The sequence below is a fragment of the Phocaeicola salanitronis DSM 18170 genome (assembly GCF_000190575.1).
In the GTDB taxonomy this organism is placed as follows: domain Bacteria; phylum Bacteroidota; class Bacteroidia; order Bacteroidales; family Bacteroidaceae; genus Phocaeicola; species Phocaeicola salanitronis.
Window position 1 is genome coordinate 1,325,385 of sequence record NC_015164.1, and the last position, 57,671, is coordinate 1,383,055.

At 42.5% G+C, this 57,671-nt stretch carries 59 protein-coding genes, 1 tRNA gene and 6 pseudogenes (2 of these 66 cut by a window edge); 13 read left to right on the top strand and 53 right to left on the bottom strand.

Annotation, left to right across the window (positions count from 1 at the left end):
- On the bottom strand, positions 1-729 hold the 5' portion of the coding sequence (locus BACSA_RS05905) for an IS1595-like element ISBasa1 family transposase (RefSeq protein ID WP_013616151.1). The gene continues 186 nt to the left of window position 1, outside the view; 729 of the gene's 915 nt are visible here — the first part of the coding sequence; its start codon is at positions 727-729; its stop codon lies beyond the left edge, outside the window.
- 235 nt (positions 730-964) lie between these two features.
- Between BACSA_RS05905 and tnpA (BACSA_RS05910) the strand changes: the two genes are divergently transcribed.
- The 4 genes from tnpA (BACSA_RS05910) to BACSA_RS05925 all read left to right on the top strand — a co-directional run bounded on the left by tnpA (BACSA_RS05910) (position 965) and on the right by BACSA_RS05925 (position 3,850).
- Positions 965-1,288, top strand: coding sequence for an IS66 family insertion sequence element accessory protein TnpA (gene tnpA, locus BACSA_RS05910; protein WP_013616134.1), 324 nt, complete (start codon positions 965-967; stop codon positions 1,286-1,288).
- A complete protein-coding gene (gene tnpB / locus BACSA_RS05915) occupies positions 1,281-1,649 on the top strand; it encodes an IS66 family insertion sequence element accessory protein TnpB (protein WP_013616133.1) in 369 nt (122 codons plus the stop codon). The genes tnpA (BACSA_RS05910) and tnpB (BACSA_RS05915) overlap by 8 nt, the downstream gene beginning before the upstream one ends.
- A gap of 86 nt (positions 1,650-1,735) precedes the next feature.
- Positions 1,736-3,361, top strand: coding sequence for an IS66 family transposase (gene tnpC / locus BACSA_RS05920; RefSeq protein ID WP_013616132.1), 1,626 nt, complete (start codon positions 1,736-1,738; stop codon positions 3,359-3,361).
- 90 nt (positions 3,362-3,451) lie between these two features.
- Positions 3,452-3,850, top strand: coding sequence for a hypothetical protein (locus BACSA_RS05925; RefSeq protein WP_245546584.1), 399 nt, complete (start codon positions 3,452-3,454; stop codon positions 3,848-3,850).
- Between the two features lie 160 nt (positions 3,851-4,010).
- Here BACSA_RS05925 and BACSA_RS05930 read toward each other — a convergent pair whose 3' ends face one another.
- The 7 genes and pseudogenes from BACSA_RS05930 to BACSA_RS05960 all read right to left on the bottom strand — a co-directional run.
- Complete coding sequence (locus BACSA_RS05930; RefSeq protein ID WP_013617201.1) at positions 4,011-5,270, bottom strand: DUF6602 domain-containing protein; 1,260 nt, start codon at positions 5,268-5,270, stop codon at positions 4,011-4,013.
- A complete protein-coding gene (locus tag BACSA_RS05935) occupies positions 5,267-6,922 on the bottom strand; it encodes a ThiF family adenylyltransferase (RefSeq protein WP_174490727.1) in 1,656 nt (551 codons plus the stop codon). The genes BACSA_RS05930 and BACSA_RS05935 overlap by 4 nt, the downstream gene beginning before the upstream one ends.
- Before the next feature lie 11 nt (positions 6,923-6,933).
- Positions 6,934-7,875, bottom strand: coding sequence for a nucleotidyltransferase family protein (locus BACSA_RS05940; protein ID WP_013617203.1), 942 nt, complete (start codon positions 7,873-7,875; stop codon positions 6,934-6,936).
- A 26-nt stretch (positions 7,876-7,901) separates the two neighbouring features.
- Entirely contained in the window at positions 7,902-8,504 is a 603-nt protein-coding gene (locus tag BACSA_RS05945; RefSeq protein ID WP_013617204.1) for an RloB family protein, read from the bottom strand.
- 1 nt (position 8,505) lies between these two features.
- Positions 8,506-9,807: an AAA family ATPase gene (locus tag BACSA_RS05950; RefSeq protein ID WP_013617205.1), complete on the bottom strand. Its 1,302-nt coding sequence runs from the start codon at positions 9,805-9,807 to the stop codon at positions 8,506-8,508.
- A gap of 607 nt (positions 9,808-10,414) precedes the next feature.
- Positions 10,415-11,062 carry a thymidylate synthase gene (locus tag BACSA_RS05955; RefSeq protein WP_013617206.1) on the bottom strand — a complete coding sequence of 216 codons (648 nt, stop codon included), beginning with the start codon at positions 11,060-11,062 and terminating at the stop codon, positions 10,415-10,417.
- A gap of 42 nt (positions 11,063-11,104) precedes the next feature.
- Positions 11,105-11,527, bottom strand: a pseudogene (locus BACSA_RS05960) (DNA adenine methylase); the annotation flags it as partial.
- Positions 11,528-11,609: 82 nt separating this feature from the next.
- On the opposite strand from BACSA_RS05960, the gene tnpA (BACSA_RS05965) reads away from it, so the two are divergent.
- The 4 genes from tnpA (BACSA_RS05965) to tnpC (BACSA_RS05975) all read left to right on the top strand — a co-directional run bounded on the left by tnpA (BACSA_RS05965) (position 11,610) and on the right by tnpC (BACSA_RS05975) (position 14,006).
- On the top strand, positions 11,610-11,933 hold the full coding sequence (gene tnpA, locus BACSA_RS05965; RefSeq protein ID WP_013616134.1) for an IS66 family insertion sequence element accessory protein TnpA: 324 nt from the start codon (positions 11,610-11,612) through the stop codon (positions 11,931-11,933).
- Complete coding sequence (tnpB, locus tag BACSA_RS05970) at positions 11,926-12,294, top strand: IS66 family insertion sequence element accessory protein TnpB (RefSeq protein WP_013616133.1); 369 nt, start codon at positions 11,926-11,928, stop codon at positions 12,292-12,294. The genes tnpA (BACSA_RS05965) and tnpB (BACSA_RS05970) overlap by 8 nt, the downstream gene beginning before the upstream one ends.
- Positions 12,295-12,380: 86 nt before the next feature.
- The gene (locus BACSA_RS20840; protein ID WP_144005189.1) at positions 12,381-12,713 is read left to right on the top strand and encodes an IS66 family transposase; all 333 of its coding nucleotides are present in this window, start codon (positions 12,381-12,383) and stop codon (positions 12,711-12,713) included.
- 54 nt (positions 12,714-12,767) lie between these two features.
- Positions 12,768-14,006, top strand: coding sequence for an IS66 family transposase (gene tnpC / locus BACSA_RS05975; protein ID WP_394358880.1), 1,239 nt, complete (start codon positions 12,768-12,770; stop codon positions 14,004-14,006).
- A 115-nt stretch (positions 14,007-14,121) separates the two neighbouring features.
- On the opposite strand, the pseudogene BACSA_RS05980 reads toward tnpC (BACSA_RS05975), so the two are convergent.
- The 3 genes and pseudogenes from BACSA_RS05980 to BACSA_RS05990 all read right to left on the bottom strand — a co-directional run.
- Positions 14,122-14,538: pseudogene (locus BACSA_RS05980) on the bottom strand (DNA adenine methylase); the annotation flags it as partial.
- Between the two features lie 70 nt (positions 14,539-14,608).
- Positions 14,609-14,851 (bottom strand): hypothetical protein, encoded by a 243-nt coding sequence (locus BACSA_RS05985; protein ID WP_013617208.1) that lies wholly within the window; start codon positions 14,849-14,851, stop codon positions 14,609-14,611.
- Between the two features lie 172 nt (positions 14,852-15,023).
- Entirely contained in the window at positions 15,024-15,446 is a 423-nt protein-coding gene (locus BACSA_RS05990; RefSeq protein ID WP_013617209.1) for a hypothetical protein, read from the bottom strand.
- A gap of 90 nt (positions 15,447-15,536) precedes the next feature.
- On the opposite strand from BACSA_RS05990, the gene BACSA_RS05995 reads away from it, so the two are divergent.
- Both BACSA_RS05995 and BACSA_RS06000 read left to right on the top strand, forming a co-directional pair.
- Positions 15,537-15,782 (top strand): hypothetical protein, encoded by a 246-nt coding sequence (locus BACSA_RS05995; protein ID WP_013617210.1) that lies wholly within the window; start codon positions 15,537-15,539, stop codon positions 15,780-15,782.
- Positions 15,779-16,048 (top strand): type II toxin-antitoxin system RelE/ParE family toxin, encoded by a 270-nt coding sequence (locus tag BACSA_RS06000; RefSeq protein WP_013617211.1) that lies wholly within the window; start codon positions 15,779-15,781, stop codon positions 16,046-16,048. The genes BACSA_RS05995 and BACSA_RS06000 overlap by 4 nt, the downstream gene beginning before the upstream one ends.
- 113 nt (positions 16,049-16,161) lie before the next feature.
- Here BACSA_RS06000 and BACSA_RS06005 read toward each other — a convergent pair.
- From BACSA_RS06005 to BACSA_RS06165, 36 genes and pseudogenes are all read right to left on the bottom strand, one after another.
- Positions 16,162-16,638 (bottom strand): annotated as a pseudogene (locus tag BACSA_RS06005) (IS982 family transposase); the annotation flags it as partial.
- A 700-nt stretch (positions 16,639-17,338) separates the two neighbouring features.
- The gene (gene glf, locus BACSA_RS06010) at positions 17,339-18,466 is read right to left on the bottom strand and encodes a UDP-galactopyranose mutase (RefSeq protein WP_013617212.1); all 1,128 of its coding nucleotides are present in this window, start codon (positions 18,464-18,466) and stop codon (positions 17,339-17,341) included.
- A 13-nt stretch (positions 18,467-18,479) separates the two neighbouring features.
- The gene (locus tag BACSA_RS06015; protein ID WP_013617213.1) at positions 18,480-19,496 is read right to left on the bottom strand and encodes an NAD-dependent epimerase/dehydratase family protein; all 1,017 of its coding nucleotides are present in this window, start codon (positions 19,494-19,496) and stop codon (positions 18,480-18,482) included.
- A gap of 11 nt (positions 19,497-19,507) precedes the next feature.
- On the bottom strand, positions 19,508-20,578 hold the full coding sequence (locus tag BACSA_RS06020; protein WP_013617214.1) for a glycosyltransferase: 1,071 nt from the start codon (positions 20,576-20,578) through the stop codon (positions 19,508-19,510).
- Positions 20,575-20,697, bottom strand: coding sequence for a hypothetical protein (locus BACSA_RS20730; RefSeq protein ID WP_013617215.1), 123 nt, complete (start codon positions 20,695-20,697; stop codon positions 20,575-20,577). Before BACSA_RS20730 ends, BACSA_RS06020 begins: the two co-directional genes overlap by 4 nt.
- 210 nt (positions 20,698-20,907) lie before the next feature.
- Entirely contained in the window at positions 20,908-21,327 is a 420-nt protein-coding gene (locus tag BACSA_RS06025) for a type II toxin-antitoxin system VapC family toxin (protein ID WP_013617216.1), read from the bottom strand.
- A gap of 1 nt (position 21,328) precedes the next feature.
- Positions 21,329-21,565 (bottom strand): hypothetical protein, encoded by a 237-nt coding sequence (locus BACSA_RS06030; RefSeq protein ID WP_013617217.1) that lies wholly within the window; start codon positions 21,563-21,565, stop codon positions 21,329-21,331.
- Between the two features lie 133 nt (positions 21,566-21,698).
- On the bottom strand, positions 21,699-22,472 hold the full coding sequence (locus BACSA_RS06035; RefSeq protein WP_013617218.1) for a CDP-alcohol phosphatidyltransferase family protein: 774 nt from the start codon (positions 22,470-22,472) through the stop codon (positions 21,699-21,701).
- A 222-nt stretch (positions 22,473-22,694) separates the two neighbouring features.
- Entirely contained in the window at positions 22,695-23,447 is a 753-nt protein-coding gene (locus BACSA_RS06040) for an SDR family NAD(P)-dependent oxidoreductase (protein WP_013617219.1), read from the bottom strand.
- Complete coding sequence (locus BACSA_RS06045; protein ID WP_013617220.1) at positions 23,444-24,790, bottom strand: Gfo/Idh/MocA family oxidoreductase; 1,347 nt, start codon at positions 24,788-24,790, stop codon at positions 23,444-23,446. The genes BACSA_RS06040 and BACSA_RS06045 overlap by 4 nt, the downstream gene beginning before the upstream one ends.
- Positions 24,787-25,389, bottom strand: a complete 603-nt coding sequence (locus tag BACSA_RS06050) for a hypothetical protein (RefSeq protein WP_013617221.1) — start codon at positions 25,387-25,389, stop codon at positions 24,787-24,789. The genes BACSA_RS06045 and BACSA_RS06050 overlap by 4 nt, the downstream gene beginning before the upstream one ends.
- Complete coding sequence (locus BACSA_RS06055) at positions 25,386-26,135, bottom strand: glycerophosphodiester phosphodiesterase family protein (RefSeq protein WP_013617222.1); 750 nt, start codon at positions 26,133-26,135, stop codon at positions 25,386-25,388. Before BACSA_RS06055 ends, BACSA_RS06050 begins: the two co-directional genes overlap by 4 nt.
- A gap of 46 nt (positions 26,136-26,181) precedes the next feature.
- Positions 26,182-26,835 carry a hypothetical protein gene (locus BACSA_RS06060; RefSeq protein ID WP_169311437.1) on the bottom strand — a complete coding sequence of 218 codons (654 nt, stop codon included), beginning with the start codon at positions 26,833-26,835 and terminating at the stop codon, positions 26,182-26,184.
- Positions 26,836-27,031: 196 nt separating this feature from the next.
- Entirely contained in the window at positions 27,032-27,271 is a 240-nt protein-coding gene (locus tag BACSA_RS06065) for a hypothetical protein (RefSeq protein ID WP_041583909.1), read from the bottom strand.
- A gap of 21 nt (positions 27,272-27,292) precedes the next feature.
- Positions 27,293-28,480, bottom strand: a complete 1,188-nt coding sequence (locus BACSA_RS06070; RefSeq protein WP_169311438.1) for a glycosyltransferase — start codon at positions 28,478-28,480, stop codon at positions 27,293-27,295.
- 15 nt (positions 28,481-28,495) lie between these two features.
- Positions 28,496-29,674, bottom strand: coding sequence for a glycosyltransferase family 4 protein (locus BACSA_RS06075; protein WP_013617224.1), 1,179 nt, complete (start codon positions 29,672-29,674; stop codon positions 28,496-28,498).
- Positions 29,671-30,741 (bottom strand): EpsG family protein, encoded by a 1,071-nt coding sequence (locus BACSA_RS20845; protein ID WP_013617225.1) that lies wholly within the window; start codon positions 30,739-30,741, stop codon positions 29,671-29,673. The genes BACSA_RS06075 and BACSA_RS20845 overlap by 4 nt, the downstream gene beginning before the upstream one ends.
- A gap of 54 nt (positions 30,742-30,795) precedes the next feature.
- Entirely contained in the window at positions 30,796-32,232 is a 1,437-nt protein-coding gene (locus BACSA_RS06085; protein WP_013617226.1) for a flippase, read from the bottom strand.
- Between the two features lie 296 nt (positions 32,233-32,528).
- Positions 32,529-32,627 (bottom strand): hypothetical protein, encoded by a 99-nt coding sequence (locus BACSA_RS20540; protein ID WP_245546585.1) that lies wholly within the window; start codon positions 32,625-32,627, stop codon positions 32,529-32,531.
- A gap of 680 nt (positions 32,628-33,307) precedes the next feature.
- On the bottom strand, positions 33,308-33,556 hold the full coding sequence (locus BACSA_RS20545; protein WP_013617227.1) for a hypothetical protein: 249 nt from the start codon (positions 33,554-33,556) through the stop codon (positions 33,308-33,310).
- A 36-nt stretch (positions 33,557-33,592) separates the two neighbouring features.
- Positions 33,593-33,745 (bottom strand): hypothetical protein, encoded by a 153-nt coding sequence (locus tag BACSA_RS20550; protein WP_245546586.1) that lies wholly within the window; start codon positions 33,743-33,745, stop codon positions 33,593-33,595.
- 46 nt (positions 33,746-33,791) lie between these two features.
- Entirely contained in the window at positions 33,792-34,268 is a 477-nt protein-coding gene (locus BACSA_RS06100; protein ID WP_041584258.1) for a hypothetical protein, read from the bottom strand.
- Positions 34,269-34,509: 241 nt separating this feature from the next.
- A complete protein-coding gene (locus tag BACSA_RS06105) occupies positions 34,510-34,764 on the bottom strand; it encodes a hypothetical protein (RefSeq protein WP_013617230.1) in 255 nt (84 codons plus the stop codon).
- 378 nt (positions 34,765-35,142) lie between these two features.
- Positions 35,143-36,024, bottom strand: a complete 882-nt coding sequence (locus BACSA_RS06110; RefSeq protein ID WP_052305970.1) for a tyrosine-type recombinase/integrase — start codon at positions 36,022-36,024, stop codon at positions 35,143-35,145.
- Between the two features lie 76 nt (positions 36,025-36,100).
- Entirely contained in the window at positions 36,101-37,249 is a 1,149-nt protein-coding gene (locus tag BACSA_RS06115) for a hypothetical protein (RefSeq protein ID WP_013617231.1), read from the bottom strand.
- Between the two features lie 209 nt (positions 37,250-37,458).
- Positions 37,459-38,961: a transcription termination/antitermination NusG family protein gene (locus BACSA_RS06120; RefSeq protein WP_013617232.1), complete on the bottom strand. Its 1,503-nt coding sequence runs from the start codon at positions 38,959-38,961 to the stop codon at positions 37,459-37,461.
- Positions 38,962-40,312: 1,351 nt separating this feature from the next.
- A pseudogene (locus tag BACSA_RS20555) lies at positions 40,313-40,417 on the bottom strand (aldo/keto reductase); the annotation flags it as partial.
- Between the two features lie 50 nt (positions 40,418-40,467).
- Positions 40,468-40,557: pseudogene (locus BACSA_RS20560) on the bottom strand (twin-arginine translocation signal domain-containing protein); the annotation flags it as partial.
- Between the two features lie 183 nt (positions 40,558-40,740).
- Positions 40,741-41,847: a carboxymuconolactone decarboxylase family protein gene (locus tag BACSA_RS06135; protein ID WP_316928577.1), complete on the bottom strand. Its 1,107-nt coding sequence runs from the start codon at positions 41,845-41,847 to the stop codon at positions 40,741-40,743.
- On the bottom strand, positions 41,765-42,007 hold the full coding sequence (locus tag BACSA_RS20565; RefSeq protein ID WP_245546588.1) for a hypothetical protein: 243 nt from the start codon (positions 42,005-42,007) through the stop codon (positions 41,765-41,767). The genes BACSA_RS06135 and BACSA_RS20565 overlap by 83 nt, the downstream gene beginning before the upstream one ends.
- A gap of 149 nt (positions 42,008-42,156) precedes the next feature.
- A pseudogene (locus BACSA_RS06140) lies at positions 42,157-42,681 on the bottom strand (flavin reductase family protein); the annotation flags it as partial.
- A gap of 27 nt (positions 42,682-42,708) precedes the next feature.
- Positions 42,709-43,716: an aldo/keto reductase gene (locus BACSA_RS06145; RefSeq protein WP_013617236.1), complete on the bottom strand. Its 1,008-nt coding sequence runs from the start codon at positions 43,714-43,716 to the stop codon at positions 42,709-42,711.
- A 5-nt stretch (positions 43,717-43,721) separates the two neighbouring features.
- Positions 43,722-44,189 carry a cyclophilin-like fold protein gene (locus BACSA_RS06150; RefSeq protein ID WP_013617237.1) on the bottom strand — a complete coding sequence of 156 codons (468 nt, stop codon included), beginning with the start codon at positions 44,187-44,189 and terminating at the stop codon, positions 43,722-43,724.
- A 137-nt stretch (positions 44,190-44,326) separates the two neighbouring features.
- On the bottom strand, positions 44,327-45,508 hold the full coding sequence (locus tag BACSA_RS06155; protein ID WP_013617238.1) for an iron-containing alcohol dehydrogenase: 1,182 nt from the start codon (positions 45,506-45,508) through the stop codon (positions 44,327-44,329).
- Positions 45,509-45,604: 96 nt separating this feature from the next.
- Entirely contained in the window at positions 45,605-46,894 is a 1,290-nt protein-coding gene (locus tag BACSA_RS06160) for an aldo/keto reductase (RefSeq protein ID WP_013617239.1), read from the bottom strand.
- Positions 46,895-46,908: 14 nt separating this feature from the next.
- Positions 46,909-47,919 (bottom strand): DUF6282 family protein, encoded by a 1,011-nt coding sequence (locus BACSA_RS06165; protein WP_041584263.1) that lies wholly within the window; start codon positions 47,917-47,919, stop codon positions 46,909-46,911.
- A gap of 159 nt (positions 47,920-48,078) precedes the next feature.
- Here BACSA_RS06165 and BACSA_RS06170 point away from each other — a divergent pair, with 159 nt between their 5' ends.
- The gene (locus tag BACSA_RS06170) at positions 48,079-48,987 is read left to right on the top strand and encodes a helix-turn-helix domain-containing protein (RefSeq protein ID WP_013617241.1); all 909 of its coding nucleotides are present in this window, start codon (positions 48,079-48,081) and stop codon (positions 48,985-48,987) included.
- Between the two features lie 94 nt (positions 48,988-49,081).
- Positions 49,082-50,299 (top strand): tyrosine-type recombinase/integrase, encoded by a 1,218-nt coding sequence (locus BACSA_RS06175; protein ID WP_013617242.1) that lies wholly within the window; start codon positions 49,082-49,084, stop codon positions 50,297-50,299.
- 384 nt (positions 50,300-50,683) lie between these two features.
- Here BACSA_RS06175 and BACSA_RS20735 read toward each other — a convergent pair whose 3' ends face one another.
- From BACSA_RS20735 to BACSA_RS06200, 6 genes are all read right to left on the bottom strand, one after another.
- Entirely contained in the window at positions 50,684-50,806 is a 123-nt protein-coding gene (locus BACSA_RS20735; RefSeq protein WP_262501250.1) for a hypothetical protein, read from the bottom strand.
- Between the two features lie 239 nt (positions 50,807-51,045).
- Positions 51,046-53,577 carry a DEAD/DEAH box helicase family protein gene (locus BACSA_RS06180; protein WP_013617244.1) on the bottom strand — a complete coding sequence of 844 codons (2,532 nt, stop codon included), beginning with the start codon at positions 53,575-53,577 and terminating at the stop codon, positions 51,046-51,048.
- 97 nt (positions 53,578-53,674) lie between these two features.
- Positions 53,675-54,616 (bottom strand): ComF family protein, encoded by a 942-nt coding sequence (locus BACSA_RS06185; protein ID WP_013617245.1) that lies wholly within the window; start codon positions 54,614-54,616, stop codon positions 53,675-53,677.
- 177 nt (positions 54,617-54,793) lie between these two features.
- Positions 54,794-55,207 (bottom strand): virulence RhuM family protein, encoded by a 414-nt coding sequence (locus BACSA_RS06190; protein WP_013617246.1) that lies wholly within the window; start codon positions 55,205-55,207, stop codon positions 54,794-54,796.
- A 44-nt stretch (positions 55,208-55,251) separates the two neighbouring features.
- Positions 55,252-56,466, bottom strand: coding sequence for a site-specific integrase (locus BACSA_RS06195; protein ID WP_013617247.1), 1,215 nt, complete (start codon positions 56,464-56,466; stop codon positions 55,252-55,254).
- A gap of 301 nt (positions 56,467-56,767) precedes the next feature.
- Positions 56,768-56,852 (bottom strand) — tRNA-Ser (locus tag BACSA_RS06200).
- Positions 56,853-57,009: 157 nt separating this feature from the next.
- On the opposite strand from BACSA_RS06200, the gene BACSA_RS06205 reads away from it, so the two are divergent.
- Positions 57,010-57,671, top strand: the 5' portion of a protein-coding gene (locus BACSA_RS06205) for an endonuclease MutS2 (protein ID WP_013617248.1). 1,834 nt of this gene lie beyond the right edge of the window; the window shows 662 of its 2,496 coding nt (coding positions 1-662); its start codon is at positions 57,010-57,012; its stop codon lies off the right edge, out of view.

Consider the following 57,671-nt stretch of genomic DNA (forward strand, 5'->3'; position numbering starts at 1 on the left):
GATATTCATAATGTGTATATGTATATCGGGAAATGACGATCCATCTTCGGATTTCCTTTGTGTTAGCTTTGGATAGTCGGATTTTATTGGCAAATAGCCGTTCCACTCGTCAGTGACGATTTCAGCCTCTTTGGATATGTGATCGATGAACAATGGTTTCAGGGATTCTGCCGAGGCATTTTCTATGGCTCGCGCATACGCTCTGCCGACGCCCTTGCCGGGCAATATCTCAAGTGCGACTTGAACTAGGCGCTTTTTCCCTTTGGAACGACCACGTTTCTGTTCTTCCTCTCCGCCAATATAGAATTCATCGACATGGACTTGACCATTAAGCGGATACTTGCATGAGCTTTTCATTGCATACTGTATCTTTCGCTTGAATTCCCAACAAGTCTTCTGCCGTAATTCGTACTCTTCCGACAATTCCAAAGAAGACATCCCTTTCTTTTTAGTGCTGATTTTGAATGCTATATGGAACGCGATAAGCAAAGGAAATTTCAATTTGTCAAACATTGTGCCTGCTGTCGGACTCTCATCATGCTTGCACTTGGTGCAACGTCTCGAATATGGTTTTGTCCCTTTACAGTAGTGGGTGTGACCACATCTTTTACAAATGTAGCCATTCTCCCATTTAATATCCGCCAGATACTTGTAACATTCGTCATCTGACACAAAACGCTGGTAGAATTTAATTGAGTTCACGCCTTTGAATTGATTTCTGGTTCCCATGCTACAAAGGTAGCGATTCTATCTCAATTGGTGCGGCTTAAACGCCTATACCTATAAAGCTATTTACCAATGATAAGGCAGGGAAAAGTGGTCGTGCGCGTTGGTATATAGCAAATAAGAATGTCATTTCTTCGGGAACAGAATATTTAGGACGTAAGCATTCTAAGAAATACACATTGCATGCCCTATAGTTTGATTGTAATTTTGCCCCACATAACAATCAAACCGAATAGCAATGAACAGAACTGGATTTGAAGAATTAGAAATGCAGGTGCAACAAAGCGGCCTGTCATTGAAGTCGTACCTACGACAGATAGGAGTGAGTTATTCCACCTATCACTATTGGCAAAAGAAATACTCTGCCGAGAAAGACAGTATCAAACAAGAGCTGGCTCCGATCAATATCAAACGGCCAACAGCAGAATTGTCCTTGGATGAACAGGCTCCTTACGGCGTGTCCTTGTTGTTTCCCAACGGGCTCCGTGCCCACTTTGGAAGCGGCTCAGAGAAGCTGTTGATGGAAGTGTTGAACCAAAGTCTGCAGGAGGGCCATGTTTAACTTGAACGACACGATGCGCTACTTCCTGTGTCCCGGCAGGACGGACATGCGCAAGGGCATCAGTTCGCTGTGCGGGGTGGTGCATGAAAAGATGAAAAGTGAGGTGAAGAACGGCGATGTCTTCATCTTCATCGGCTCCAACCGCAGGCTTATGAAGCTGCTTCATGCGGAAGACGGCGGCATGGTGATGTACGTCAAACGGCTGGAGGCCGGACGCTTCAAACTGCCGGAATACGACCCGGAATCAGACAGTTATCCCATGGAATGGCGTGACCTGGTAATGATGGTCGAGGGCATTCAGGAAAGCCCGGGGCAGAGGCTCCGGCGGCTCAGGGCAGAGCGTAAGGAGTACCATGTATGACATGTCTTTTATTGAAAAAAGTGCTGGTATTATTGTATAATCCATTAATAATTAGTATCTTTACATCAGTAAAAAAGAGACAGGCAATGGATGAAAAAGCTATATTACTCAAGACGATAGAAGGGCTGAATGCCTCTATTGCTTCATTGTCTGCCACTAATAAAAAACAGGCTGAGCAGAATGAAAAACTGCAGGCGCGCATCAAGGAGCTGACGGCTCAGGTCGCATGGCTGAACCGTCAGCTCTTTGGGCGTAAATCGGAGAAGCTTCGCGCATATGACCCTAATATCCCCGATCTTTTTGCAGACGAGTTTGCCGGACTCCAACATCAGGCGGAAGAAAAGCGCGACGAAGCCGTTGGGAAGATTGAAAAGGAATCGGCGGAAGTACGGAAGCAGAATCGTCAGAACCGAAAAATGATAGAGGACTTACCCGTACTGGAGACCGAGACAATAGAACCGACAGGTGTTGACCTGTCTTTATACCGTAGAATAGGCGAAGAGATAACAAAAGTCGTCAAACACAAGCCGGGCATGCTTTACGTCAAGGAAATCATCCGTCCCAAATATGCACTCAAGGACAGCACCATGCTTCCTCCGGCTGGACAGAAAGGAGTGGAGATTGCCCCCATGCCGCTGATGCCTGTTGACAAGTGCATCGCTGATACCAGCCTGCTTGCCGAGATACTGCTTCAGAAGTATGAATACCACGTCCCGTTCTACCGTCAGATACGGCAATACAGGCATCTCGGGCTGAAAGGCCTTACGGAAAGCACGCTGGACGGATGGTTCAAGAAGACGGTAGAACTGCTGAAGCCCCTGTATGAGTCGCTTAAGAAAGAGGTCTTCTCTTGCGACTATGTGCAGGCGGACGAGACCACCATCCCGGTCATCAACAGAGGAAAGCACAAGGCGGAAAAGGAATACCTCTGGATGGTCAGGTCTGTCATGGAAAAACTGGTCATCTTCCATTATGACATGGGATCCCGGGCCGGATCAGTCATCGAATCACTGGCAAGCCAATACCGCTTCAAAGGATACCTTCAATGCGACGGTTTTGCAGGCTATGAGACAGCCTTCAAGACCAACCCCGACGTGCGGCTGGTCAATTGCATGGCGCATATCCGCCGTGATTTTGAGCATGCCTTGGGTGAAAACAAAAAGGAAGCCGAATATGGGCTGGCCCAGATACAGTACATGTACAGGATTGAGCACTGCTGCGATAAGGCGGGCTTGTCGTTCGACGGACGCAAAGCGAAACGCCGGGAACTGACACGCCCAATCATGGAGGCCATGAAGACGTGGATGGAAACGGAAGGCATCAAATACAGTCCCCAATCGCTAATCGGCAAAGCTGTCTCGTATGCCTATACCCGATGGGACAACATGATGAGATGCCTGGAGGACGGACGCCTGCTTTTGGACAACAACCTGGCGGAAAATGCCATCCGGCCAATTGCTTTGGGGCGCAAGAACTATCTCTTCTGCGGTAATCACGAGGCTGCCGTTAACATGTCTGTAATCTGTTCCCTGCTGGCCACCTGCAAGGCACACGATGTGAACCCAAGGGATTACCTGAAGGATATCATTGCCCAAATGCCGTATCATAAGAAGTCCGCTGATGAGGAACTGCTTAACCTTCTTCCGCACAAATGGAAACTGCAACATCCGGAGAGCCTGTTGACCAAACAAACTGTAGAATCCGCCAACTAACCACAACGTCAACATACAGGTTCAACAAAACTATAGCGACTGTCACTATGAATCCAATAGTAACAGTCGCTATCATTATATAGATATTTAATGACTGTAGTTTATCGAATGCTTACTTTAGGACGCTGGAAAGTCATTGTTTCAAGTGCGAATGCCGGAGGACAAAAACGAAGTAATCAAATAGCCGTAATGGACAACCATAGTGCGTTTGGACGTTCACGAGTAGCCTTGAAAACTTTTGAAACCGAAAATGAAGCACGTAATTTCTTCAAGTATGCAACAAGTGAGATAATACGGTTTGCTTTTTTGATGACAGATGAATCACTGACATCCTTAGCCAAAAAAGTTCCTGATTTATTGGATTATACCGATAATAATGGTTTGATAGATTATAATGGAGATGTTAATGGACAGTTATACAAGCTGTTCGGGATAGATGACGCACAGCAACAGTATATAAAAGAAGTACTTTCTACCAAAAATAACTGATATCCATAACTGAAATACCATCTAACGAATAGCATTTATTGAGAAGCCAAGCCAATGTAACAAATTAAGGGTAGAATTGCCCAAATTTCTACCCTTTCTATCTATGTTTCTGAAGCAAAGTCTAATTATTGTAGCAGTTCACAAATCTATCACCTTTACTTTAAATATCTTCGTCGATTTTTGCATTAATAGCCTTCAGATATGCATTGATATCTATTGCAGCAACTGTACCAATGGATTTTAAATAGCTCACAAGCTGAAGGAAAAAAGTGAATAAAGACACCTCCTTGTTGCTAAACTCAATTTCTTTTACTTCGCGGCTCTCATATACTTGTTCGATATATTTAAAATTATCCGTAATTGGGTCTATATCTTTAGGTACAGTTTCTTTGTAATCAACATAAAAACTACCTGCATCACAGAGGCATCCCAAATCCAACGTCTGTAAGCCTTTTAGTTCCTCTAACTGTTTTATTACCCTACCGTTCTCTTTATACGAACTTGTTGTAGTCAAAATACCACCTATTATCTTAGTTAATGGTCGAGCAGGCTTAGTTATTCCTGAGGCAACCATACTAATACTTGTTCGTTTCAGTTTACGTACGCTCTCAATTTTCTTGGCGGCGTATCCTATATATCCTTTCACATCCTGCTTCACCTCAAACACAGCATATACGCTTTCCGCAGGTATATACATGAAACCATCCTGTTTGAATATGAAGGGGGTGTAAATTGCGTCATAAATGACTACGTCCATCTGTTCGCTAACATTGCCCGTCGAATCTATCACGATAGCCTTATCCACCTTATACCTCTCAGGAAGATAGGCTCGTAGAAATTCTATCCAATGTTGTTCCGTGGCGTCCCCCTTACTACCAGGGTGTTCTATAAACATCCTATTTACATTCAGACTGGTTAACATTTGTTCTTGCAAACCATGAAATAAATTTCTTAAATCTATCATCTTCTTGTATTTTAACAACTTATTATTCTTATAACAATAAAATGTATGGGCACTAAGTCCGTCACCTCTTACACCAACTATCAGTAGTAATGGATTAGCAATGGTCACTTCCTTCTCAATATCTACCATAGCCGTCAAGTCCGTATTGCTATATTGTGTGGAACCATTTGGATGGCTATGCCATTCGCCCACATATCGTAACCCATCCTTGACCAATTGTTCCCATACTTTTTCCAACCCCTTGGCTTTACGCTTAAATGTTGTCCTGCTAGTCAATTTCTCCACTGGCACTATTACCTTTTCTATATACACCGTATGCCTATCTACGGAATATCGTCCTGCGAGCATCCCTCCGTTCTCATTAGGATACTCAGCCTCGGCCTGCAACTGTATTTGGTTGAACACAGAGGCTTGTATCTCTATATACAAATCATAACCAGCCAGATAATACTTCATAGCCTATTTATCTTTAAATTCAAATCGTCTTCTGTTATATAAAAATTGCTTAAGGGCTCTAGCTTACTTAACATCCTGATAATATGCTTCAGGGCGACCTGCACCTTGCATTCTATATCGTTATACGAAGCCTTAAAGGTCGGATTCCAACAACCCGTAGGGTTATACATGTCGGTTTCCATATTGCGCTTAAGCAAGCCATATATCAACAAAACAGCCTCTGCCACATTAGGTGAAAAGGCACATATCAAATCTTGTGCGTGATTGGTGATTGAGAGATTAACCAACTGGGCTTTCGTCCCCGTAGAATCCATAATCCGCATCAACTGATTATCTGTAGTACAATCAAATATTACATCAAATTCGTCAAACAACTTTGCAAGAGCACTTTTGTTTTCATGTCCTGCCGAGTATGTTTTTACCACCAAGTCAACAATGGATTTCAAGCTGGTACATTCAACATGAGGCGAAATCTGCGTCAGTAAGTTCTCCATATCCAAAGTTTTCTCGGTTATGCCACTATAAAAAGAATAGGCAGACCGACAAACATTACCAGGTTCCTTATTATCTATATCATAGAGAGTTAGGATTTTCGCACCACATCTTGTTAGGGTCTCAGCCACAATACTTCCTATAGCTCCGACCCCCATAATTAGTATTTTCTTGTTAGCCAGTTCTTCGGGCATGGCTCCACGCCCGAAGAAATACTTATATGAAATATCCACAGTTTCTGCCCATTGTATTAGTCCCTGCTTAAAATCAGTAAACCAAAGTCTGTTTTTACCAGTACCCACCCGCACGGGTTCTATTGGCAAATCATCCATGAAAAGCATCATTGCCTGCCAATAGACACCGCCTCCGGGAATTCTATATCCACAGAACAGTGGGAAGGAATTATACTTGTTTTTATGCAATGCAACAAAACTATGGATATAGTTTTTCTGACTCTGCGAGAACAATCCTTTGATAGAATCGTAATCCTCAACAATAAACTTGTTATGCACCGATGGGATGTCGTTCAGCAGGCAATATACACCGTCAAATGACTTTAATTTTTGGTAGGAGTTACTAATCTTACAGAACAACTCTCTCTTCTTCACCTGTGCGCACGACACAAACTTTTGTGCCATATAGTTGCTGACAGGGCTGTCATTTTTCCAGCCTGTTGGCAACACTGCATAGTGTACCACTCCATAGTCTCCTTCAGCAAAGTCTTCTTTGGTTTCTGCGAAGCAAAAAGTATAATACTGTCCGCAAATCAGATGATGGTTCACTACCAGATGTTCATAGTGTGCATCTTTCTCCATTTTTACATAGTATTTTTCTACCCATTCCTTCAACTGTTCCAAGTCGTTCACGAACTGTCTCTCAGTATTCTCATATTCCGCAGAATGCATACACAGATTACCGCCTTGCATAATGTGCGGATAGTTCAGCAGATTCTTATTTTGAAAATAGATAGGTTCCCTACCCATTACTTTAAACGGATAGGTAGGGCTAATCTCTACATCCCATTCCAAATCAGCACTGTCTTGCCCTGTAGCCACTGCAATACGACCTTTCAACGAGCCAGCCTCGTTAATGGTAAAATCATCAACAAGGCTAACTCCGTAAAGCCCCCCTATCAGTTCCTTTATTTTATCTGCTGTCATCATATTCCTTACTATCCGAATCGCTTTGCACTCGTCGGGTAAGCGGCACCCGTATCTTTCTCTTTATATCCACTATACTTCTCGTTTACCTTGAAGTAGTAGGGTAAATATAAATCAGGATTGCTGTCAATATTGTTAAGCATACTCTCCATATCCGATTTAAATGATTTTCTATCGTAGTCCTGCATAGCAGCTATGACATCGTTGTTCGTGTTACCTGGGTCATAAAGATGGAAACTGTTTTCTGCAATGTGGTCACGTAGATACTCCATCGTGTATTTTAATCTTGGCCAAAGACCATTATCACCATCATAGCCGTCAAGGGCTCTTATTACAGCTAGTTCAATAACAAACGACTTGTATTTCTTGCCTTTCTGCTTTTTCCATATTTTAAGCAGACGGATAATTTGGCGCTCACTTGATTTACCTTCGATATGCGATATCTGCTTCTGGATGTTTGTTTTTTGGCTTGTTCCCTTCTTGAATCCCCAATGGTCTTCATTAAAACATAGGTTCAAATCGTGCGAATCAAGATAGTCATCATTGCTTAGTTCTCTGCCAGGTACCACATCAAGTTCAACCGGCTTCTCATCCCCCTTTTCAATAGGGAAACTTACGCCAATTGAAACCTTTTGCTTGCGAATTATCACGCCAGTATTCTTATACTCCTCTGCAAGGAAATCGTGTACGCTGTCAAACATTTCCTGTAATGTTCCGAAAGCATTATGCTTGAACGGCTCCACCAAATCAAGGTCGAACTTCACATTGGTGGCGGTATGCTTGGCAAAACTGCCAGAACCAAATGATGGATACTTGTCGCTGCCATAGTGGTCGTGCATCTTGGTCTTAATCTCTTCTCTACGGCTTTTAACCTTATTCACGAAATCCTGGACGTGGCACATCTTGTGAGTGTCTAACACTTCTCTCAAATGTTTGTTTTTGTCAAAACTCATATATTCTTCAATTTTAATGTATATGTTTATATATTAGTTAATAGCCTTATCACCTGATGTATTTCCGAATATGCTTTCAAATCTTCCGGAGATTCTTGGCATAGTTGACAAAGTTTTTCTGAATTTGACATCGCCCGTTCCAAATCGCCATTCTCTGTCAAATATTTGTAGAGGTTGGTGCGAATAAAATATCTTTTTGTCTTTTCATACCCCGGCATGTATTTCTGCAATTCGGGAAGCAGTTGTTCGCAACTTTCATATCGCCTACAAACAACATTTGGCAAGAAGTGGAGCAGGAACCAAAATTCCGTGCAGGGATTCGTTTCTACAAACATCACCTTCTCTGTATACTTCTTCTTACTATACTCCTTCTTTGCTTTCTGATATAACCGCATTTCAGAAGGATACTGCAACAGCCTGTCCATATCAAACAGGCATACGATAAAATCATATTGCTTGTTCAAATAAGATTCGACCAGTTTCAGCATGTGCTTGATGTCGCTATGCTGGGGAAAATCAGGTGCGACCTTGAAAGGATAGCGGCATGCCACTCTCAAAGAGTCGAAGTAAAACCATTCTGTTTCCCCTTCGCCTATGATGGCGATACTTTTGGTTACAGTCCTCCCCATGTCATTCGTCATTTAGGTTAATATATTGACTGCCCAAGAACGGCAACTTTACTAACTTCCCTTGCCTGTAGGCATTGTAAGGAGAGAGATTTTTATGCAATCCCAAAGAAGAGAGGCGCACTATTTTAGTTTCTCCAAGTTCGTCTTTATCAGTGAACCATATCGTATCACGGCGAATGAAATCCTCGTTAAGCAGATTGATGTCATGCGTTGTCAGGAGCATTTGGGACGGCCTATTGCTGTTCGCTAAAAATACTTTCAGGAAATAAGCCAACAGTTCGTAATGGATGCTTGTCTCTACTTCATCAATAAGTACAAACCGATTAGTCTTTAACAAGAAATTCAGAATCACAGCCATTCCCAGAAACCTCATCGTACCATTGGATTCGTATTCTTCAGATAAATCATATACTTTATCGCCAGCCTTATGTTTGAAGGTCAGTTCCGCATTTGTAATTTTACCCCTTCTTAGCATTTCAGCTTTTGCCTCTTTATCAATAGGCGCATTTTGAATCAGCTGTTCCAATTCAGGGGTAATCAACTCTTCTTCTTCGTGCAGTACTACATCTTCTATGTTGAAATCCGATGCTTTCAAAAAGTCTAAAATGAATTTCTTCAAATCCCCTGTTTCGTCTCTATCCAATCGTGATTTGACATACCCCGATAGCAACATGCCAGGAGCTAATACATCCTTTATATGTTTGGCAAAATAATCGTACACATCATTCAACTTTGTCCGTTCCACATTGCTTTTGCCAAACGCGGCAAGCACACTGCAATTATTGATTGTATTCCCAGAAATTACTTCTTGGCTCTTCCGTGACATTTTCAGATTTGAACCAAACTCTATGGTCGTGGAGTCTGTTGCGGCATCATAATTGCGATTATATAATTTAGTAGGGCGAATAGAATCATAAACAACCAATGTTTCGGAATGAATATATTTTGCATCCAATTCAAAACTAAGAACATACTTAGATTGGTTGATATAGAATATCATTGACATTTTTGTCGTTTCATTCCTTGAAGTGTCATCCAGCATAAAAGGAACAACTCCAGTTTTCTCATTTCGGTCTTTAGGCATTCTCAAAACCAACAACCTGAAGAACTCAATGGCATTTAATACATTTGTTTTACCGGAAGCGTTGGCACCATATATGATTCCTACCTTCAGCAATCTAACCCCATCTTTAACCTCATACGAATATTCATCAGACATAAAAGTATCTGACGTAGGTTCAAAACTGATTCTTTGAGCCGATTTAATGGAAAAAAAGTTTTCAACCGAGAAGTTTGCTATCATACTTGTTGTATTTATCTTATTTGTGAGCAAAGATACAAATAAAATATCATACTACAAAATATAATACGGAATATCGTAGCAAAATTACAAATACATTATTTAAAATAAGAATTTCATATTTTATATTTTACTAAACCTATATTGAGTGATTATTGATAGAAGACGATACGAAAGGGTTGTCAAATTTGTGCATGATGTTTGAGTTTTCCAAGAAAAATTCCTATATTTGCATCAGCTAATCATCCTACTTCAAAGCGATGAAGAATACAGAAGTTAGCACGTTACAAATCCATTACCTATCGCCCAAGCAACGCATCGTAACTAATTAAAAGATAATGGGTTGTATTCAGAAAGAATAGTTGTTACCAAATCGTTACAGAAAAAACGGGCTTTTGGAATTGTAACAATTACAAACACCAAATCATTTTGTGATGCAAATCCAAATCGATTTGTGTTGAATTAAGATTCATTAGCACAAATCGAAATGTGATTATTTTGTTGCTTTTTGCTTCTTGTTTAAACCTTGGATTTTCTTCTTCTTTATCTTGTCTAAGTCGGAAAAAATCACTAATTTTACATCAAATAAAAGGCGGGAATATGTATGTTTTCATACATTCAATTCGAAGCGGATTCCTTCTTCACCAGATAAGAGGCGGTATGTGTTTTCTATATTATTTTCATAGACATGGACATTGCCGAAAGTCAGTGTGATGGATTTTAACGGTAACTCTATCTGGCGTGCTATTGAGTAAAGATGATAGATGTCAGCCGGCAAGCCCAGATTGGCATCTGAACTGCGCTGGTAAGCAGAAATGACCAATTCACCGTCTTCTATTTGGAATTGTACAAGGCTTAGGCAGGGTGCCTGGTTGCTTTCAACCCCAGTTTCACCAAGGAAAAGCACATAGTTTTTACTGTTTCGCTTTTCCCGGTTGATCCTATCAATAAGCGGGGGAAGTCTTTCAAGGTAGGTCGGATAACTGTTGACTAATGTTTTTCCGCAATAGTCCCACCATGTTATCCCTGCTTCGCGGTATCTGTCCACGTTTCGTTCGCCTCGTGTGAACAGTTCCAGCTCGCTCTTTAATTTTTTGCGTGCCAAGTTGTGTCCTTCGAAAATCTCCAGCAGGTCAGCCGGTGTCAAGTCTAAGCGTTCGTTTAAAAGATAACGGATGTTCCCTTTCCGGTTAGTCTGTGTCTTTCCGGAACATACTATTTTTTCTAAAATGCAATGGTATTTGTTCTTTCCGTTCATTTTAATCAATATTTAAATGTTTATTAAATGAGTAATGGGGTGTCATACTGTATGCGTATACAACATCATGTCTGTGTAAAACGCATTATAATTCATGCGTGCGTTAAAGGTGGCAATAGCGGCATTTTGGAATGGATTGCCCATACCAGGATGTTTCCCCATCCAATCGCAAAGCTCAAGTATCTGGGACTTGTTTGATGTGAAGTAAATAAAAGGATGAGCTTGCAGGATAGTCAGCACGTCCAAATAATCCGCCAGCTTCCAATTCATTGTATAAGTACCTACATCTGTGCTCAAGTAAGGCGGATCCACAAGAAATACAGTATTCGGAATCTCTTTATACCGGTTGAATACATCCTTATAATCCTCGTGTGTAACAATCAGTCCATCCAAATAATCACCCGGCAGCTGATACCCTGACTTTCGGATATGATTATAAAGTGATTCCTTTTTCAGTCCTTCAAGGTAAGCATTCTAAGAAATACACATTGCATGCCCTATAGTTTGATTGTAATTTTGCCCCACATAACAATCAAACCGAATAGCAATGAACAGAACTGGATTTGAAGAATTAGAAATGCAGGTGCAACAAAGCGGCCTGTCATTGAAGTCGTACCTACGACAGATAGGAGTGAGTTATTCCACCTATCACTATTGGCAAAAGAAATACTCTGCCGAGAAAGACAGTATCAAACAAGAGCTGGCTCCGATCAATATCAAACGGCCAACAGCAGAATTGTCCTTGGATGAACAGGCTCCTTACGGCGTGTCCTTGTTGTTTCCCAACGGGCTCCGTGCCCACTTTGGAAGCGGCTCAGAGAAGCTGTTGATGGAAGTGTTGAACCAAAGTCTGCAGGAGGGCCATGTTTAACTTGAACGACACGATGCGCTACTTCCTGTGTCCCGGCAGGACGGACATGCGCAAGGGCATCAGTTCGCTGTGCGGGGTGGTGCATGAAAAGATGAAAAGTGAGGTGAAGAACGGCGATGTCTTCATCTTCATCGGCTCCAACCGCAGGCTTATGAAGCTGCTTCATGCGGAAGACGGCGGCATGGTGATGTACGTCAAACGGCTGGAGGCCGGACGCTTCAAACTGCCGGAATACGACCCGGAATCAGACAGTTATCCCATGGAATGGCGTGACCTGGTAATGATGGTCGAGGGCATTCAGGAAAGCCCGGGGCAGAGGCTCCGGCGGCTCAGGGCAGAGCGTAAGGAGTACCATGTATGACATGTCTTTTATTGAAAAAAGTGCTGGTATTATTGTATAATCCATTAATAATTAGTATCTTTACATCAGTAAAAAAGAGACAGGCAATGGATGAAAAAGCTATATTACTCAAGACGATAGAAGGGCTGAATGCCTCTATTGCTTCATTGTCTGCCACTAATAAAAAACAGGCTGAGCAGAATGAAAAACTGCAGGCGCGCATCAAGGAGCTGACGGCTCAGGTCGCATGGCTGAACCGTCAGCTCTTTGGGCGTAAATCGGAGAAGCTTCGCGCATATGACCCTAATATCCCCGATCTTTTTGCAGACGAGTTTGCCGGACTCCAACATCAGGCGGAGAAAAGCGCGACGAAGCCGTTGGGAAGATTGAAAAGGAATCGGCGGAAGTACGGAAGCAGAATCGTCAGAACCGAAAAATAGATAGAGGACTTACCCGTACTGGAGACCGAGACAATAGAACCGACAGGTGTTGACCTGTCTTTATACCGTAGAATAGGCGAAGAGATAACAAAAGTCGTCAAACACAAGCCGGGCATGCTTTACGTCAAGGAAATCATCCGTCCCAAATATGCACTCAAGGACAGCACCATGCTTCCTCCGGCTGGACAGAAAGGAGTGGAGATTGCCCCCATGCCGCTGATGCCTGTTGACAAGTGCATCGCTGATACCAGCCTGCTTGCCGAGATACTGCTTCAGAAGTATGAATACCACGTCCCGTTCTACCGTCAGATACGGCAATACAGGCATCTCGGGCTGAAAGGCCTTACGGAAAGCACGCTGGACGGATGGTTCAAGAAGACGGTAGAACTGCTGAAGCCCCTGTATGAGTCGCTTAAGAAAGAGGTCTTCTCTTGCGACTATGTGCAGGCGGACGAGACCACCATCCCGGTCATCAACAGAGGAAAGCACAAGGCGGAAAAGGAATACCTCTGGATGGTCAGGTCTGTCATGGAAAAACTGGTCATCTTCCATTATGACATGGGATCCCGGGCCGGATCAGTCATCGAATCACTGGCAAGCCAATACCGCTTCAAAGGATACCTTCAATGCGACGGTTTTGCAGGCTATGAGACAGCCTTCAAGACCAACCCCGACGTGCGGCTGGTCAATTGCATGGCGCATATCCGCCGTGATTTTGAGCATGCCTTGGGTGAAAACAAAAAGGAAGCCGAATATGGGCTGGCCCAGATACAGTACATGTACAGGATTGAGCACTGCTGCGATAAGGCGGGCTTGTCGTTCGACGGACGCAAAGCGAAACGCCGGGAACTGACACGCCCAATCATGGAGGCCATGAAGACGTGGATGGAAACGGAAGGCATCAAATACAGTCCCCAATCGCTAATCGGCAAAGCTGTCTCGTATGCCTATACCCGATGGGACAACATGATGAGATGCCTGGAGGACGGACGCCTGCTTTTGGACAACAACCTGGCGGAAAATGCCATCCGGCCAATTGCTTTGGGGCGCAAGAACTATCTCTTCTGCGGTAATCACGAGGCTGCCGTTAACATGTCTGTAATCTGTTCCCTGCTGGCCACCTGCAAGGCACACGATGTGAACCCAAGGGATTACCTGAAGGATATCATTGCCCAAATGCCGTATCATAAGAAGTCCGCTGATGAGGAACTGCTTAACCTTCTTCCGCACAAATGGAAACTGCAACATCCGGAGAGCCTGTTGACCAAACAAACTGTAGAATCCGCCAACTAACCACAACGTCAACATACAGGTTCAACAAAACTATAGCGACTGTCACTATGAATCCAATAGTAACAGTCGCTATCATTATATAGATATTTAATGACTGTAGTTTATCGAATGCTTACCCTTCAAGGCTCGTCTTGTATTTCATGGAGAATAACAACGATGAGGATAGGGTGATATAGTCCACATAACCCCATATCTTTTCTTCTTTCTCGATACGCCCGTATATTTTCATTTGGACTTCCTTTGGAATTAGTTTGTTCCTTGGCAGTCCAGCCGCTATTTGCCTGAAATCAGACAACAACTGGTTGGTTCTTGGTATGTTTTTCAAACGCTTGCAATAATTGTCATAGTCGTTATAAATAACTGTGGCATCAGGTTTTTCACGTTTGGTGATATGGGACAACAATCCCGATCCTCCAAATAAATCCACATAGACCGCATCATCCGGATATTGTTTCAGAATCTTCTTGAATTCTGATGCAAACATTCTTTTCTGCCCCACAAAAGGTAACGGAGCCGATAAATATTCTTTCATACTTTGCTGTTTGTTTATATTGTGCAAAGCTACTTGTTACGCCACACATCAAACAAATAAAAGCAAGGAATTATACTGCATCTGGTATGCAGCGCTTTTTAAACCGCTTGATTATCTTGTACACATTACGTTCAGACACATTATATCTTTCGGACAGTGCACGGACGATATAAGTTGTTTTCTCATTATTTTCAAGCATACGGCTGTATTCTTTATATAATTCTATATACTGGGTGTCGTTTAGCTTGATTCCAAGTTTATTCATACGATCCATCAACTCTTGGTTAAAACATATCACATCAAATGTTGTCATAATTGGAATTTTAGTTATCTTTGCATCGATCTCACTTACATACGTATAACGCCATAAGAACGGCAGAGGGTATTCGCCCCCGGTCGCGCTCTTATGGCGTTATGCGTTAATATGTAGGTGAGATGACTATTGACAAGGCCGGGGGCTTTTTCTTTCTCCCCCCAACCATTCTTTATTTGGCTTTCCGAATAAATTTTATCCACTCGAAATACCCTGAGTTCTCAAGGTAGGTCTCATTGTCCTCCCCTGCGTTGGCTTCCCGCTCGAAGCTGATGTTCCGGTAGGCTTCCGTACCGTAGAAGCACAGCTTCACGAGCCATTCCAGCGCATAGAGGATATAGAACATCCCGAACGAAAGGGCGAACCACCATGCGGATATTCCTGCAAGCAAAACCAGTATCCATATAATGACCCCGCTTGCCAATATACACTCGCACCACTGCCTTGCGTGCGTGCATTCGTGGTTGCGCACTCTTTGCGGCATCTCCTCTTTACCTTTATACCTCGTGCAGACCCATGCCGCAATAGTTATCGTGCTGTACCCCTTGAACAGCAAATGGTTGGCTATCCAACTGTTGTAACGTATCTTCTTCATAACCTTATATTGTTTTGTTTTTTAACCCGATTCCTTTGCATGTGTTATATATTTGTTATACATTTGCATACTGACACAACATACATGCTTATGAATACCGTAACAGAAAGAAAACAGACCGCCTTTCGCCTTGACACCTCTTTGCTCGAACGCCTGAAGGCGGAAGCCAAGCGCGAGCACCGCAGTTTGAACAACATTGTAGAAGTGCTTCTGTACGAAGCTCTTGAAAACCGTCCGAACCCTGAGACCATGGAAGCCATCGAAGAGGCACGTTCGGGAAAGAAGCTGGAAAAGCTGGATTTGAACCGGTTTGAAGAATACGTTTCGTCGTTATGAAAGAACTGGAGCTTACAAGCCGTTTCAAAAAAGACTTGAAACGCATTCAGAACAACCCGCAACGCATTCTGAACGTAAAGCGTGTGCTAGAATTCTTGCAAGACGAAGTGCCTCTCCCTTCTAAATACCGGATGCACAAGCTTACAGGGAACTATAACGGATGCTGGGAGTGCCATGTCGAGAATGACTTCCTTCTCATTTGGATTGACGAAGAAGAGAACATCATCAAATTTCTTCGTCTCGGCTCCCACTCCGAACTCTTCTGAGCTGTTGTGACGTATTTTTTCATATAGCATTTATTATTGCATTTCTAAACGGCTAAAGGAAAATGTATTGGATGATTTGGTATACATAATTAATGCCCCACCCGTTGGCGGAATTAATTTAGTGCATACTTAATTCTGCCAATAGGTTTGTTATTAATATAGTTGACGTATTGCAACACGGTCAGCGCACTAATTTTGCCAATGATTCTGGCAAACAAACCGTTTGTTATCTTAGCATAGTTCCTGATGACCAGGAACTGGCCTGACAATTGAGAAAATATCGTTTCAATCCTCTTGCGTGCTTTTGCAAAGGGAATGAAAGTCGGTTTCCAATCCTTTTGGTTCAGCCGGTAGGGACATTCCAACCGGATATGTGCAGTTTCAAAGAGGTCAAGCTGTACGTCAGCCCCGATATAGCCTTTGTCTCCATACATGCTGCAATCATGATATTCCAGTTTCACGTCTTTCATGTAATTGAGGTCATGTACACTCGCCTTTGACAAGTCATAGGAATGAATTACTCCACTTAACCCGCAGACGGCATGAAGCTTATAACCAAAGTAATATGTGTTTTGCGAAGCGCAATAGCCAAAGTTTGTTCTTCATCCGCAAGAGCAGGCTGAAGAAAAGGAGGAACGGCATTGGGTTGTAGAAACAATGAAAAAGTGTATTGATGACTGGCGCTCTCTTATCGGATAGGAATACCAGCCATCTACTATCTCCCGCTATGACAACTGCTATGAATCGCTGAAAACTGTAGTAAAGGATATTCAGTTCCTATGTTTGTAATGTGCTATCTTTCGCTAGCACATTACAAACATAGGAACTAAGAATTACAAACCCACCAATTTGTCTGTTTACAAAAATAGGAATACTTGGGGAGATTCACAAATTTGTATATGATGAAGTTTCTAAGAAGCTGTTTTGAATTTCTCCAAAAAGTTTTTCTTGGCTTGATGTATCCGTTTTCGTGTGTGCTTTGGGCGATTTTTTGGTCCTTTTCGCTCCTGTTCTTCGTCAGATAGCCCGCTATCTTCCTCATCACAGAAGCGGAAATGCCTCAAAAACTCATCCCAAATCAGCGCACGATAAATTCAAAACAGCTTCTAAAGCTTTCACTTTTACAGCACAAGGAAAACTGAAATATCTATATCTATTTCTGCATCATTTTCATTTATTTCCCATTTGCCATTGTTTAAACGGAATGCGATAACAAAAGTCACTGGGAAATTGCATGATTGGACCATTCGCCATTTTGAACCATTGCTTCTCCGGTATCGGAATCTTACGTCATTCAAAATAACACAATGCTTTTTCCACGATGTGGTGCATGTCGTAATATTTATATTCTGCCAGCCGTCCGCCGAAGATAACGTTCGTTTCCTTGCCTGCCAGCTCTTTGTATTTCAAGTAGAGTGCATTGTTCTTCTCGTCATTCACCGGATAATAAGGTTCGCTGCCCTCGGTCCATTCCGAACTGTACTCTTTCGAAATGACCGTTTTCGGGGATTGGTACACTTCCGCACCGAACATTTCGAAATGCTTGTGCTCGATGACGCGTGTGTAGGGCACTTCCCGTTCGGTGTAGTTCACCACCGCATTGCCCTGGTAATTCGGCGTGTCCAACGTTTCCGTCTCAAACCGCACCGTGCGGTATTCCAGTTTGCCGAATCTATATCCGTAATACTCATCGATGGCACCGGTAAATACAATCTTGTCTGCCAGTGCTTCCAGTTCTTGCCTGTGGGCGAAGAAATCGCAGTCCAGGCGGGTGTCAGTTCCTTTCAGCAGCCGTTCTATCAGCACGTTGTATCCGCCGATGGGGATGCCTTGGTATTTGTCGTTGAAATAGTTGTTGTCGAAAACCATGCGCACCGGTAGGCGTTTGATGATGAATGCTGGCAGGTCGGTGCATTTCCGTCCCCATTGTTTTTCGGTATAGCCTTTGATAAGTGTTTCGTAAATGTCTTTTCCTATCAGCAGTTGTGCCTGTTCTTCCAGGTTGCGCGGTTCGCTTATGCCTTGTTCTTTCATCCGTGCTACCGCCTCTGCCCGTTGTTCTTCCAGTTTTTCCTGAGCTTCGGCAGGTGTAGTCACTCCCCACATCTGGTAAAACGTGTTCATGTTGAAAGGCAGGTTATAAAGTTTACCTTTATAGTTTGCCACGGGCGAATTGGTATAACGGTTGAACTCTACGATGGAGTTGGCAAAATCCCAGACCCGCTTGTTCGAGGTGTGAAAGATATGTGCTCCATATTTGTGTACATTGATTCCTTCAGTGTTTTCACAATATAAGTTTCCTCCCAAATGCGGTCGGCGGTCGATGACCAGGCATTTCTTTCCTTCTTGTGTAGCTTTGTAGGCAAATACGGAGCCGAATAATCCGGCGCCAACTATCAAGTAATCGTAACGTTGCATATAGTTTCATTGTTTACTCCAAACATAATTTGTCATTGTCTGCAAACCAGTCAGCAATAGCTTCTTCAAACGTGTAATGAAAAGGATAACCCGAAGCTGCGAGTTTCTTGCCACAGATGTTCGTGGATATCTGGAGCTTCTTCACCCGTGCAGGGCAGATGCCCATGGGACTGCCTAAACATTGAGCCATATATGCAGCAGGCATGATCAAGGCATTGGGAATGTAGGGAACATATTGTTTCAATCCCGTCATCTTCTTCATTGCCTGTACAATGTGTTCTATTGTATAAGCCGGTTCGTAACAGCAGTTATACAATTCCACTCCTTGCTCGTGATGTTCCAGTCGATACAGCATGAAGCGTACCAGTTCTTTCACATAAATGCATGCCTTAATGGTATCCTTACGTCCTGGATAAGCAAACGTATGCTTGCGGATACCCCAATACAGCCGGGTGAAGTTCCCGTTCTCGCCTTTTCCGAACACCACACCCGGACGCACAATGGTCAGCTGCCTGTTATCGCTATCCTTTGCCTGCCATATCTGATGAATCTTTTCCGCTACCAGCTTCGAGATGCCGTAAGGTGTATTGGGTGTAGGCAAAGTGGTTTCTTCTTTCAATGCTTCAGCAGCACCATACGGAGCTATCGAACTAGTGAAAACTATTTTCTTGATTCCGTGCTTTTCTGCAAACGCGCATACATTTTCTGCCCCACGGGTATTGGTTTCAAAATACTCATGGTCGGGATGTCCCGGCGTGCGGTGTACCGCAGCAAAGTTAAAGATGATGTCTTCACTCGATACAGGCACGTCCAGTTCGATAGGCTTGCGCACATCGCAATAAATAAACTTGGACGCTAAGGTTTCTCCTTCCTTCAATGGCGAATGATAATATCCTTTTACGGCAGGAAGCGGAGTGCCCGGTTCCACAATGTCCAGATTATAAATGTTCGCTTCAGGATGTACTTCTTTCAAAAGATTGGTGAGGTGAGTACCGATAAATCCGGTACCTCCGGTGATAAAATAGTTCATGATTGTGCTCCTTATTTTATAGGTTGACGATAAATTTCTTCATATTTATCTGCCATTGTTGCGGCATTGTAATTCGTTTCCACGTCTTTTGAGGCTTGCCCTGCTATACTTATTCCGTCAATTTCTCCTTTTATTATATGCGTGATGACAGATGCATAATCTTCCGCCTTATTACAGATAAATCCATTTTTACCTGTACGGATGACATCCCGGTTCCCTATTACGTCGCTTACCAGGCATATCCTTTTAAGAAACATGGCTTCGAGCAAAGAGATGGGAAGCCCCTCCCATAAGGACGGTAAAATAAAAAAGTCAGCAGAACAGACCGCCTCCAATGCCTTTTCACGTGTTATCCATCCGGTTATTTCAATGTTTGGAGCCGTTAATTCTGATTTCAGTTCCCCTTCTCCTATCCATACAAAACGGATATCTGGCAACAGTTGTGCAATATGGTTAAACAGAGTAGGGTTTTTCTGATACAATATTCTGCCGCTTGTACAGACAGTTATGGGCTTATGGAATGTTGCAGTAGTTTCCGCAAGGAGCGGTTTCAATTCTTCAAGGTTAATGCCATTGTTCACGTACGTGCTGTTCTTTGACAACTTTAAGGCTTCTTTGCATTCCCCTTTGCTACAAGCGATAATCCTTGATCTCCGCTTGGCTGACAGATATTCCAATGACCAGAAAATCTTCCTTTTTAAAGCAGAGCTGTCTTGCATTAAAAATGAAAATCCATGAGGCGTATAAAAGACTCTTGTCTTGTTGCAAGGAATTGCCCAACGCCCAACAAAGCCCGAAGCGGAAGAGTGCAGATGTACAATGTCCGGCTTGATTTGATTATAAAGCCTATACACATCCAGATATGCTTTCGGGTTAACGACTGTGCCCAATGCCCCTTTGAAACTATCAACCTTAATCAGATGGATACGCTTATCGAACAGGGTCTCTACATTTGAGGGGGTTAATGGGCGTATGCCATACGCAATGTAGACCTCATGGTCGTCTGCTTGCCGTTTAGTGATATCCATAAGGAAACTCAACACGCCTGTAGCAAACGGTTCGGCAATATGAAGCACCTTCATGCCGCCCTCCTTTCTTCATTTTGGGAATTATTTACGAAGTGTGGCAAGAGCATCTGCAAATAACGTTCCACCCCTCCCGCACATTCGGCGATGTGCAGGACAGTAATTCGTTGGTCCATAAAAAATAAAGAGTTTATTAGTTTGTGAGTTCTTTAGTTTTTAAGTTGAAGCATGGAAAGACATTTATAGATTTGAAACTCAAAACTAAAGAACCGTATATTTAGAAATGTATTTTATATGCGGCAGGGCATGAAGCTAAGTCCGTAGGCCTGCGGACATAGCTTCGGAGGCTTACGGATATAGGTGTATTAAAAATGTTTTTGAAGGTTTTATTTCGAGAATGGCAAGAATTGCACTAAGAATTCATCGGGAGAAGATACTGTAATCTCGCTGAATTTGAAGTCTTTCTTATTGCGAGTGACAATTACTTCACAATCAGCTTGCAAGGCACTGTAATATTGTAACGCATCTTCAAAGTCGGAAGCTTCTAACAATAAAGCTCTTTCAAAGGATTCTTGCGTCATCGGAGAAATGTTCAAGCGATTGGATAGTTTGTTCAATGATTGATACAATGCTTTGCCTTTCAATGTTTTCCGCAAGATGTATGCCAAGTTTGCTATTGAGAGGACAGACGTGTAAAGGGCACATTGAGGATTATCGCTCAAAGCCAAAATATGCCCTGACTGTTCGTAACCTTCACGCTCGCATAGAAGGTCAATCAACACATTCGTATCAATAAAGATTCTCATCTTACTTATTTAACAGATACGATAATCTTTCGTCCGATTCTATCTCTTGCGAATCGATACCCGAAGCGATACCTATTAAACTGCGAATGTCTTCGGGCAAATTATCCGTAGAAGAAACTTTCGCTTTAGCATTTTCTTTCCGTACAGACACTCTGGTTACCCCCTTTAAAAGACCAATCGCCTTTTCCAGCATGGGGAGCAATGAATTGTCGCTGACCGTTACAATTATCTCTGCCATATTTGTCCAATTTTAGTTACTTAGTACAAAGTAACGGTTTTATTTCGAGAATGGCAAGGAATTGAGGAAAAGAAAATATCGCTATACATTCAGTTCTACGTTGTTTAACTTTTGTTTCTAGTGCTCTTTGGGACTATTTTGTATTCATAGGATATGCTTTGGCAGATTTTATAGCTCTCTTTGTATATATGAGTAATACAGCCAAACAGGATGCTCCATAAAAGCAGAAACAATATATTACGACAATGTCTAGAAAATGAAAAATAGTACCTATTAAAACGAAAGCTGGTAATAATCCGCCTATGCCTAATTCATTTTCCACTTTAACTTGGAAAGAGGTAGATTGATTAGGATCACGTCTTTTGTCTTCGATTTCAGGGATGATTCCAGTTTTATGCAAATCATATGAAACCGTTTTGAATTTTTGGTAAGTTAATCGGGAAAATGTATCAGAAATAGATGCTATGGCTCCTAATATAACGATTGTAATATCTCCTGTTTGAAAATAATATCCACCTGCATAATATACAGAAATACCCATTCCTAACCCCATTAATGCGACTAAAGCATACGAACCTAAACTATCTGCAAATTCGCCATAGGCTTGTTTTCGTACGCAACGCGCCAAATTACCGTCTATACAATCCATTAACAACCATACATTAACTAGAATGGCTGCAATTAGCGTACATGTATAATTCGGAATAATGAAAAAGATGAAACTGAGCAGTGCAATAAAAATAGAACTGTAAGAAACTGTATTAGCACTAATTCCTAAATAAGCAACTACGCTAGATAAGATAAAAGATAATGGTCTATAAAATAAACGAGTTAGTAGTGGGTCTTTTTTCCGTTTCCAAAGAGGAGTATTCTGATAAAAATGCAAGGGGGAAATAAATTTTTTCATAATGATGCTTTTTTTGATAATTAATGCCAATCAGGAGTTAAAAGGGAGTTATAAGGAGTTATCGCCCACTTGGTGGGCTGGGAGTTAGATGCCAATACCTCCTGCACTGTTTGCAGAAGCAGGACTATTGGCCTTTAACTCCTGAACGAAGTGATAACTCCTGTGAAACATAACTACGTTTAACTCCCGATTCGCTTAATTAATGTTTTATTAAATAAATGTCTAATTTTGCTTAGGAATAACATTTACGCGTCCGCTTTTCAGTTTATACTCATACGAATGAATGCCTTCCGCACGAAAATCCTGATGATATCGTTCTAATACGTGCTTAAAGATTTCTTCATATTGGGGAATGAAAAGGTCATCTTTGTTTTCCAAATGTTGAATGATAGTTTGTGCCATTGGAGCGGTCACGGTTAAATCAGTTTTCCCATGATTAAAGCTTGTCCCTTTTAATGAACCCGGACTTACATTCAGAATCCGATTCGTAGTGCCGGCTTTTTTCAATTCTACATTTACACTTTCTATGAAAATTTTTAAAGCTGCCTTTGTTGCGGCATAAACAGAGAAAAAAGGAGAAGACATAAATCCGGCAATGCTCACCATAACGCCACAATAAAAGTCTTTCTTATTCTCTATCTTTGAATAGAAATGCTTGATAAGGCGTAATGCTGCAATCGCGTTCACATTGAACGATGCAATGATTTGTTGTTCGTCTATATCACGAAATAAAGACAAGTTCCCAAATCCGGCTGTTATCATCAATGCGTCAATATCATCAAAGCGGTCGAAGAAAGTATAATCCAATTCAGTCAAATCAAATTCATAACTTTCTATTTTCTTCTGCTTGTATTCCTCGACTAATGGTGCTTTGTCTACAATATAAATTTTCTCACATGTATGCCGCTTTGCCATTTCTGTAGCGATGCTTAGTCCAATGCCGTTGGCACCGCCTACGATTAAAATCCGTTTCATATTTCCATAAAGTTTTTCCGTTCCGTAAATTGCTGCATGATATCTGCCATGGCGATGCTTTCTTTTCTCCGTAGTCTTGCCGTGCTGAACCGGTGATTGTAAATGCAGGAAATAAATTCTTGAATTTCGTAGCGCAGACCTGCGCTATCCCATTTGTAAAAGAACTTTTTGTTTTCGTTTTGGTCTTCATAGCGCAATTCAAAGTAATCCGTTTTCCACCATGGGGCAGGTACATAAGCATAACCTTTCGTCCCGCTGATGACCAAATTTCCTTCGGTTTTTACTCCCAATCCGACTTTAAAGGAACACACAGCCTTGGGATAACGCATCACCCCTTTTGTGTACATGTCTATGCCGCCTTTCATTCTCGAATAGTAATTCAGATTATCATAATCTATACCTAACAGCTTGATGATGGGCAGCAAGGGATAAGACCCCAATTCATACATTGAACCACCGGCTTGATTCGGGTCAAACTCACGCAAGGACTTGTCCGCAAGCAGCTTGGATAGAGAAGCTTCTATATCCACCACCTCACCAATCACTCCGCTCTTTATCATGACAATCAAGTGATTGAACGCCGGACAATGGGCAGTCTTATTTGCTTCCATCAATACGACTTCCTGACTTTCTGCCAATTTGAACAATTCACGTGCTTTATCTCCATTAAGCACCATAGGAGTTTCGCAAAGCACATGCTTATGAGCCAGTAAAGCTTGTTTTGCGTAGGCATAATGCGTCAGGTGAGGAGAGGCTATGTATACGGCATCCACGTCATCCAATAGCTTTTCATATGTGCGGTACACATCGGGTATGTTCTTCTGCACCACAAAGTTGGCTGCCTTGCCAAAATCTAAGTCAAATGCTGCCGTTACTTCCACCCCGTTTACAAAATCGGCTTCCGTTACAAAGCGTTGGGCAATTCGTCCCGTTCCTACAATTCCCACACGTACCGTTTCTTGCGATTCTGCCCGTAATTGTGTAGACGAAATGCCTTCCGTTCGAGGCAAGTAAACGACTTTGCAAAACTCATTCAGGTAATCGAATTTACCTTCCCAGTCCGATCCTATAGCAAAAATGTCAATGTTGTATTTCTGTATATCGTCAATCTTTTGTCCGATATAGTCCTCAATGATAATCCGGTCAGCCAATCCTGTAGCTTTTACTGCCTCTACACGTTCTAACACATTATTCCTTACATTCAGCTTGCCACGATCCCGGTCGAAACTGTCATTGGTTACACCTACTATCAGATAATCCCCCAAAGCCTTGGCACGCTTTAAAAGATTGATATGCCCTTGATGAAGCAAATCGTATGTACCGTATGTGATTACTTTTTTCATTGTTCTTTTTTTCTAAATGTCCATTCAAAGTTTATTAAAAGGCGAGTGCTTTTTATGTTATCTTCGGTTGGTATGGATAAACATGGCATAATGGTTAACCGTTTCTCCGAAAATACCATTCCTATACGTATTTTTTTACTTGCAATGCGATATTCAGGTATGTTGCGATAACTTAGAGTAAATCCTATGTTTTCAGTTATTTGTAGTGCACTTCCTATTTCGTAGCATGTAATGTAATCCCATGAAGTATCTTTATGGGGATTCAATGTTCCGTATATTGAAAACCTATGGTTGAATTTGCATTGGAGTGTACATAGCATTCCGTAATCTTGAAAGTTGCCGTTCCATTGAGTGCCTATGTAAGGAGATAATTCTATTTCTAAATCTTTCCATGTAGATGCATAATTCAGATACCCTCTGATATACTGATAAGCAAAATCTTCGGAAAATATACTTTCTTCCAACTTTAATCCCCATGTGTTTTTATAAGTGTAGCTTGTATATGGAAATTTATTATCACGTATGCCTATTTTAATTTGGGCGTGCAAAGAATACGAAATACTTGCAAGCAAATAAATTATAAGAATTTTACTTTTCATCTTTGTATCGGTCTGTCAGAAGTTACGATGAACCCTTTTTGAATATATGCTTTAATCTTTTCTTTGTTATTAACAGTCCACACATTAGCTTTCAATCTATATGTTTTGATATCTTCCATTATCCTTCCATTTGATTGTATAAAATTCTCCTGATACGAAACGCCTTTTATTCCTGCTTTAGCAGCTTCTTGCGGAGTAACGGTTGGGTCGTATATCCATGTAGCGTGCGCATACCCTCTAGCTCTTAATGTTTCCATATAAGTCCGAGTGCAGAAGAATTCCACTTTAGATTCTAATCCTCTTCTTTCAATTTCTGTTAGTAGACGATTGACATCTACATGTTTTAAATCCAAAATAAGTTTGGTAGATGATTGAGGGGTATTAGTAATTATGTCAAAAAATTCATTCAGTGTTGCAAGATGGACATCATCTATTAATTGAGTTGTTATATCAATATAGTTTGTTGCTGAGATTTTTATTCCATAATAATCATCATCATGTTCTATGACAAAAACAGAATCTTTTGTCATTCTTACATCACATTCCGATCCATAGAATCCCATTTCTAATGCAGATTTTAATGCTTCTATTGAATTTCGTTTCCATCCTTCCCATTGCCAATTTCCTTGATGGGCTATTATCTGTGAAAGATTCTCTTTTGATGTGAAAAACTCATCTATGTCAGATGTACAAGAAAATAAAAGGAATATATATAAGAGTGTAATCCACTTCCACGTTTTCATCATAAAAGTGTTATTTTTAGGTTCAAAGGTATGCTTATGCTAATATCATTTATTCTACTGTTCGAACTGGCTGACTAAGTAACCTGCGTTCTACTTGTCCAAAATCAGAAAAAGCATATAAAATTAATCTTCTTAGATACTCTGCTGTGTATGGTCTTTCTTCGATTTCTGGATCTAATATTAGTTGTATCTCATCTGGCATATTATCCTCATTTATCTCATATATTCCCATATCTATGGGAAATGGATCTCTCAAATTCTCTATTTCAAAGTTGATAGGAAATGAAATATGAAAGGTCTTTTTTAAGTTTGGGCAAAAACCATTTGATTGTAGAGGATTTCTAACAGGTATCACAATGTTATATGATTTATCGTCAGGATATTCAAACTCTGTATTTTTATGTGTTGAACTATAATAGATTCCGTTATAACTCTTGTTACTAATAATCCATTCGAGTATCAATTGTGGAAAAATATATTCAGGTTTAAAAATCGCTGTTGTATCTTTTACTGGTATCATACAAGCTATGATAATGGGGAATAATGTTGCCCAAAGAATTGGTAAATTTTTAAACTTGGATTTTGAAGGAACACGTAAATCCAAAAGCTTAATATCGTTTGTGGTTTTAATACGAGAGAACCAACAATTGTGCATGGTTGGTCTGCCCATTTCTTCCCAACATGCATATACGCTATTACCCATGTACAGGCATGGATACCCTGGCGTACTATATCGTTGTGTTTTCACTATCGAACGCATTTCTAAAGGAATATGAAATAAATCCTTACATTTTACTCCCGTTCGTTGGTTATCTATGACTCGCATTCTGTAATAAGAACGGTCTTCTCTTTCTTGCTTTGTCTCTAATTTTTCCTTTTGAAGGAAAAGATTTAATGCATTATAAGCTTCTGCAGGTTTTCCTTGTAGTGAGAGGGTTACGATTTTTTAATATTTTATCATTAATCATTTTCACTTTCAAAATCGTTTGTTCCCATTGTACGGGAATGTCCTCATCAAGTTTACTTAGCAAAGTATAATATTCATTTAATGCACTTTTTAGGGTGTCTCTGAAATTATTTTTGCTAGACTGATATGGTGTCAGTTTAGTAATTTCCTCATAAAAATTTTCGATTGTCATGATATTTGATAGAAATAATGTTTATTCTATTTGGATAAATTCTTTAAGGAATGCCTCTCTGCGTTTATTTAGGATGAAACTTTGATAATTTTTTGCTTCTTCAAAATTTTTAGTAGCTTGCTCTTTTTGGATATTGACATCCATCATCTTAAGCAATTTTTCAGAGAGCATTTTTGAATCTCCGCATCTAAACAGAAAATCATTGTCTATTAATTCATAATTTCCACCAGTATCGCTGCATATTACAGGGCAAGCACAGCTCATTGCTTCAACAATAGAACGACATAAACCTTCTTGATAGCTAGATTGTACATAAACATCTATACTATCCATCCATTCGAATATTTTATCATGAGGACAAGCTCCTATTATTTTGACTTGATTTTCTACCCCAAGTTTTTTTGCTAAGTTCTTTAACCCTTTTCCTGTCCCGAGTCCAACCATCTCATATTCAATATTGCTATATCCGTTTTCTTTTAATAATTTTAAAGCACGTATCACAATGGCTTGTCCTTTCCATTTAACGTCAAGGAAAGCCGCTGTGCCTATTTTTAATGGTTTGTTTAAATTTGAATTGATCTTCTTCAAACGGTTTGTCAAATTGTCTTGTGATGAGAGATCAGGAAGTTGTACATCTGAACAACCTAACATTTTTCCTTTACATGGATATCTTTCTTGCAAAGCTTTTTGAGTTACATACGTTGCACATTCTGCATTATAAGTTAGTTCTTTAGTAAGTTGCTCAAATTTACCAGCCAGTATTCGTCCTAAGAGGCTGTGGTGTGTCATCCCTTCTTTAGCGAATCCCGTTACTTCCATTAAATAAGGTTTATTATATTTCAAGCATGCTTTATAAGTCATATAGGTGTATAGCGAGCATGACCTGATAATGACCTTGTCAGCAGATGCCACTTCTGATTCTATTATTTTTCGGATATTCTTTCTGGTTATAGGGTTTAAGAGTCTCATTTTGGGTCGGATTATATCAGGTAAGTCTATAATTCGCAACCTTGAGTCAATTAGCATACGGCAAAATTTCTTTTCTGCAAATTCCACATCGTACACTTTGTCTTCTTTTCGAAGGATAACAGTCAATTCATCACAGCAAGAAAGATATCTTTCCCAAACTTCAGGTGTAAAATTTCCGTCCGTATACCAATTCCCCTTATTGTCTTTTTTTAGGCGTGAACCGCCTTGGATGAAAACCATTTTCATAGCTGTTTTTTATTGTTTGTTGTTGGCTGATATTGAATTTAAAATATGTTTGTAGTTGTCATAAAAGATTTCGCAGGTATAGTTATTGACGAATGTATTTTTGCTTATTATCTCTAGATTTTTTCGTTTAGCAAGAGACATCTTACTAATATTATCCATGATATTTAAAGCTTCATGTTTGCTGTTATATAAAAAGACACTTTCAATATTGGTAAAATGTTTATTCCCCCCTGTGCTACTTGCAATAACAATTTTTCCTAGTGACAAAACTTCTAATAAAATTAAGTCAAAGTAAGTTTCTCTATTTGGTAAAATAAATGCGTCTGATGCTGCTATAAGAGAATGTGGATCATTTGTCCAGCCCACTTCAATCCATCGTTCATTCTTAAGTCTTTGATATGGCTCTTCTTTTCCTGCTATGAGAAAATACACATTATGATGTTGACATAAGAATTCTTTAGCATATTCTTTTAACAAATCATAGCCTTTTATACTGTTATGTCGCCCTACATAACAAAAAATGAAACTATCTAATGGAATGTTATATTTTTTACATATATTTTCTCTGTTGTCTTTAACCTTGCATGGTCTTATTCCAGTTAACAGATACCTATATTTTTCTTGATGTTCTTTTTTGAAATCTGCATACTCTTTCCATGCGTGATAATATGGTTCTTCTGCTTCTGGACATGGAAAAATAAAATAATCCGCACGATTAAAAGCATATGTATCCATTTGTTTTAATTTTCTGAATATGCGTAAAAATAATTTTTCAAGCCAAGATGATTTATCCCAAATTTCAAAAGATAATAGAGTTGGAGAATGAGATGTAAATATGACCTTACCTGTATATTCAGATAGAGAATCCCTTACTGAATACATATCTAGCGAAGAATGAAAATGTACAGCATCATAATTTGAAAGGTTTGTTTGTGCATAATGCTTTCTGCCATAAACTAGTAGCCAGTATTTATATATATTTTTGAGTCGTATTAGAATTGTCCTTAATTTGGTACAACGTATGTCTCTGATTTTTCTTTTCCAACTTTCGTATTTAAAATCTTCTTGAATAAATTCAATGGAGGCATCATGATTTTTGTCAATTTCTTGTTTTAAATTATAAAGATAGCCTAAAGGACCTCCTATAGGAGCTAATTGTGATTTAAATGCATAAATTAGAACTTTCATTTGTATAAAATTGAATTATAAGGTAAATATTTTTGATTAAACCATGAATATGTATTGTCAGAATAAATAATGCTACACATATATAAATATGAATATATAACTAAAATAATGAAAGTCATATTTCGAAAAAACTTTAATTTCATGTAGTATATACATATAGGAAATAAAAGAATTTCGGTTATACAATAATAATATGTACCTCTTGAACTTAAGGTTGTAAATCGCATAAAAATCAACGATGCGCAAACACCTAAAATATACATATTCAGTAATAACCCATTGGCTCCATGATATTGTTTGGAATGCCTTAAACACTCATAAAAAAAGATAGCTAAGAACGATTTTCTAAATTGGGATAATCCTAATTGCACGTAATCTTGTTGATATGTATCAATTGTTGAACTGAATTTATTAAAATATGTAGGCATAGTTGCTAATATGCGATGTAAAAAATCAGCAGATACTACAAATCCGATTATACTTGAAACTACTAATAAGCAATAAAATATTTTTCTGTTGATTTGTTTTTCAAATAAGAAATAAGCCAATACAAAAAAACACGAAGTGCGATGTAAGAAAATGGTGCTAAAAAAAATCAGTAGTAAAAACGTCTTTAAATCTCTTTTTATGATATATTTAATGCTATATAAACATATACTTAAGGCTGCTCCTTGCCTTATTATTCCCATATCATATAATAGAAAACAAAAACCAAAATATAAGAGCAAACATAAATAAGGATATTTCATCCTACTAATGACATAACTCTTAATGCCAATGCCTATAATTGCATAAAACAAAAGTAGAATATAAAAGTCTTTACATAAATTGGAGAGAATAATAAATAATGCTTCTATGCTGAAAATTTGTTCATTAATAGATTCTCCTTTTAAGTTTGTAAAATTCTCATTATACATATTATAATCCATGCCTACTTTATATCGCAATCCTGCAAATAAAATTAAAGCAACAATGACAATAAAATATAAGGCTTTTGATTGAATATGTTTGTTTATATCCAAGAAAGCGAAGAAGGTTAAAAAGAAAAATATAATTATATATTCCATTTTAGAATTAAATGTGAGATAAAATAAGTGATAGTTTAAATTGCTATTTCAGTGTTATTTAAGAACTTTCTTTAATATATTAAATAAGAATTGTTCTTGGACGATAAGAAGCCACATTCCATACACCAACATTCCAATTATTACAGCGAATATAAAATTGGCAATATCCGATCCGAATAAATCAGATGCAAAATGCAATGCCAACGTCATCCAGCAAGTTGCCACAAAATAATGCACAAAAGACTTGCTTTTCCATCGGATAGGAATGTACTTCTTTCCGATAAATATCATGGAAACCGTAACCATTGTTTCTGCCAATAAGGTAGATATGGCAGCTCCGTTTTGGGCATATCGGGGAATCAGCCAAATGTTCAAGACAAGATTGACCAATGCGCCTAATGCCGTACAAAGGATTACCTTATTTTCTTGTCCTTGCGGATATAAGATTTGGATACCTAACACATTGGATATACCTATCATGATGATAATCGGTGAAATGATTTGCAAGGTCAAGATTGCCGGTTCGTAGGAGTTTCCGCAAAACAGAGGAATCAGGTATTTTGCCATCATAATCAATCCGGCAGTCAGGGGAAGCGTAAGAGCCATGACTACCGTAATGGACTTTTGTGCAAGCTCATTGAACTTTTCTTTCTGTCCTGTAGATATTAGATTGGAAAGGCGGGGAAGCATGACGGTTCCCAATGCACTTACTAGACTCAGCAGTACGTGAGACAATTTGGTTGCAGCCGTAAACAATCCTACGCTTGTGTTGTCCGCCATAAAGCCGAGCATAATGGAGTTCAGGTTGACATACAGGCTGATGACCAGATTTAGTACAAAGATATGTAGCGCAGGCTTCAGATGTACCAATGGATGCAATTCCTTAAACGGCAAGTCTTTCCAAGAAATATATTTTCGTAAACGAATGAAGTTGAAAATATTGCCTCCCAGTATTCCGAATACCAAATAGCCTGCATACCATAAAATATCTTCTTTTGTCCGGACAAATACAAATAGCAGGATAACCGCTATTATTTTGACTATCAGTCCACGGATGGTGATATACTTGAAATCTTCTATGCCCTGATAAAACCATTCGCAACCGATGGCTGTAAAGAATATGGTCAAGCTCAGAATTAGGAATAACGGAATATTGACTTGTATGTCTGACACAAATGCAGCCAATAAAGCTACGATAACATAGCCTATCAGGCTAAGAGTAGCATGAAGCAGCAATATTTCTATGGCGACTTTGTTCCTTTTCGCAACATCATCACGCACGCTGGCTATCTTGCGTATGGCATACATGGGAATGCCTAAGCAAGTCAGCAGGGTAATATACTGAATGATAGACTGAAAGAAATTCACTTGCCCGATACCATCCGCCAACATGATGCGGGAAGCATACGGGAAAGTAATCAACGGAAACAGCAAGCCTGTCACCGTATTCAGCATATTGAAAATGTAGTTGACTTTTAAAGATTTAGCCATAAAGCTAATAAGAGTGAATGCTCAATTGAGAGCATGGTATTCATGTTCTTGGCTATACGCTTGTTATTTTCTGCTGTGTTTGCCACAAAAAGCGAATGATTAAAAGATGGAAAATGAAAGGCATTTCAAAAGCAATGCCTTACTGACAATTCACCTATAAAGATATTCGTGAGACTTCTTTGCGAATGGTTTCTTTTATATCTTCCCATGCCACATTTGTAAACATTTTCGGCATGAACTGGTTTTCTGCATCTTCGAAATCGGTCAGACTCATTAAAGCGCGGAAAATGGAATATTCAGGATATTTCGACGCATAAAATCCTAAAATATCTTGTAGTGGATAAATCTACAGACATACGGTGCCCATACTGGAGTGCCAATGCTGTTCCGCCCACCAGTCTTGCTTCTGAAAGGAAGTCTTGGTTTGAAAGTTCTTTTAGAAGTTCCCAATGGAAAGAAATTTATCGGTATTTTATTCTTTGGCGAGCGCACGGCTCTTTCATTTATTGAATATCCGCAAACATCCCATGTAGGGGCGTATCGCATACGCCCGAATGCGTCCACTTATCCACGCGGATGTCTTCAGGGCGTATGCGATACGCCCCTACAGTCAATTAGGTAAAATGCGGATATTCATTTTCATTTAAAACGCTAAATGGATTGTCCGCATTTGCCAACTACCTGTAGGGGCAGGGGTTGCCTGCCCGAATGTGTCCACCCATAGAGCGGTTGATGTTTTCGGGCGGGCAGACCCCGCCCCTACAAGTAAATGAAAGAGCCGTGTGGCGAGCGGCATCCATTAACCGTTTTTGGTGTTGGAGACATGCTTTTCAATGAATAATGCGAATCGGGAGTTAAACGTTGTTAAGTTCCACAGGAGTTATCACTTCGTTCAGGAGTTATACTTCACGCGGTATTTATTTGTGCATTTTGTATATGCCACGTAGTAAAGACGATGTGCACATCGTCTCTACAGAAGCGGTGCAAAAGGTATTGGCATCTAACTCCCAGCCCGCACTGGCGGGCGATAACTGCCTATAACTCCCTTTTAACTCCTGATTGGCACGAATAACATTTAAGCAAGAAACTTCTCCCATACATCCAAAGCATACGGCACACCATAATCTTCGTATGCCTCTGTATGCTTCAATTTCTCCAATCCGTCTCTCAATCGCTGCAACTCCACATTGGGAAAATTCCCATTCTTGATAAAGCTGATGATTGCCTCCATCATATCCTGACAAACATAATCAGGATTGTACATGTCATCGAAATAATTGTAATGCTCGTCTTTTACGAAGTGATAAGTAAGGCTTTCGAGCACTTCGATTAGAACGGTTACGGCTTCGGCATAGTTGCCTTAGCTGAGCGATTCACGAACCGTTTTTCGATAAGGTGAAAGTAGTCTTGTGATGGTGTCGCAATCTTCATCGATGTTGCTTTCATTGAATATGGATTCGATTTCCGCTTTCAGCGGTGTCAGTTCGATGTCAGTACGTGATTTGTCTTTCATACGCTGACAGATATATCTCATTTTTTCGGATGGCATATTAATAGTTTTACAATGAGTTCAAAAACGCCAACATCCGCAAGTCCTTGTATTTCGGAGCTTTTCCTGTTTTCTCTACTATCGACAGGATGGCAGGCAAGCTGACGGCAAGTGATTCGCGAACGCTATCGGGCATCAGCATCTTCCACTCACTGGCTTCAAAGTCCTCGTAAGTCAGTATAAGAGAGTATTTCTGCAATTTATATTGCGTCTTACGCATCTTCTTGGTGATGTATTGGTTCGGACCTGCCTTTACAAACTCATCCACCAATTGAAGTTCGCTTTTGCTCAGGCTGCACAGCACGGCAAGGGGATTGTCGAGAATCTCTTGTGCTATGCGGCGTGCCGTCTCTTCCTTTTTCAGGTTCGGACTGACATAGAGGTCGAGCTTCTTGCAGGTGTCCAGCATGTATTCTTTGGTGCGTACCATCAGCATGGCCGCCAAGCTGACGTTGGACGTAAAATCGGTATTCTTGATGGTTATCATACGCTGTAGGTTGGTACGTTTAGAGTTTGTGAGTTTATAAGTTGACAGGATATTCATTAACTTTTTAGGTTGACAGCACGAAGGCAGGCACATCTATCGGATTGGACAATACATCAGTTTTGGACGCTTACTATTTACGGTTACAATAATTCTATAGAATCGCTGACAATTTCTTTCAAATCAGCTACTGAATAAACGGGTATAGCTGATTGGAGTTCGTATCTACATATACTTTCATCGGTCAATATTTTTCTTTTAACAAAGCATCTATACCTTTTTCATCGGCAGGAACCTTCATCCCTCCATGTACAGATAATGTTTGTATAAAGTGTTCCGCTTCGGACATGCTGACTTCTTTTGCCGGCAATTCCTGCTCTTTCAACGATTCATCCAGCCTCTTTGCCAACAACTGGCGCACTTCCCGTTTCAATGGTTTCAGCAATGTCCAAAACGCATCTGCCAACTTGTAATCATTTATGTTTATTGCGGTTGCCATGATTATCCTCCTTTTCTGCAAAAATAGGGATTCCTTTTGTCATAAGCAAGCGATTCAATACAAAATCAGTTGCTTATGAAAATTATATCTCTCCTTTTTTAAAGGATATATACTGCATCGGCGGTTGCAGTATATATTCATCAGCAGTTGCAGTATATATTCATCGGCGGTTGCAGTATATATTCAACTGCCGATGCAGTATATATTCATTTTTCGGGTGTACTATCCTGTATGTTCTGTTCCGCCTGCTGCGCGTTCGGGGCGATGAGGTTCTTGCCGCCGTTGATGATGCAGACAAACTGGGGGGCTTCCCGCTCGTGAAGCTTGTCTATCTCGTCGTGGTACTTCTAACTTATACTTCATTCTTAATTCTTCATTCTATAGTATGTCGCTTATCCTTATCCCCTTCACCATGTTCTGCCACGAATGCCGGGCAACGGTAAGGTTCAGCGGATAACCAAGTTCCATCGTCTCGCCCAATTTCTTCAGGCTGTAATTGATGCGGTGCAGAAGGCTGTCATATTGTCTCCATTGTTCGTGCGGAGATTTTGCCGTGATAACAGGGAAAAGCCGTGTCGTCCCTTCCTGTTTGTAGCGGTCCGCAATCTCCTGCAGAGCCGGCTCCCACGGAATGGAAATCTCCTTGCCGGTGATGTGTTGGCGGTAGGTGAGCTGTCCGTTCTTGATATTCTTTCTGGTCAACCGGAAAATGTCATCGCTCCTCATGCCCTTGGTATAGACTGTGAACAGGAAAATGTCACGGGCGAATACAACCTGCCGTGGCTCGCCGCTCAAGTCCAAATCACGCAGGCGTTTCACCTCATCGAGCGTCAGGCCGTTCCTCTCTTTCTTGGCGCGGTAACTCACGTCCATGCCTTCGAAGGGATGGCATTCATCAGCCAGTCCGCTTTCTACGGCAAGGCGGTAGACCCGTTTCAAGTTCCGGATGTACAAGGAAATGCTATTGCGCCCTAACTCCTGATTCTTCAGCCATGTATGATAGTTGCGTATCAGCAGGGCGTCAAAGTCCTTGAAAGGCACTTCGTTCTTGCCTAAATAGGCGATGAACTTCCTGAGATACATTTTCAGTTTGTTTGCGGCATCGTAACGCCCCTCGTCCTGCAGTTTCTCAACGCGGGAGTTGGCGTAGGCGATGAAGCCGAAACCTTCCAGCCCCTCTCCAACCCCTCTCCAGCTCTCCTCATGAGGGGAAAGGGTAACGGCTGCCGTCTGTACATTTTTCTGTCTGTTGTTATCCACTTTTCGCTATATTTTACTTGAATATCCGCATTTTGCCCAATAAGGAGTTAAAGGAATTCATTATATTTTATACCTGTTACCTGTTCAGATAAATCACCTCACCGTTTGGCCGAGCATCGGATGCCCTTGACGGCTTCATGCATCCCAGGAAATCGAAGATGTTCGGCTCGTCAAAATAGATGCCCATGTCGGCATAATAGGCTTCCTCCGGGTCTTCCGGCACGGTGTAGAGATCTTCGTAAAGGCTGAGCCGCTTGCCGAACGCGGTGGTGAAATAAGCGAGTTTGGCCGCATCCTGTTCTTTCTTCACGATGTCGTTCCAATTGGCTTCACCGTTCCATATCGGCAGGGCTTCCTCGTTGAGCCAGACTGCAGAACCGTTTATGTAGGTTTTGTCATTGTAAGTGACAAGCTGGGCGGCAAGATGACGGTTTTGCACGTCATCCGGAACGGACTGCAGGAAAATCACGTCACGGAACTCACGCCCGTCTCTGTGGAGTAAGGCAAGCAGGTGTTCATCCTTCCAATCGATGACCGTATAAGTATCCAACCTTTCGGAACGGATGGTATCGAGCATCTCTGCCACTTCTTTCAACAGGGCACATTCCTCTTTTCCCAAGGAAGGAGACGAGAAACGGAATTGCCTGGCAATGGTGTTTACCAGGGAATAACCGCGCTTGTCACGCCAGTTGAAAGCAAGGTCAGTCCACAGCATCTTCTTAGAAACCTGTTTATCTCCGGCGAGCCGCATGAACATTGCTTTGCGGCAACGCAGGTCTGGATAGACGTAACGCAAGATTTTGTCTTCGCATGCAAACCATGTCAACATCTCACTCAGGCGGGAGAAATCACCCGACAGCACGCTTTCCGTCATCCATCGCCGCAAGGCACTGCAGCGAGCGTCTGCCACAGCCCTGCCCACGAGGTTGTGGACTTTGGAGTCGGCTGTGGCACTCATTTCAAACCCGTTGCACCAGCGGCTCTCCACATTGCCCACGCTGCGGTACCTGTATTCGTAAACACCGTCAAGCCCGACGGCGATGGTATTTTCTACATAGAGCAGAAAGGGAAGAATTTTAGAACTATCGAAACACCTCGCCTCCTGTCCGATAAGATGATACAGCTTGCCGTATAGCTGATAGAAAAAGCCCACATCGCCTTCCACGTCCATGGAAGGATGGTGAAGGCGTTTCCATCGGGAGGAGAATTGGACAAATGTAAGCATAGGAGTTAAGAAGCTGTTTTGAATTTCTCCAAAAAGTTTTTCTTGGCTTGATGTATCCGTTTTCGTGTGTGCTTTGGGCGATTTTTTGGTCTTTTTCGCTCCTGTTCTTCGTCAGATAGCCCGCTATCTTCCTCATCACAGAAGCGGAAATGCCTCAAAAACTCATCCAAAATCAGCGCACGATAAATTCAAAACAGCTTCTAAAAATATTAATTGTGCAGCCACACCGTCTGCAAATACCTGCGCCATACGGAAAGGTGGTTGGTGGAGTTGACTTCCTTGCAGATGCGGACACAAGCCTGTATCAGCAGATCCTTTACCTCATCTTTTTCCTGTGCTGAAGACTTGATGGCCATGACGCTCAGCGTATCCTCGCCGACCTTGAAATCCTGTACGGCTTTTACAGCTGAATCTTCATCCGTCAATACCTTATATAATGTTGGGGCATAGTTGCGGAAAGACTCAATAAGCTTTTCCGTATTAGCCCTCCCGTCAGAAACGGTCTCCACCGTTCCGGCAACCAGTTTTTCATTGGCCTTTCCTGCCGTCAGGAAGTATTCCCGGAGAAAACCGTCCCAGTTGGCGAAGTAAGTACATTCTTCCTTGTCTTTATCCTCCATCATGCCAATGTGGGCATAATAGGTTGTTGTAAGCGTCTCGTTCTTTTTCCTGCTGGGTTGGTAGGCTTCCTCCGTAATGTCCACTTTGCGGACGATTTCCGTAAAATCCTTGTGACGGAGTTTCACTTCTGTCTTGCCTTCATCCATTTCCACACCGGAAGTCGGGGTAAGGAACGGCCGCAGCGTCAACTTACTCCAGTTGGCCTTTACGTAACCCGGATTGTCATGCTCGTAGCGCACGAGGTTGATGACGAGTTCCGCCTCCTTGCCGGTCATCAGAGCCAAACATCGGCTTAAAGCGGCATCGCCTTGCGCATGGAGATTCTTACAGAGCGAGACCAACGAGGGCTTGATGACAAGACGGGCGATGATGTCATATAGCATCGGAAGCGTACGTTCTCCATAGCCGCAGGCCTGCAGGAAGCCTACAAGCAGATCCACGGCACGTCCTTTCTCGGTTCCGATGGAGAACCTGTCTCCCTCCATATTGTGCAGGCGAACCACGCGCAAGTCCCATGCCTTGGGACAGGAGACCGTGAGCCAGCTGCCCGGTTCAAAACCCTGTACCTGAAACACCAATCGTTTTTCATGCCGGAAACGGCAGATGTAGCCCTCGCAGCCTGCAAGCGGACCGTCGATGACACGTACAATCTCGTTCGGTTCGCCCGTTTTCGTGTTGAAAGCATAGTCGGAATAAGGATGCTCCAGGACAATCACCTTGTCGGCATAGTTCTCATTATAGTCGCGGAAAGCACGCATCTGCGATTCGGGAATGACGCACATCCGTGTCCTTTCGCCTTTTTCATTTTTACGCTCGTACTGCATGCCGGCATCCAAGGAATGCTCTTTCATGAAATTCATCAGCGCATCCTGCGTAGCGAGTACGAACACGATGCCCGCGAACAGCGGCTTCTGTTTATCGTCGCTGTCCTGATGCACATTCACCGTGGTGTGGGTGGGCGCGTAAATTTCAAGGATATTCTTGGTCTGGGCCTTTTGCTTTTCCAGAAGTTCCACCAGTTTGCTCTCCTGATGACGCTTGGTGCGCACTACGTACCAACGGTAATCCACGTGATTAAGCTTGTCGGGCATAATGATATATAAGGAGTTATAGGGAGTTGTTAAGCCGATAGTTTGGCTAACATTTTAAAAGCCTTGTCAACTATAGTTGAACGAAATTGGTTTACGAAAATACTGCATGTAGTAGAAGGTGCATCAAAATAGAAATCAACTTTCATTTTGTCATCCTGAGTGCCCATTTCCTGCGGAAACCCCATTCGATTATGACAGGTATTGTCATCCTGAGCGCCAGCGAAGGATCTCGTAGACATCCACGTGGATGTGAGATTCTTCCTCCCTACGGTCATCAGAATGACAAGAGGGTTAAGGATAATCCGTCATTGGTAACAAAATTTAAATGACTCTAAAAGCAAGCTATGATTTTTCGCAATTCATTTCTGATTGACTATAATTCTTCATTTGCGAAAGTGTGTTCCTCATGTTCCTCTCATGGCATTCGCATGATAGTTCCGGAGCACCTTATTTCAGGTATAACGGCGGCATTCTGGACGAACCTCAGCAGCAATGATCCACCGTTTTTATGTGACGAGAAGAACAAAGCGCAATGCACTTCAGCATTTTCATTCCCATATCACAAATATTTTATTTTCAATCAATTAAACATTTCTAAACCCGCCGCTTTACCATAGTTGTATAATATGAAGCGACGAATATGCTGCAAAGGTATATAAAAAGATTGAATGCAGAGGCATTTATCGCCGGAAAAATTTAAAAGATTCAGAATTTTAGTCGAATAGCGATTGCATTTATTCGACTAAAATTGGTTCTTGTACAAAGTTGCACCTTGGTAATCAATCAGTTGCGAAAATCCGCCGTTTCATATTATACAGCAACGAATTTTGTCGAACATTTCTGGTTGTTTTTTACCACACCCTCCGGATCAAGGGAGCTTGATAAGGCTATTAAAAATATATATCACGCTTTATCTACATACGAAATACAATTTATGCCGCATGCCCAATTGGCTTGTAGGGACGTATCACATACGCCCTTAAAAACATCTACGTGAATAAATTGGCGCATTCGAGGCGTATGCAATACACACGTGTCCACTAAAAATCATTAAGAAGCTGTTTTGAATTTCTCCAAAAAGTTTTTCTTGGCTTGATATAGGCTCATCCGCTGTAAGATTAATAATCTTACACCAGACGAAGCTATCTGCGTTGAAGCAAAAAGATAATAACGACAACCTTTTAACTAATCTGCGTATGATAATGTACCGTTTAGTAATGCAGGCTGAACGGAACGGAGACAGCATACAGGAATTGTGACATCAACAAAATGCACCAATCCATACCGCGCATGGTATAAGAAGTTCTGAAGATCCCCTGCAAGCGGAACGGCTGGCAAGGGATTTTTAATTTCAGAATCCCACTTGTTTCTGTTGTTCGGCATTGTAGCGGTCGCCCGTCACGGGAATGGCTGCAACGGCATCTTCCAACTGTTTCCACTCTTCGGCAGAAATGCTCCCTTGCTTCCGGCAGCCACGTAGGTGGCAGCCTGTACTTTGCCCAATGCCGGGGAGACAGCCAGAGCTGCGCCCACGGCAGCCGCCGTCTTCAGAAAACCGCGACGGCTGAAACCTTCTTTCTTGTTCAAGTCTTCCATATTGCCTTTTAAATGAAAAATGCGAATCAGGAGTTAAACGTAGTTATGTTTCACAGGAGTTACAGGCCAATAGTCTTACTTCTGAAACCGGCGCAAAAAGGTATTGGCATCTAACTTCCAGCCCGCCCTGCGGGCGATAACTACCTATAACTCCCTTTTAACTCCTGATTGGCATGAAAAAAATTACTTTATTTTCAGTCCCGGAATCAGCGGTGTCGTATCCACCAGTTCCAACTCCTTTACCATATCCAGCGTACCCTGTTTGTACTTCTGGAAATGGAGAGTCTTCAAATGGCTTTCGTAAGCGGCACGGTCGGCATAGATTTCGAGGATGGTAATCTTGTGGGGCGCATCCTTTTCGGCTGTGGCATAAAGAGTGAGCACGCCCGGCTCCAGCCGCATGGAGGCTTCTATTTCCTCTTTCAGATAGGCGTTGTATTCGTCCAGCCGGTTAACATCGACGGTTATCTTCGAGAGACGTACCAGATTATCTGTGGCCGATGCGGTCGGTTGGGCAGTTTCCTGCTTGATGATGCGCAATGCTTTGATGGCTGCCGGGAAACCGATGTAGGGAAGACATTGGATGACCGCTGCGGTCACTTCTTCGGGCGTATTGCCTGCCTGGATGTTTCCGTGGAAGTGCGACTGCAACTGGCTTTCCGCCTCCAGTGTCGTCAGGATGCAGTAGCCGAGCAGTTCTTTGGTTTTCAAGTCAAGTCCGTTACGGGTGTATATTTCGCCAAAGAAATAGTCGGTCAGGAAGCGTGCTACCTCTTCACCCATTCCGCCGGGCACGCCTTCCATCACGGCAGAGATTCCTCCGTGGTAGAGTTTGTCCTGAATGGCTGCGCCCTGCTCATGACGGTTCGCTTCGGTGACGGTGGTCTGATTCTCCAAGGGAAGGCTGATGTCGCGCTCCTTGAATACTTCGTTCACCGTTCCGACGGCATTGAGCATCTTGGGGAAACCGATGAACGGTGCTGTCAGATACATCGCTTCCCGTAATTCCACAGGGGTGACGCCCACGTTCAGGGCAGCTCCCGCATGAGCTTTCAGTTGCGGAAGCGTCTGCATCGTGGCAAGGGTGACGCAGGTAATCATTTCGCGTTGTTTCAAGCTCAAGTTTCCCGTAGTAAACACTTCGCCGAAGATAAATTTCTGAAGGATGTCCATCATCTCCGGGTCTGTGCCCTGTCCGGTCAGGGCTTCACCGCCGAAAAGGGTACGGTAATTTTCCTTGCACGTTTCTATTCTGTTCATTGTTTCGTCGTTCTGTGCCTTTGCCGGCATGAGTCCTGCCAGCAACAAAACCAATACAATTATAGACTGCTTCATATTCATCATGTTCTTGCTTATAAACTTTTTCCTGTGCGCCTTTGATGAACTGTTCCGCCAGATAAGCCGAATTACCATTCCGGCGAGGACTACCGGTCAATACTACTATTTTCATTCTACTACTATTTTTAGTGTTCAAATTTTCTACGGCTTTCATGATGCCGCCTCCCAAGATCATACTCCCTGTAGCTGCGAGCAGGGATTTACGGAGAAAATCCCGGCGCTTCATCAGTTCTCAGGATTAAATGTTTTTCCAAATGTCGTACATTTAGCGATTTCGTCTCCCGTCCGCAAATAGGTATAGTTGGGCATTTCGAAGAGGACGGGTTTCAGTTTGCTGTAGTCCGGCTTCCCTTTGTCATTGAGAATACTTTCTTCGGCATAGGTGTTCGTGATTTTGCAGATGAAGTTATCGAACGTATCCGTTCCGTAATTATCTACCACCTCACATTCCATCACCAACGGACTTTCATCAATGACAGGAGTTCCGGCTTCACCCGGATGCCAGGCAAAGACTTCTGATTTGTCCGTCTTCGCTCCGCTGACGCAACCTACGTAGTCAGCACGTTGCAGCATGGCTTCGTCTACCATATTGACGGACACCCTGCCTGTGGTTTTCACACCTTGGTTGGTGTAATGCGCCTTGTGCATACTCAGCAGGATGCGGTCGTGCCCGATGATGCCCACATAGGCAACGAGCAGCCAGTTTACCTTTCCGTTTACCTCCGTACCCACTACTACGGCGGGAGTAGGATACAATGCCAATGTCTGGCCGATGTTCTTTTTCATATTCTCTTCCGTTTGAAAATTGTATGACTATTTGCCGGTCAACGCCTCCTGGTCTGCGGAATATCGTGCTCCGATGATTTCGATGCTGTCCAGATGACGGCGGATATCGGCAAACTCCTCCGCAGTAAAGCGAATGTCCGCTCCTCCGATATTCTCCTTGATGCGTTCAATACGTTTCGTGCCGGGAATAGGGACAATCCACGGTTGCTGTGCCAGAAGCCAGCCGATGGCAATACGTGCCGGAGTGGTTTCTTTCCGATGGGCAAGTTCTTTCACATACTCTACCAACGCTACATTGTGTTGCAGGTTCTCCGGCTGGAAACGGGGAATGGAGGAACGGAAATCCGTCTTGTCGAACGTGGTGTTGCGGTCGAAGCGTCCGGTCAGCATGGCTTTCCCCAGCGGACTGAACGGCACGAAGCCGATGCCCAGCTCCTCCAAGGTAGGGAGCAGTTCCTTTTCCACCTGACGGTACCACAGGGAATATTCGCTCTGCACTGCCGTTAGCGGACAAACGGCATGGGCACGGCGCACCGTGGCAGGGGCGGCTTCGGACAAGCCCCAATACAACACCTTGCCCTCTTTGATGAGCGAAGCAACCGTATCCGCCACTTCTTCTATCGGCGTATCCGGGTCTACCCGGTGCTGGTAGTAGAGGTCAATGTGGTCGGTACGCAGGCGGCGGAGCGAACCTTCCACCGCCCGGCGGATGGTGTCGGGTTTGCTTGACAGGCTTACGGGGCGTACCGATGTATTAAGGTCGGGCATATCCACCAAGTTATAGCCGAACTTCGTGGCGATGACTACTTTGTCGCGGACCGGTTCCAAAGCTTCGCCCACTAACTCTTCGTTCTTGAACGCACTATACACCTCTGCCGTATCAAAGAATGTAACTCCCAACTCTACCGCCTCGCGCAGCGTGGCGATGGCTTCTTTCCGGTCGGGATAAGGAGGATAACTCTGCGTAAATCCCATGCAGCCCAGTCCTACTTCCGAAACTTCCAGTCCTTGTTTTCCTAATGTTCTTGTTTTCATCGTTATTATTTGCCTAATGAGAGCGTTACCGTTACATCACCGTTTCCCAATGCTGATTTCAATTGTGCGCCATTGGTATTATCTATCTTGCCTATGCGGGTGAAGTTCCACGAATTGGTCGAATAATAAATTACCAGGTATTTCCCTTGGTAAAGGATGATGTCGCCGGGACCGGTCGATGTCTGTCGGTCATTGCGCGGAAGGCTGGTACCCAGCGGTCCCACTTTTTCCATGTTGCCGTAGTCTTCCATTTCCACGGTGACGTCTCCTTTTGATAGCAATTCTATCAAAGCATCTGCGGACGAATTATCCGCTAAAGTGGCGGTAAATGTCTTACCGTCCTTGATGGTCAGTCTGATTGTGTTATTTCCCATATTTGCTTTCATTTGATTGTCTGAAACTCTTTGTTGTGCCTGAACTGCTGTCATAAAGACCGAGAGCAGCAACAGGAGGACGAGATGCAGTCTATTCATCGTTTTTTCCTTTTTTTAAAATTACTTACCATGTAGTCGACAGCACCAATCCTGGCGGAGAAGTGCTTTCCCCAGCGGGGACAACGTCAATCCTGATGGAGAAGTGCTTTCCCCGCTGTTCCCAATGGGAGTCGTTCTTATTTGTAGGATTCCCGATAGACGTTCACGATATCTTCGTCCGACATCTGGACACGGTCGCTGGTGAACATCACGCCCATTACTTCGCGGGTGTTACGCATCAGCGTCTCGAACTCGTCGGGAGTAATGCCGTAGTCGGACATCTTCAGGTCGGCAACGCCGCACGCCTCTTGCAGACGGGTGAGGGCGGTCAGGAAGTCTTCGGGTTTCGTGGCTTCCGGCATACCCATTGCCTGTGCCATGCGGATGAAGCGATCGTCGCAGGCATGGTGCCCGATGAAATATTTATAATAGGCACGGCTCACCATAATCAGACCGGCACCGTGGGGCAGGTTGGGATGATAAGCGGAAAGGGCATGTTCCAGGGCGTGTTCGCTGGTGATAAGCGTCAGGCACATCACGCCGCCGGACAATGTATTGCCGAAAGCCACACGGGTACGGGCTTCGAGGTCGTTGCCGTCCTTGACGGCACGGGGCAGGTATTCGGCAATGTTGCGGATGGCTTCGAGGGCATACATGTCGCTCATCAGATTGGCACCTTTCGCAATGTATCCTTCCGTGCTATGGAACAGGGCATCGAAGCCTTGATAGGCAGTGAATGTTGCCGGTACACTCTTCATCAGTTCTGCATCAACGATGGAGAGGACGGGGAACAGGGATGCATCGCCCACGAAGGCTTTCTCAAACGTGTCCTCCTTCGTAATAACGCCGGAGTTGTCCGTTTCCGACCCTGTGCCTGCCGTAGTGGTGATGGCTATGATAGGCAACGGTTTTACGGCAATAGGTTGTCCTTTTCCTGAACCGATGGGCACGTAATCCCACAGTTCGCCTTCATTCGTAGCCATGACCGCGATAGCCTTTGCGCAATCCATGACACTGCCTCCACCCAACGCAACGAGAAAATCACACCCATTGTCGCGTGCAGTCTTTGCACCGGCATTGACGTTGCCTACGGTAGGATTGGGAGCTACACCGTCGAAGATGCAGGTCTCCACACCAGCCTTGTGCAACTGCTCTTCCGTGCGGGCAAGATAGCCGTTGGCGCGGGTGGATTTACCATTAGAGATAATAATGAGGGCACGTTTGCCCGGCATGGGTTGTTCACTCAGTTTGTTCAGCATCCCTGCACCGAACATTACACGGGTAGGGATATACATGTCGTAGTTATTGTTCGTTTTCATTTTGTAGGTTATATTTAATGATTCTGATGCAAAGGTAGCAGGCTGCCGGCGGAAAGGAGATAACATATTTACTGACGGTTGTAACCGATTTACGGATTATTTTCCCATCGTTTCCTTTACTTTTGCCAACAGATTGGGAATATCCAGATGCTGCGGACACTTTGCCAGACATTCTCCACATCCGATGCACGAGGATGCCGGGTCGCCGCGCTGGACGGGAGACATGGATACGGTGTAATCCAGCATTGCCCGTTCCTTGTTGCGGTGCAGCAGGTAGTTGTTGTAGACATAAGCAAAGATGTAGCCGATGGCGACATTCTGCGGGCAGGGAATGCACTGGTAACATCCGGTACAGTCAATGTGTCCCGGTGCATGACGGTAAGCGTAGATGGCTGCTCCCAATGCCTCGCGTTCGGCAGGTGTAAGCATATTCGGTTTTGCCTTGGCTGCATAACTCAGGTTTTCTTCCACATCTTCCATGGAACCCATGCCGCTGACGGCTACGCTTACTTCGGGAATGTCCCACAGGTAATCCAGTGCCCACTCCGCATCGGGTTTCCGGATGCCAGTAGAGGCAAGTGCTTCCCTCATACTTTGTGGCAGGTTGGCAAGGAAGCCGGTGCGGACAGGCTTCATTACCGCCAGCCCCATACCGTTGGCAGCGGCATATTTCGGGCCGAGCACACCTGCCTCGTATTCATAATCAAGGTAATTGTGCTGGATAAGGCAGAAATCCCATGCCGGTGTATATTCGACTACCCGTTTGAACAGTTGCAGGCTGTCGTGGAAGGAGAATCCCATAAAGCGTATTTTCCCCTGCGCTTTCAGATTCTCCATCTTCTCGATAAGCCGATACGGCAGCACATAGTCTTTCCATGCCCGGTGCATAATCATGTGGATGTGGTAGAAATCAATTACATCGGTATCTATGGTCCGTCTTGACTGGTCGAAGAACTTTTCGAAATCGTCTGCACTCTGTATCTCCCACCACGGCATTTTGGAAGTGACATAAACTCGGTCGCGCCAGCCTCCGGCAAGTGCCTTGCCGACTGCCTGCTCGCTTTCGCCTCCCATATAGACACGTCCGGTATCAATGTAGTTCACTCCGCCTTCGATGGCACGGTGTACCATTGGGGTGGTCTGGTCGAAATCCACATGCCCGTTCTTCATAGGCAGGCGCAACATGCCAAAACCTAATGCCGATACATTTACCCCTGTTCTGCCCATCGGGCGGTATTGCATCTGTGGGTTGTAATTCAGGATGTCTTTTGCTTTCTGCTCCTGCTCCACACGTCTGTTTGCTTCTTGCGCAATGGCTTTCGGTCCCATTGCGGCACCGACAGCCGCGGCGAATAATCCGCTTTTGATGAAATCTCTTCTATCCATAATGCTCCGTGATTTTATTTATCCAATCCTATCAGCCATGTAGGATTATGGCGTATCAGTAAGTCAATGTCGCTTTGAGGGATGCCTTCTGCCAGCAGTTTCAGGATGCAATCCCTCATACCCTCAATGGGGTGTGGCATCACCGCCTGTCCTAAGTCGGTGGAAATAAAACTCCGTGACGGGTCGATGCGGACAAAACCGGCAAACTCCCCGATGCTTTGCCGTAGATATTGCGGCATCTTTGTGCCTTCTCCCCACAGGCAGGGCAGGTAGCAATATTCGATGTACGCACCAAGGTCGATGCACTGCTTGATCTGGTCGGCAGTCATTTTCCAGAAATGAGAATTGGCATGAGTGACGACAAATTTATCCACACCTATTTCCTTTGCCTTACGGGCGAGCGTGATGCTTTCCTGCGGCGAAGCGTGTCCGGTGGCAAAGATGATGCCGGCTTCCGCACAGATTTCCATTACGTGAATGACTTCGGGCAATACCTGTCCGTTATCATCCAACACGGGAATGCCTTTCTCTTTCCTGCCTTCACATTGGTAATGATAGGCTGCGTCAAGTGTCGGCATCCAGATGCACCGGCACAGTCCTCCACTTGTTTCTACGGCTTTCTGTGCGGCAAACGGATTTACTTTGTCCCCATGCACACGGTTCATGCAGAAACTGCCGAAACATTCCGCTTCCGGCAGTGCCTGCCGGATGATATATGCCCTGTCGTGACAACTGAAGTCATTGGACTTGAACATCACGGCACGGTATCCGGCACGCATGGCATCCTGCATGAAACCATATTCATCTACCGAGCGGTCCCGTGAATCGGGGCGGCAGTGCAGGTGGATGTCGCATACTCCTTTTACTAATCCGTCATCTGTAAACATTGCGTTTTCATTCTTGTTTTTCTCCGAAAGAAAATCCATGGCACGGGCAGGTATCGCTGCCTGTGCGAACAATACTCCTCCGGTCAGCACGGAACTCTTGATAAAGTCCCTGCGGTTTATTTTTCCATTATCATTCATCGCTTTTCTTTTTTTGCAAAAATAGCCGGTATCCAACTTAAAGGACATAACCTATTTACGGAGATTTGTAACTCATTTACAGATTACGGTTCAACGCCGATACAAGTTACGGTAGAAACTTTTATTTTTGCGATACAAGAATGTAATGATGATACGAATATGAAAACAGATTTGATAAAAATGGATACGGTAGAAGAGTACAACAAACTGTTCGGACTGGAAACACTTCACCCGTTGGTGAATGTCATCGACCTTTCGGAAGCCACCCGATTCCCTATACGTTTCACTATCAATTACGGCATCTATGCCCTGTTCTTGAAAGAAACCAAATGTGGCGATATCCGTTATGGAAGGCAGGTTTATGATTATCGGGAAGGCACGATTACCAGTTTCGCACCGGGGCAGGTGTCGGAAACGGAAATGCTGGAAGGCATGAAGCCCACGGCACGCGGCATTGTGTTTCATCCCGATCTGATTAAAGGCACATCGCTCGGACAGGAAATCAAGTCTTATTCTTTCTTCTCTTACAATTCTACCGAAGCCCTGCACCTTTCGGACGAAGAGAAAAGCATCATCCTCGATTGTCTGGCTAAAATAAAAATGGAACTGACGCATCCGATAGACAAGTTGAGCAAACGGCTGATTGCAAGAAATATCCAGTTGCTGCTTGACTATTGTATGCGTTTTTATAACCGGCAATTCGTCACCCGCGAGAAATCAAACAAGGATATGCTGACCCGTTTCGAAGCTTTGCTCGACGATTATTTTCAAAGTGGAAAGTCGCGTACCAACGGACTGCCGACCGTACGGTATTTTGCCGATAAGGTATTTCTTTCTCCCAACTATTTCGGAGACCTTATTAAGAAAGAAACGGGAAAAAATCCGCAGGAATACATTCAGGGTAAAATCATAGATACTGCCAAAGACATGCTCGCCGATACGGAGAAGACCGTAAACCAGATTGCCGATGAATTGGGCTTTCAATATTCCCAACATTTCAACCGGGTATTTAAGAAAGTGGCAGGATATACGCCCAGCGAATACAGAAAACGGGTGGCTGCAGGATAACAAATTTTCAGCGGCTTTATTTACACAATCTTGTTGATACCATCATAGGTGCCTATATTGGTTTTATTTTCAATAAACATTAAAATCAAATATTATGGCATCTATCAAACTTAAATTCCGCCCTTCGACTGTCCCCGACAAAGAAGGCACACTCTATTTCCAAGTGTTACACCGCAGAAGCGTGCGATTGGCCTATACCGATTACCACATCAAGCCGGACGAATGGGACGAAAAAGCATCGTTTATACGCATCACCGGCACACCAGAAAGGCAGGCGGAACTGCGACTGGCCATATCCAAAATACTATGGGACAGCAAGCAGCTCACTACACTCATCACTGAAAAAGAACAGGCGTTAGCGGAATACACCGCCGATGACATTGTGTCAGCATTCAAGCTTCTCCCCCCATGCCGGACATGGTTCGACTTCATTCACAGCATGATTGCCCAAAAGATGCGTATAGGCAGAAACGGAACCGCCAAGACTTACCGTGACGCATTAGCAAGTTTCTCCCTGTTTAGGGATGGGGAAGACATCACCATCGACGCATTAGACACCGAAACGATGAACTTGTATGAAGCATGGCTGAAAGGACGAGGGGTAAAGCGCAACTCCTCGTCGTGCTACTTGCGCACGTTGCGCACCCTCTACCGCAAAGCAGTGGAAGCGGGTCTAACCACCGACAAGAACATCTTCCGCCACGTATTCACCGGATTCGCCAAGACCACCAAACGTGCCATTCCATTGGACTACATCCGTACCATCAAACAACTTCAGCTTCCGGAAGGGTCGCCGCAGTCCTTTGCCAGAGACATGTTCATACTATGCATCTACCTGCAAGGAATCTCGTTTGTAGACATGGCATACCTGAAGAAAAACGACATAAAAAACGGCAAACTGCAATACAGCCGAAAAAAAACCGGACAGGTTCTGAACATCAGTTGGGAACCTGCCATGCAAGACATTGTGGACACATACGCACACCTGACCATCGGAAGTCCATACCTGTTGCCTATCATTACCGTTCAAGACGGAACAGAACGTATCCAATACGAACGGATGGAACACAAAGTGAACTATCATTTAAAAAAAATAGGGACAATGGCAGGATTACAAATGCCGCTCACCACATATACCGGCCGCCACAGCTGGGCAAGTACAATGAGAGATATGGGCGTCAGCCTATCCGTCATCAGCAAGGGGTTGGGACACGAAAGTCTGAAAACCACGCAAATTTATCTTTCCTCCATTGACACGGAGGGTGTGGCAAAAGCCAACCGAAAAATGATAGGGAAAATTCTGCGACCTTAAAACGACCTGAAATATTCGAAAAAGTTCATAGCTATAATATAAAAACAGTTAAGTAACCGCCTTACACAACTGACAAGCAAGGAAGCCGAACTCCTTATCAACCTAGCACGCTATGAACATGACAATCCCAGCTATGTGAAATAGGAATGGGGAAACAAGAAAAGCACCGCAATCTACTGATTTACGGTGCTTTATGCTTTAAACTGACGGCTCATTTGAATGCCTTGTTTTCAGTTTCAGCGGAGAGACAGGATTATGAACCTTTCTCTCCAAAATCCTTATGAATCAACATTTTAATTCAGTTCAATTTTTCAAGTGTAACGATTTAGTAACTGAAAACTGTCTTTTTGTGTCACTCATAGACTTTCGCTTGTCTAAACTTTATCATTGCAGGATTTCCGCTTCCTCCTTCGGCACGTTGTCTTTCTTGAAAACATAGTCCGCTATGCGGTCTATCTTCTCCATCATCGTCTTCACGACCTCATTGTCCATCGTTATTATTTCCATATCCTTCCGTATTGGTTACGCTGCAAAGGTGCGCAACTCCACGCAGGCACAATCCATAGTATTTCCATAGTAGGGAATGATTTTCCCTATTTTTCTTCCATAATCCCCGTTTCCCCCGCATACGGGCACAAAAAAAAAGCGACTCCATCCGGCACTGAAGCACGGATGAAGCCGCCATATCTAACGTTCTTATATATTATAACAGTTTACAAAATCATTCTAAATGTAGTGATAATATTTTATTTTTTTCGTATCCAAGATTCTGTATAAAGACTTTCAATATCCTTTACATTTAATTTATTAGCATTTATAAAATCCTGAATCTTATCATCTTCGATCTCATGAATATTATAAGGTTTAAATTCCTTAACAAAAGATTTTATAGCATTCTTAAACTGTTTAATCTTTTTCTTATTCATGATTTCTACCTCATGTGTAAAATCAGCTTCATAGGATAATTTATTAGTAGGAATTATTAGAATTCTTTTTACATATACATCTTTGCCATATTCGTTCTCAAACCATCCACAATGTGAATTCATTTGTCCTACTTCATGCTTATTTATAGTTTCACGGCTTTCACTAACTTCACTTTTACATTCAAGTAAAATGAATTTATGTTCAATACCACCCCATAAATTATCTGGTCCCTTACGAATTTCTTTATCGGGTCTTTGACTTATAAAACCTAATAACAGGCCTATATTCTGCAAAGCCATTTCAAATTTTTCTGCATTCACTCCAAACGAAAAATCATTTAAAATACCATCTACAGCTAACATCAATTCGCTATAATCATTATATTGAGCAATCCATTTCTTTATTCTATGAATTCTAGAATCATTAATAATGTTAATCTTTTTATAAGTTATTCCATCTTTTGGTTTTAATAAATGTAGATTACAATTAAAAGCCGCTTTTTGAAGTCGATTAGATTCAGTTTTACTAATGAAATATTTATATCGTGCCAATATTTGTAAATACCATCCTTTTTCAGAGTCTTCAGTTATGTATTTATCCAATATCGCTTGAATTTGATTACATGCGTCTTCATAATTCTTTTGCATAGAAAAAATCTCTGCTTTTTTCTCTAGCTCCAATATTTCATAAATATTATTTTTATTTTCTAAAACTGGAATTTTATCCATTTCTTCACGATAAAATTCTTTCCACCCCTCATCTCTTTTTATTACAGCTTGGGATATTAACGATGCTACTACTTTCAGACTAGGTTCATCTGCTTTAAGTTCATCCTTCGCCATTTCTGCAATTTGGAAACCAATATCAATTTGTTTCCTTGTTTGGGAAGAAAAATATTTATTAGTTTTTATGCTCCTAATAAACTTCACTAAATCAGCACCAATTAATAAAATAACACTATAGTCTTTTTCACCTCTAACACTTCTTCCCAAACCTTGTTCTATTTTTTGAGCCAAACGAATATTGATAACATCGCTATTAATTCTACACTGTTCTTCATATCGATCTACCAATGAATTAAAATATGGCATTGAGTCAATAATTAATAAACGACAAGATTCATCTGGTAAATCAATTCCATCATATCTATTTATTATTACTACTGTATTACTGGTTTTACCGGCTTTCAAATCTGAAATGTTAGCAAAAATATTTTTTGAGTTAGTAATAGTAGAGCCTAAATGATAATATTGTTCCGATCTGCGAAGACTTGGAACAATTGCTACTCTACCAAAATGCATTTTATCATTAGGTTTTGCGAATTGGCTTACTATTAAATCACGATCTAGTGACTCATCAATTAATGATGGTATCAAAATCATTTTTTCACCAGACCACTTTTGCTCAGTATTGATTAAAGGATTCTTTATTGCGTTAACATCAAATCCTAAACCTTTTATAAAAAAAGAATCATCCTGAGTCGTAGCAGACATTAATATTCTTTGATTTGCATTAGCAAATGAACCAAAACTTCCAATAGGAATATTATATGGAAGTATTTCTATACCTTTACCTGTAACAAAAGCCTGACAATCCTCAAGATTATTTTTTATTAAAGGCCATATAAACATCAGCTCATCGTCATCTTTATGTTTAGACAACAGACTGGTAATCTCACTTTTTTTATCAATCCAAGACCAATATGGAATAGGAAGTAAAGCTTCATAATCACCATTGCAAATATCCAAAAAATCACCTTCACCTTGATCTGACAAATCTTCCTTAAAAAGTGTCAATATTTCTGCATATATTGGTTTTTCCCTCGGAATCCTAATAGTAAAAGAATCTTTTATAGAATCAATACATGCATGTGAATCATCTAAAATGATAGTCCCGATATGTGTGGAAAAGTTATTAATTCCAAAAATAGTTTTTCCATTAAATATTTTTTGAACGTGTACAATTAAAATTCGCTTTCCTTCAATGAAGTCGTTAGGTAAACTATTATCACTTTCTATTACACAATATGGAATACCAAATTTTTCAGCTTCTTTAGCAACTTGTTGTGACAAATAGATATTAGGGCACACAAAAGCACAAGGTCCCTCGCCTTGATTTATCTTAGACTGAAGTATTAATAACCCTATTAAAGTTTTACCTTCTCCAGTATGGAGTTTGATAATCAGATTCTTGTCTTTCTGCTTATGTTTAAACCATTCATCCAATATTTTATATTGTACAGGTCTTAATGGACCTGTAACACTTCTTCTATCCAATTCATCATAAATCTCTAATGGATTTATCTTCTTTTCAACTTCTTTTTTTCCTAACTTCTTCCTAAAATCAATCATAACTCAAAGTATTTTAATGTTGTATATTTTTACTTAATACGTACGCCATTTCTTCAACGACAAACAAATATAGAAAAATAAATTGAATATTAATCAATTATACAGTCTTCCCCAGAAACACCCCGATAACCGACAATGCCCCAAGTTGCTTCATCTTTCGTTGCAGTTGCCTGAAGCTCTCCCCGGTCGTGAGTACATCATCCAGCAGGACAACATTCTTTCCTCTGATATACCGCCGTGTGAATTGCAGATTCCGCAGTATGTCCTTATCCTTTCCTTTTCCTTTCAGCTGCTCGCGGTCTTCCTCTATCCAGATGGCTTTGAAACCGTCCGTAATGCCCAGCCATTCCGATAGGTAGTAGCATACCACCGGAAAGCGTTTCCGCTGTCTCTCCCTTGTCGATGCGGGTATAGGTATCAGTACCGTGTCTTCCTTCGTTCCGTTGAATCCCGCATGTTTCAGACACAGTGCCAGTATCCGTGCGACCAGCTCGCCGCAGTATCCTCCTTCCTTAAAACGGAATATCAGGTTGCTTACCCGTTTCTGGTGTGTATCCGTCTTTTCAATCTTCGTTGGGTAATAGTCATGCAGGTAGTGGCACCTGCACCCGTCTATAAGAACTTCTCCCTTGAACATTGTTTCGTACGGATAGAAATCCATTTTCTTCTCCCTTTCAAACGTAAAGTTCAGCACATCCCTCATCATGGCATTCCATTCCTTCGACCTGCCCAGCGAATACCATCCCGCATGTTTCCCGGCTTCCATCAGGCACATACCGATTTCCATCGCTTCGCTGAACCGCTGGTGCGAGACGATGTACCACCCGTGTTTCCGGCACAGACCGGCAAACTCCTTTATGTCCGCAGTCAGGAAGTACATCATGCCTTCCTCTCTGATGACTACCGTCAGTTCCGACTTCGGTTTCTCCCTGCTGAACAGGCTTTCGCTGTAATTCACTCCGTGCCATACCGACTCCGTGCATTCCTCATCGCAGAACTGCACTTCCACCTCTTCAAGCAGGTCAAATTCTTCCACCATACCGTTTCTGTCTTTAATTACAGGTTTAAGAGGGATTTAAGTTACACATTATTATCGGTTTACGGATAAGCGCGTTTACGGTTTTATATTTTTTAACTTATATAAAACACGTGTCGGGACAGCCTCCCGAACAGGGGAGACTATCCCGACACGTATATCCGCCATATCCTGCGGCTTTCAGTTCCAGCTGTTTCTCTTTTCGCCGCTCATGCAGAGAATCACCGTACTTTTCTTCTTTTCAAATGATTCTGCCAACCGTCTTGCAGCCCACTTTCTGAATGCCTCGCATTTCAGTCCCTTCATGCGGAATCCCAATGCAATGATGGTTGCCAGACTGTAGAGGTCCACACTGCAATTTTTTCCGTTATAGGTGAAATGTTCGACCCGCACATCCCGGTATTCATCAAAGTCTCCGGTTTTTGCAAGGGATTTCAGTCCGGCATTTACCGACTGTACAAACACGCCATACGCCCGTGCGATGTCGCATTTCGGCAACCATACCTCGCCCTTGTCGTCCGTTTCTATCCTTACGCTCACCTTATCAGGTGCATTGCGGTTATATTCCACTTCAAAATTGCCAAATCTCACCATAATAGTTGCTTTTATACATTATATATGGAATCTCAGTATGGAGGTCATAACATGGCATCCAGTTTTCCCGCAAGGACCTCCATATCCTTTCTTATCTTCTCATTGGTTATGCGGGCATAGATTTGCGTCGTTTCAATGTTCGTATGCCCCAGCATTTTCGACACCGTTTCAATCGGCACGCCTTTAGCCAGAGTAGTGGTCGTAGCAAACGTGTGACGTGCCAGGTGGAAGGTAATATTTTTATTTATACCGCACAAATCCGCAATCTCTTTTAAGTAAGAATTAAGTTTTTGATTGCTCAGCACAGGCAGCAACTGACCTTTGGGGAGCTGACCTTCATATTTCTGGAGTATCGCCTGCGGTATCTTCAGCAGCGGCACGTTTACCGGAGTATCTGTCTTATGACGGTGCGTCATGATCCACGGCTTCCCGTCAAACGAGATTCTGATGTCGCTTGCCTTCAGTTCCTTCACGTCCACATATGATAATCCCGTGTAACAGGAGAACAGGAACACGTCCCGTACCTGTTCCAGTCTTTTAGTCGGAAACTTCTTCTTCATTATCTTTTGCAGTTCCGCATCCGTCAGATAACCTCTGTCCACACGTTTCAGTCTGATTTTATAATTTGAAAACGGGTCAGTATAAATCCAACCGTTGTTTTTGGCGATGATTACAATCATCTTGAACGTCTGCATGAATTTTGCCGTAGTATTCTCATTGCATTTGCTTTCCGTTCTCAGATAGTTCTCGAAGTCCGTAATGAACATATGGCCGATTTCCTTCAGTGATATATCCGAAATATTGTATTTCACTTTCATAAATTCCTCCAGCCTCCGGTAGCAGCGGTCATACTTCGCGAGGGTGGCAGGAGTCTTGCTGATGCCGACCAGTTTTCTTGCATCCTCATTGTGTTTCTTGAAAAGTTCCAGCAGTGTTCTTTGTTTCGCCGTTATTCCCAAAAACGCATTGCGTATTTTTTCTACCGTTACGAATGACTCATGCACTTCAATATCCCGGTAGTGGTTTTTCAGCGAAGCACGGATGTCCTCCAATGTTTCATTCAACTGGCGGGCTTTCTGTGTATTTCCTTTCGCCTTGCCCAATGTGGTATCCCATTTATCAGGTTCTATATCCAGCTTTGAGCTGAATTGAGAAATTTCACCGTTAAGCGACAGACGAATCATAATACCCGCTTTTCCTTCCTTGTTCAGATAGTTCTTTCTTAGATAGAACAGAATCTTAAATGTACTCTTACTCATATCCTTTTTTAATTTAGCTCCGTTACAGTGGGTGTAATGACTTCCCTCTGCAAAGGAATAATTAATAATTGGGTTATAAGCAGACATTTGAACGTCAATGAGCGACAAATCAAGGACTTACATCGAAAATCGTTACAGAAGATTTTCCCGATTTTCCTGTAACGATTTTGTAACGGAACTTTGTCTGAAGTGGGCATTTTAATGTCTTTCGGTTGTCCACCGGATAAATAGAAAAAGTCCCGTAAAACGTTGATTTTACGGGACTTGTCTTAATTTGACTACCTAATGTCTTAGGTTTCAGCGGAGAGACAGGGATTCGAACCCCGGGTACCTCGCGGTACAACGGTTTTCAAGACCGCCGCAATCGACCACTCTGCCACCTCTCCAAAACGCTTTTCGCGATGTGCTTCCTTTCAAAAGCGCTGCAAAGGTACGGATTATTTTCAATTTGGCAAATATTTCATCACTTTTTTTGATTGTTTTTTCGCATTGTCGTAACTTTGCCGACGATAACCAAATTGTTAGAACAGACATTAACAAGGCATGATATATCCACAAAACTTTGAACAGAAAATAGGGTTCGACCAAATCAGGAACCTTATAAAAGCCAAGTGCCTGAGCACATTGGGCGAAGAAAAAACAGACGGAATGGCTTTCTCCAGCGACTACGAAGAAATCAACTGCCGGCTGGAGGAAGTAGTGGAATTCGTCCGCATTCTGGAAGAGGAAGACGAATTTCCCAGCCAATACTTTTTCGATGTGCGCCCTTCGTTGAAACGCATCCGGGTGGAAGGACTGTATCTGGACGAACAGGAACTGTTCGATCTGCGCCGCTCGCTGGAAACAATACGCGACATCGTGGGTTTTCTGCAAAAAGAGGACGAGGAAGACGAAGATTCGCACTCACCCTACCCTGCCCTACACGCCCTGGCTGCCGATATTCTGGTATTTCCACAGCTCATAGCACGCATCAACAACATTCTTGACAAGTTCGGCAAGATAAAAGACAATGCCTCTGCCGAGCTCTTGCGTATCCGGCGCGAACTGGCTGACACGACAGGCAGCATCTCGCGCAGCCTGAACAGCATCTTGCGCAGTGCACAGGCAGAAGGTTTCGTGGAAAAAGACGTGACGCCGACTATGCGCGACGGACGGTTGGTCATTCCTGTGGCTCCGGGCATGAAGCGCAAGATACGAGGCATCGT

Excerpts from the sequence above, each read along its gene's own strand:
- tnpA (WP_013616134.1), top strand. The coding sequence starts at position 965 with ATGAACAGAACTGGATTTGAAGAATTAGAAATGCAGGTGCAACAAAGC.
- tnpB (WP_013616133.1), top strand. The coding sequence starts at position 1,281 with ATGTTTAACTTGAACGACACGATGCGCTACTTCCTGTGTCCCGGCAGG.
- tnpC (WP_013616132.1), top strand. The coding sequence starts at position 1,736 with ATGGATGAAAAAGCTATATTACTCAAGACGATAGAAGGGCTGAATGCC.
- BACSA_RS05925 (WP_245546584.1), top strand. The coding sequence starts at position 3,452 with ATGACTGTAGTTTATCGAATGCTTACTTTAGGACGCTGGAAAGTCATT.
- BACSA_RS05930 (WP_013617201.1), bottom strand. The coding sequence starts at position 5,270 with ATGAAGTATTATCTGGCTGGTTATGATTTGTATATAGAGATACAAGCC.
- BACSA_RS05935 (WP_174490727.1), bottom strand. The coding sequence starts at position 6,922 with ATGACAGCAGATAAAATAAAGGAACTGATAGGGGGGCTTTACGGAGTT.
- BACSA_RS05940 (WP_013617203.1), bottom strand. The coding sequence starts at position 7,875 with ATGAGTTTTGACAAAAACAAACATTTGAGAGAAGTGTTAGACACTCAC.
- BACSA_RS05945 (WP_013617204.1), bottom strand. The coding sequence starts at position 8,504 with ATGGGGAGGACTGTAACCAAAAGTATCGCCATCATAGGCGAAGGGGAA.
- BACSA_RS05950 (WP_013617205.1), bottom strand. The coding sequence starts at position 9,807 with ATGATAGCAAACTTCTCGGTTGAAAACTTTTTTTCCATTAAATCGGCT.
- BACSA_RS05955 (WP_013617206.1), bottom strand. The coding sequence starts at position 11,062 with ATGAACGGAAAGAACAAATACCATTGCATTTTAGAAAAAATAGTATGT.
- tnpA (WP_013616134.1), top strand. The coding sequence starts at position 11,610 with ATGAACAGAACTGGATTTGAAGAATTAGAAATGCAGGTGCAACAAAGC.
- tnpB (WP_013616133.1), top strand. The coding sequence starts at position 11,926 with ATGTTTAACTTGAACGACACGATGCGCTACTTCCTGTGTCCCGGCAGG.
- BACSA_RS20840 (WP_144005189.1), top strand. The coding sequence starts at position 12,381 with ATGGATGAAAAAGCTATATTACTCAAGACGATAGAAGGGCTGAATGCC.
- BACSA_RS05985 (WP_013617208.1), bottom strand. The coding sequence starts at position 14,851 with ATGACAACATTTGATGTGATATGTTTTAACCAAGAGTTGATGGATCGT.
- BACSA_RS05990 (WP_013617209.1), bottom strand. The coding sequence starts at position 15,446 with ATGAAGAAGATACGTTACAACAGTTGGATAGCCAACCATTTGCTGTTC.
- BACSA_RS05995 (WP_013617210.1), top strand. The coding sequence starts at position 15,537 with ATGAATACCGTAACAGAAAGAAAACAGACCGCCTTTCGCCTTGACACC.
- BACSA_RS06000 (WP_013617211.1), top strand. The coding sequence starts at position 15,779 with ATGAAAGAACTGGAGCTTACAAGCCGTTTCAAAAAAGACTTGAAACGC.
- glf (WP_013617212.1), bottom strand. The coding sequence starts at position 18,466 with ATGCAACGTTACGATTACTTGATAGTTGGCGCCGGATTATTCGGCTCC.
- BACSA_RS06015 (WP_013617213.1), bottom strand. The coding sequence starts at position 19,496 with ATGAACTATTTTATCACCGGAGGTACCGGATTTATCGGTACTCACCTC.
- BACSA_RS06020 (WP_013617214.1), bottom strand. The coding sequence starts at position 20,578 with ATGAAGGTGCTTCATATTGCCGAACCGTTTGCTACAGGCGTGTTGAGT.
- BACSA_RS20730 (WP_013617215.1), bottom strand. The coding sequence starts at position 20,697 with ATGGACCAACGAATTACTGTCCTGCACATCGCCGAATGTGCGGGAGGG.
- BACSA_RS06025 (WP_013617216.1), bottom strand. The coding sequence starts at position 21,327 with ATGAGAATCTTTATTGATACGAATGTGTTGATTGACCTTCTATGCGAG.
- BACSA_RS06030 (WP_013617217.1), bottom strand. The coding sequence starts at position 21,565 with ATGGCAGAGATAATTGTAACGGTCAGCGACAATTCATTGCTCCCCATG.
- BACSA_RS06035 (WP_013617218.1), bottom strand. The coding sequence starts at position 22,472 with ATGAAAAAATTTATTTCCCCCTTGCATTTTTATCAGAATACTCCTCTT.
- BACSA_RS06040 (WP_013617219.1), bottom strand. The coding sequence starts at position 23,447 with ATGAAACGGATTTTAATCGTAGGCGGTGCCAACGGCATTGGACTAAGC.
- BACSA_RS06045 (WP_013617220.1), bottom strand. The coding sequence starts at position 24,790 with ATGAAAAAAGTAATCACATACGGTACATACGATTTGCTTCATCAAGGG.
- BACSA_RS06050 (WP_013617221.1), bottom strand. The coding sequence starts at position 25,389 with ATGAAAAGTAAAATTCTTATAATTTATTTGCTTGCAAGTATTTCGTAT.
- BACSA_RS06055 (WP_013617222.1), bottom strand. The coding sequence starts at position 26,135 with ATGATGAAAACGTGGAAGTGGATTACACTCTTATATATATTCCTTTTA.
- BACSA_RS06060 (WP_169311437.1), bottom strand. The coding sequence starts at position 26,835 with ATGGGTAATAGCGTATATGCATGTTGGGAAGAAATGGGCAGACCAACC.
- BACSA_RS06065 (WP_041583909.1), bottom strand. The coding sequence starts at position 27,271 with ATGACAATCGAAAATTTTTATGAGGAAATTACTAAACTGACACCATAT.
- BACSA_RS06070 (WP_169311438.1), bottom strand. The coding sequence starts at position 28,480 with ATGGTTTTCATCCAAGGCGGTTCACGCCTAAAAAAAGACAATAAGGGG.
- BACSA_RS06075 (WP_013617224.1), bottom strand. The coding sequence starts at position 29,674 with ATGAAAGTTCTAATTTATGCATTTAAATCACAATTAGCTCCTATAGGA.
- BACSA_RS20845 (WP_013617225.1), bottom strand. The coding sequence starts at position 30,741 with ATGGAATATATAATTATATTTTTCTTTTTAACCTTCTTCGCTTTCTTG.
- BACSA_RS06085 (WP_013617226.1), bottom strand. The coding sequence starts at position 32,232 with ATGGCTAAATCTTTAAAAGTCAACTACATTTTCAATATGCTGAATACG.
- BACSA_RS20550 (WP_245546586.1), bottom strand. The coding sequence starts at position 33,745 with ATGAAAGACAAATCACGTACTGACATCGAACTGACACCGCTGAAAGCG.
- BACSA_RS06100 (WP_041584258.1), bottom strand. The coding sequence starts at position 34,268 with ATGATAACCATCAAGAATACCGATTTTACGTCCAACGTCAGCTTGGCG.
- BACSA_RS06105 (WP_013617230.1), bottom strand. The coding sequence starts at position 34,764 with ATGGCAACCGCAATAAACATAAATGATTACAAGTTGGCAGATGCGTTT.
- BACSA_RS06115 (WP_013617231.1), bottom strand. The coding sequence starts at position 37,249 with ATGCTTACATTTGTCCAATTCTCCTCCCGATGGAAACGCCTTCACCAT.
- BACSA_RS06120 (WP_013617232.1), bottom strand. The coding sequence starts at position 38,961 with ATGCCCGACAAGCTTAATCACGTGGATTACCGTTGGTACGTAGTGCGC.
- BACSA_RS06135 (WP_316928577.1), bottom strand. The coding sequence starts at position 41,847 with ATGCCGGCAAAGGCACAGAACGACGAAACAATGAACAGAATAGAAACG.
- BACSA_RS20565 (WP_245546588.1), bottom strand. The coding sequence starts at position 42,007 with ATGAAAATAGTAGTATTGACCGGTAGTCCTCGCCGGAATGGTAATTCG.
- BACSA_RS06145 (WP_013617236.1), bottom strand. The coding sequence starts at position 43,716 with ATGAAAACAAGAACATTAGGAAAACAAGGACTGGAAGTTTCGGAAGTA.
- BACSA_RS06150 (WP_013617237.1), bottom strand. The coding sequence starts at position 44,189 with ATGAATAGACTGCATCTCGTCCTCCTGTTGCTGCTCTCGGTCTTTATG.
- BACSA_RS06155 (WP_013617238.1), bottom strand. The coding sequence starts at position 45,508 with ATGAAAACGAACAATAACTACGACATGTATATCCCTACCCGTGTAATG.
- BACSA_RS06160 (WP_013617239.1), bottom strand. The coding sequence starts at position 46,894 with ATGGATAGAAGAGATTTCATCAAAAGCGGATTATTCGCCGCGGCTGTC.
- BACSA_RS06165 (WP_041584263.1), bottom strand. The coding sequence starts at position 47,919 with ATGAATGATAATGGAAAAATAAACCGCAGGGACTTTATCAAGAGTTCC.
- BACSA_RS06170 (WP_013617241.1), top strand. The coding sequence starts at position 48,079 with ATGAAAACAGATTTGATAAAAATGGATACGGTAGAAGAGTACAACAAA.
- BACSA_RS06175 (WP_013617242.1), top strand. The coding sequence starts at position 49,082 with ATGGCATCTATCAAACTTAAATTCCGCCCTTCGACTGTCCCCGACAAA.
- BACSA_RS20735 (WP_262501250.1), bottom strand. The coding sequence starts at position 50,806 with ATGGAAATAATAACGATGGACAATGAGGTCGTGAAGACGATGATGGAG.
- BACSA_RS06180 (WP_013617244.1), bottom strand. The coding sequence starts at position 53,577 with ATGATTGATTTTAGGAAGAAGTTAGGAAAAAAAGAAGTTGAAAAGAAG.
- BACSA_RS06185 (WP_013617245.1), bottom strand. The coding sequence starts at position 54,616 with ATGGTGGAAGAATTTGACCTGCTTGAAGAGGTGGAAGTGCAGTTCTGC.
- BACSA_RS06190 (WP_013617246.1), bottom strand. The coding sequence starts at position 55,207 with ATGGTGAGATTTGGCAATTTTGAAGTGGAATATAACCGCAATGCACCT.
- BACSA_RS06195 (WP_013617247.1), bottom strand. The coding sequence starts at position 56,466 with ATGAGTAAGAGTACATTTAAGATTCTGTTCTATCTAAGAAAGAACTAT.